50 protein-coding genes (1 of these 50 running past the window's edge) are annotated in these 57,671 nt (G+C 62.2%); 27 read left to right on the forward strand and 23 right to left on the reverse strand.

From position 1 onward, the window contains the following. The coding region (locus AC1KVG_RS20090) for an MFS transporter (RefSeq protein WP_481095566.1) at nt 1-772 on the reverse strand (772 nt) is incomplete at its 3' end. After that, complete coding sequence (locus AC1KVG_RS20095; protein WP_481095567.1) at nt 769-1,053, reverse strand: hypothetical protein; 285 nt, start codon at nt 1,051-1,053, stop codon at nt 769-771. The genes AC1KVG_RS20095 and AC1KVG_RS20090, both read right to left, overlap by 4 nt. A 97-nt stretch (nt 1,054-1,150) precedes the next feature. On the opposite strand from AC1KVG_RS20095, the gene AC1KVG_RS20100 reads away from it, so the two are divergent. Further along, on the forward strand, nt 1,151-2,071 hold the full coding sequence (locus AC1KVG_RS20100) for a LysR family transcriptional regulator (RefSeq protein WP_481095568.1): 921 nt from the start codon (nt 1,151-1,153) through the stop codon (nt 2,069-2,071). 98 nt (nt 2,072-2,169) lie between these two features. After that, the gene (locus AC1KVG_RS20105) at nt 2,170-2,592 is read left to right on the forward strand and encodes a YqaA family protein (RefSeq protein ID WP_481095569.1); all 423 of its coding nucleotides are present in this window, start codon (nt 2,170-2,172) and stop codon (nt 2,590-2,592) included. Nucleotides 2,593-2,801: 209 nt separating this feature from the next. Here AC1KVG_RS20105 and AC1KVG_RS20110 read toward each other — a convergent pair whose 3' ends face one another. After that, on the reverse strand, nt 2,802-5,048 hold the full coding sequence (locus tag AC1KVG_RS20110) for a methyl-accepting chemotaxis protein (RefSeq protein WP_481095570.1): 2,247 nt from the start codon (nt 5,046-5,048) through the stop codon (nt 2,802-2,804). Nucleotides 5,049-5,512: 464 nt separating this feature from the next. Between AC1KVG_RS20110 and AC1KVG_RS20115 the strand changes: the two genes are divergently transcribed. After that, the gene (locus AC1KVG_RS20115) at nt 5,513-5,785 is read left to right on the forward strand and encodes a hypothetical protein (RefSeq protein WP_308677045.1); all 273 of its coding nucleotides are present in this window, start codon (nt 5,513-5,515) and stop codon (nt 5,783-5,785) included. Here the strand turns inward: AC1KVG_RS20115 and AC1KVG_RS20120 are convergent. Beyond that, complete coding sequence (locus AC1KVG_RS20120; protein ID WP_481095571.1) at nt 5,782-6,051, reverse strand: hypothetical protein; 270 nt, start codon at nt 6,049-6,051, stop codon at nt 5,782-5,784. The two genes, AC1KVG_RS20115 and AC1KVG_RS20120, sit on opposite strands and share 4 nt — an antisense overlap. A gap of 163 nt (nt 6,052-6,214) precedes the next feature. Beyond that, nucleotides 6,215-7,402 (reverse strand): PI-PLC domain-containing protein, encoded by a 1,188-nt coding sequence (locus AC1KVG_RS20125; RefSeq protein ID WP_481095572.1) that lies wholly within the window; start codon nt 7,400-7,402, stop codon nt 6,215-6,217. A gap of 255 nt (nt 7,403-7,657) precedes the next feature. Between AC1KVG_RS20125 and AC1KVG_RS20130 the strand changes: the two genes are divergently transcribed. Next, entirely contained in the window at nt 7,658-8,053 is a 396-nt protein-coding gene (locus AC1KVG_RS20130) for a hypothetical protein (RefSeq protein ID WP_023904916.1), read from the forward strand. Nucleotides 8,054-8,141: 88 nt separating this feature from the next. Continuing rightward, on the forward strand, nt 8,142-8,534 hold the full coding sequence (locus AC1KVG_RS20135; protein WP_055824272.1) for an H-NS histone family protein: 393 nt from the start codon (nt 8,142-8,144) through the stop codon (nt 8,532-8,534). On the opposite strand, the gene AC1KVG_RS20140 is transcribed toward AC1KVG_RS20135, so the two are convergent. Together AC1KVG_RS20140 and glgX are read right to left on the reverse strand one after the other, a co-directional pair. Continuing rightward, entirely contained in the window at nt 8,522-8,674 is a 153-nt protein-coding gene (locus AC1KVG_RS20140; protein WP_481095573.1) for a hypothetical protein, read from the reverse strand. The two genes, AC1KVG_RS20135 and AC1KVG_RS20140, sit on opposite strands and share 13 nt — an antisense overlap. 218 nt (nt 8,675-8,892) lie before the next feature. Then, nucleotides 8,893-11,025, reverse strand: a complete 2,133-nt coding sequence (glgX, locus tag AC1KVG_RS20145) for a glycogen debranching protein GlgX (RefSeq protein ID WP_481095574.1) — start codon at nt 11,023-11,025, stop codon at nt 8,893-8,895. Between the two features lie 536 nt (nt 11,026-11,561). On the opposite strand from glgX, the gene rimK reads away from it, so the two are divergent. The 4 genes from rimK to AC1KVG_RS20165 all read left to right on the forward strand — a co-directional run bounded on the left by rimK (nt 11,562) and on the right by AC1KVG_RS20165 (nt 15,171). Next, nucleotides 11,562-12,437 carry a 30S ribosomal protein S6--L-glutamate ligase gene (gene rimK / locus AC1KVG_RS20150; protein WP_074058087.1) on the forward strand — a complete coding sequence of 292 codons (876 nt, stop codon included), beginning with the start codon at nt 11,562-11,564 and terminating at the stop codon, nt 12,435-12,437. Nucleotides 12,438-12,661: 224 nt separating this feature from the next. After that, complete coding sequence (locus tag AC1KVG_RS20155; protein WP_481095575.1) at nt 12,662-13,135, forward strand: hypothetical protein; 474 nt, start codon at nt 12,662-12,664, stop codon at nt 13,133-13,135. Between the two features lie 31 nt (nt 13,136-13,166). After that, nucleotides 13,167-13,844 (forward strand): response regulator transcription factor, encoded by a 678-nt coding sequence (locus AC1KVG_RS20160; protein ID WP_006448355.1) that lies wholly within the window; start codon nt 13,167-13,169, stop codon nt 13,842-13,844. Continuing rightward, complete coding sequence (locus AC1KVG_RS20165) at nt 13,837-15,171, forward strand: sensor histidine kinase (protein ID WP_481095576.1); 1,335 nt, start codon at nt 13,837-13,839, stop codon at nt 15,169-15,171. Before AC1KVG_RS20160 ends, AC1KVG_RS20165 begins: the two co-directional genes overlap by 8 nt. A gap of 106 nt (nt 15,172-15,277) precedes the next feature. Here the strand turns inward: AC1KVG_RS20165 and AC1KVG_RS20170 are convergent, their stop codons facing one another. The 4 genes from AC1KVG_RS20170 to AC1KVG_RS20185 all read right to left on the reverse strand — a co-directional run bounded on the left by AC1KVG_RS20170 (nt 15,278) and on the right by AC1KVG_RS20185 (nt 18,968). Further along, complete coding sequence (locus tag AC1KVG_RS20170; protein ID WP_481095577.1) at nt 15,278-15,670, reverse strand: SymE family type I addiction module toxin; 393 nt, start codon at nt 15,668-15,670, stop codon at nt 15,278-15,280. Nucleotides 15,671-16,201: 531 nt separating this feature from the next. Further along, entirely contained in the window at nt 16,202-16,825 is a 624-nt protein-coding gene (gene coaE, locus AC1KVG_RS20175; RefSeq protein ID WP_481095578.1) for a dephospho-CoA kinase, read from the reverse strand. A gap of 13 nt (nt 16,826-16,838) precedes the next feature. After that, nucleotides 16,839-17,702: a prepilin peptidase gene (locus AC1KVG_RS20180; protein WP_016849610.1), complete on the reverse strand. Its 864-nt coding sequence runs from the start codon at nt 17,700-17,702 to the stop codon at nt 16,839-16,841. Between the two features lie 6 nt (nt 17,703-17,708). Beyond that, the gene (locus AC1KVG_RS20185) at nt 17,709-18,968 is read right to left on the reverse strand and encodes a type II secretion system F family protein (RefSeq protein ID WP_481095579.1); all 1,260 of its coding nucleotides are present in this window, start codon (nt 18,966-18,968) and stop codon (nt 17,709-17,711) included. Nucleotides 18,969-19,368: 400 nt separating this feature from the next. On the opposite strand from AC1KVG_RS20185, the gene AC1KVG_RS20190 reads away from it, so the two are divergent. The 5 genes from AC1KVG_RS20190 (at nt 19,369) to AC1KVG_RS20210 (ending at nt 24,277) form a co-directional block, all read left to right on the forward strand. After that, nucleotides 19,369-19,773, forward strand: coding sequence for a pilin (locus tag AC1KVG_RS20190; RefSeq protein WP_481095580.1), 405 nt, complete (start codon nt 19,369-19,371; stop codon nt 19,771-19,773). A gap of 114 nt (nt 19,774-19,887) precedes the next feature. After that, complete coding sequence (locus AC1KVG_RS20195; protein ID WP_481095581.1) at nt 19,888-21,927, forward strand: MFS transporter; 2,040 nt, start codon at nt 19,888-19,890, stop codon at nt 21,925-21,927. Then, complete coding sequence (locus AC1KVG_RS20200) at nt 21,920-23,110, forward strand: glycosyltransferase family 2 protein (RefSeq protein WP_481095582.1); 1,191 nt, start codon at nt 21,920-21,922, stop codon at nt 23,108-23,110. Before AC1KVG_RS20195 ends, AC1KVG_RS20200 begins: the two co-directional genes overlap by 8 nt. Nucleotide 23,111: 1 nt before the next feature. Beyond that, entirely contained in the window at nt 23,112-23,903 is a 792-nt protein-coding gene (locus tag AC1KVG_RS20205; protein WP_481095583.1) for a glycosyltransferase family 2 protein, read from the forward strand. Then, on the forward strand, nt 23,900-24,277 hold the full coding sequence (locus tag AC1KVG_RS20210) for a hypothetical protein (RefSeq protein WP_481095584.1): 378 nt from the start codon (nt 23,900-23,902) through the stop codon (nt 24,275-24,277). The genes AC1KVG_RS20205 and AC1KVG_RS20210 overlap by 4 nt, the downstream gene beginning before the upstream one ends. A gap of 5 nt (nt 24,278-24,282) precedes the next feature. On the opposite strand, the gene AC1KVG_RS20215 is transcribed toward AC1KVG_RS20210, so the two are convergent. Continuing rightward, nucleotides 24,283-24,876, reverse strand: a complete 594-nt coding sequence (locus tag AC1KVG_RS20215) for a class I SAM-dependent methyltransferase (protein WP_481095585.1) — start codon at nt 24,874-24,876, stop codon at nt 24,283-24,285. 235 nt (nt 24,877-25,111) lie between these two features. Between AC1KVG_RS20215 and AC1KVG_RS20220 the strand changes: the two genes are divergently transcribed. The 3 genes from AC1KVG_RS20220 to pilB all read left to right on the forward strand — a co-directional run bounded on the left by AC1KVG_RS20220 (nt 25,112) and on the right by pilB (nt 28,302). Continuing rightward, nucleotides 25,112-25,393, forward strand: a complete 282-nt coding sequence (locus tag AC1KVG_RS20220) for a hypothetical protein (RefSeq protein ID WP_481095586.1) — start codon at nt 25,112-25,114, stop codon at nt 25,391-25,393. A 77-nt stretch (nt 25,394-25,470) separates the two neighbouring features. Further along, nucleotides 25,471-26,448 carry a UDP-glucose 4-epimerase GalE gene (gene galE / locus AC1KVG_RS20225; RefSeq protein ID WP_481095587.1) on the forward strand — a complete coding sequence of 326 codons (978 nt, stop codon included), beginning with the start codon at nt 25,471-25,473 and terminating at the stop codon, nt 26,446-26,448. 117 nt (nt 26,449-26,565) lie between these two features. Continuing rightward, nucleotides 26,566-28,302 carry a type IV-A pilus assembly ATPase PilB gene (gene pilB / locus AC1KVG_RS20230; RefSeq protein ID WP_481095588.1) on the forward strand — a complete coding sequence of 579 codons (1,737 nt, stop codon included), beginning with the start codon at nt 26,566-26,568 and terminating at the stop codon, nt 28,300-28,302. A 1,385-nt stretch (nt 28,303-29,687) separates the two neighbouring features. Here pilB and AC1KVG_RS20235 read toward each other — a convergent pair. Then, complete coding sequence (locus tag AC1KVG_RS20235) at nt 29,688-31,082, reverse strand: sigma-54-dependent transcriptional regulator (protein WP_074058079.1); 1,395 nt, start codon at nt 31,080-31,082, stop codon at nt 29,688-29,690. A 145-nt stretch (nt 31,083-31,227) separates the two neighbouring features. Further along, the gene (locus AC1KVG_RS20240) at nt 31,228-32,841 is read right to left on the reverse strand and encodes a sensor histidine kinase (protein WP_006448368.1); all 1,614 of its coding nucleotides are present in this window, start codon (nt 32,839-32,841) and stop codon (nt 31,228-31,230) included. Between the two features lie 232 nt (nt 32,842-33,073). Between AC1KVG_RS20240 and sucC the strand changes: the two genes are divergently transcribed. Both sucC and sucD read left to right on the forward strand, forming a co-directional pair. Continuing rightward, on the forward strand, nt 33,074-34,243 hold the full coding sequence (sucC, locus tag AC1KVG_RS20245) for an ADP-forming succinate--CoA ligase subunit beta (RefSeq protein ID WP_006450728.1): 1,170 nt from the start codon (nt 33,074-33,076) through the stop codon (nt 34,241-34,243). 24 nt (nt 34,244-34,267) lie between these two features. Beyond that, nucleotides 34,268-35,143 (forward strand): succinate--CoA ligase subunit alpha, encoded by an 876-nt coding sequence (gene sucD, locus AC1KVG_RS20250; RefSeq protein ID WP_006450729.1) that lies wholly within the window; start codon nt 34,268-34,270, stop codon nt 35,141-35,143. A gap of 182 nt (nt 35,144-35,325) precedes the next feature. Here the strand turns inward: sucD and AC1KVG_RS20255 are convergent, their stop codons facing one another. After that, the gene (locus AC1KVG_RS20255; RefSeq protein WP_481095589.1) at nt 35,326-36,267 is read right to left on the reverse strand and encodes a LysR family transcriptional regulator; all 942 of its coding nucleotides are present in this window, start codon (nt 36,265-36,267) and stop codon (nt 35,326-35,328) included. Nucleotides 36,268-36,347: 80 nt separating this feature from the next. On the opposite strand from AC1KVG_RS20255, the gene AC1KVG_RS20260 reads away from it, so the two are divergent. The 4 genes from AC1KVG_RS20260 (at nt 36,348) to AC1KVG_RS20275 (ending at nt 40,815) form a co-directional block, all read left to right on the forward strand. Next, nucleotides 36,348-36,992, forward strand: a complete 645-nt coding sequence (locus tag AC1KVG_RS20260) for a DsbA family protein (protein WP_481095590.1) — start codon at nt 36,348-36,350, stop codon at nt 36,990-36,992. 467 nt (nt 36,993-37,459) lie between these two features. Then, on the forward strand, nt 37,460-38,281 hold the full coding sequence (locus AC1KVG_RS20265; protein WP_481095591.1) for an MBL fold metallo-hydrolase: 822 nt from the start codon (nt 37,460-37,462) through the stop codon (nt 38,279-38,281). Nucleotides 38,282-38,285: 4 nt separating this feature from the next. After that, nucleotides 38,286-38,681, forward strand: coding sequence for a nuclear transport factor 2 family protein (locus AC1KVG_RS20270; RefSeq protein WP_481095592.1), 396 nt, complete (start codon nt 38,286-38,288; stop codon nt 38,679-38,681). A 493-nt stretch (nt 38,682-39,174) separates the two neighbouring features. Further along, entirely contained in the window at nt 39,175-40,815 is a 1,641-nt protein-coding gene (locus tag AC1KVG_RS20275; protein WP_481095593.1) for an NAD+ synthase, read from the forward strand. 18 nt (nt 40,816-40,833) lie between these two features. On the opposite strand, the gene AC1KVG_RS20280 is transcribed toward AC1KVG_RS20275, so the two are convergent. Continuing rightward, nucleotides 40,834-41,811 carry a hypothetical protein gene (locus AC1KVG_RS20280; protein ID WP_481095594.1) on the reverse strand — a complete coding sequence of 326 codons (978 nt, stop codon included), beginning with the start codon at nt 41,809-41,811 and terminating at the stop codon, nt 40,834-40,836. A gap of 332 nt (nt 41,812-42,143) precedes the next feature. Further along, nucleotides 42,144-43,025 carry an outer membrane protein assembly factor BamD gene (locus AC1KVG_RS20285; protein ID WP_006450711.1) on the reverse strand — a complete coding sequence of 294 codons (882 nt, stop codon included), beginning with the start codon at nt 43,023-43,025 and terminating at the stop codon, nt 42,144-42,146. 119 nt (nt 43,026-43,144) lie between these two features. Here AC1KVG_RS20285 and rluD point away from each other — a divergent pair, with 119 nt between their 5' ends. The 4 genes from rluD to AC1KVG_RS20305 all read left to right on the forward strand — a co-directional run bounded on the left by rluD (nt 43,145) and on the right by AC1KVG_RS20305 (nt 45,986). Then, nucleotides 43,145-44,140, forward strand: a complete 996-nt coding sequence (gene rluD, locus AC1KVG_RS20290) for a 23S rRNA pseudouridine(1911/1915/1917) synthase RluD (protein WP_006450712.1) — start codon at nt 43,145-43,147, stop codon at nt 44,138-44,140. 1 nt (nt 44,141) lies between these two features. After that, nucleotides 44,142-44,957, forward strand: coding sequence for a peptidoglycan editing factor PgeF (gene pgeF, locus AC1KVG_RS20295; protein ID WP_481095595.1), 816 nt, complete (start codon nt 44,142-44,144; stop codon nt 44,955-44,957). Between the two features lie 2 nt (nt 44,958-44,959). Further along, the gene (locus AC1KVG_RS20300) at nt 44,960-45,490 is read left to right on the forward strand and encodes a DUF4166 domain-containing protein (RefSeq protein ID WP_481095596.1); all 531 of its coding nucleotides are present in this window, start codon (nt 44,960-44,962) and stop codon (nt 45,488-45,490) included. A gap of 70 nt (nt 45,491-45,560) precedes the next feature. Next, nucleotides 45,561-45,986 carry a thiol-disulfide oxidoreductase DCC family protein gene (locus AC1KVG_RS20305; protein WP_481095597.1) on the forward strand — a complete coding sequence of 142 codons (426 nt, stop codon included), beginning with the start codon at nt 45,561-45,563 and terminating at the stop codon, nt 45,984-45,986. Between the two features lie 112 nt (nt 45,987-46,098). Here the strand turns inward: AC1KVG_RS20305 and AC1KVG_RS20310 are convergent, their stop codons facing one another. From AC1KVG_RS20310 to AC1KVG_RS20335, 6 genes are all read right to left on the reverse strand, one after another. Next, nucleotides 46,099-47,967, reverse strand: a complete 1,869-nt coding sequence (locus AC1KVG_RS20310) for a methyl-accepting chemotaxis protein (RefSeq protein ID WP_481095598.1) — start codon at nt 47,965-47,967, stop codon at nt 46,099-46,101. A gap of 432 nt (nt 47,968-48,399) precedes the next feature. Beyond that, entirely contained in the window at nt 48,400-50,838 is a 2,439-nt protein-coding gene (locus tag AC1KVG_RS20315) for a glucose/quinate/shikimate family membrane-bound PQQ-dependent dehydrogenase (protein WP_481095604.1), read from the reverse strand. 588 nt (nt 50,839-51,426) lie between these two features. Then, entirely contained in the window at nt 51,427-52,794 is a 1,368-nt protein-coding gene (gene otsA, locus AC1KVG_RS20320) for an alpha,alpha-trehalose-phosphate synthase (UDP-forming) (RefSeq protein WP_023904889.1), read from the reverse strand. Next, nucleotides 52,791-54,569 (reverse strand): glycoside hydrolase family 15 protein, encoded by a 1,779-nt coding sequence (locus AC1KVG_RS20325; protein ID WP_255085836.1) that lies wholly within the window; start codon nt 54,567-54,569, stop codon nt 52,791-52,793. The genes otsA and AC1KVG_RS20325 overlap by 4 nt, the downstream gene beginning before the upstream one ends. Nucleotides 54,570-54,618: 49 nt before the next feature. Beyond that, nucleotides 54,619-55,377, reverse strand: a complete 759-nt coding sequence (gene otsB / locus AC1KVG_RS20330; RefSeq protein WP_481095599.1) for a trehalose-phosphatase — start codon at nt 55,375-55,377, stop codon at nt 54,619-54,621. A gap of 234 nt (nt 55,378-55,611) precedes the next feature. Continuing rightward, nucleotides 55,612-57,671, reverse strand: partial view of a TonB-dependent receptor plug domain-containing protein gene (locus tag AC1KVG_RS20335; RefSeq protein ID WP_481095600.1) — the 3' portion only. The gene runs 376 nt beyond the window's last position; 2,060 of the gene's 2,436 nt are visible here — the last part of the coding sequence; the start codon falls outside the window, past its right edge; its stop codon occupies nt 55,612-55,614.

Consider the following 57,671-nt stretch of genomic DNA (forward strand, 5'->3'; position numbering starts at 1 on the left):
CGATCAGCGATGCGCCACCGAAGACCAGCAACACCAGATCGGTGCGCTGCGCCATGCCGGCCTCCGCCAGGAACGAGGCGATGTAGGTGTAGAGAATGTTGTGGGCCAACACGAAAGCCAGCACCACGAACAGCACCGGCCGAATGCCGGGCAACCTCACCACGTGCGCCAGACGTTGCTGCTTGCCTTGCGCCTGCCCGGCGAAATCCGGCACCTGCAGGCGCACCCACAGCATCAGGATCACCGCCAGGACGCTCATGATGCCGAAGCACACACGCCAGCTCACCAGGCTGCCAAGGAACGCGCCGGCCGGCACGCCCAACGACAACGCCAGCGGTGTGCCAACCATGGCGATCGCGATGGCGCGGCCTTTCTGATGCTCGGGCACCATGCGCGCCGCATAGCCGGCCAGCAACGCCCACAACAGTCCCGCCGAGACGCCTGCCAGAAAGCGCACCACCATCGTCAGCGCATAGCTGCTGGACAGCGTGGTGATCGTGTTGGCGATGGCGAAGCCGGCGATGGCCGCCAGCAGCAGCGGGCGACGGGCAATGCCCTGGGTGGCGATCGTCAAAGGAATCGCTGCCAACAAGGAACCGAGCGCATAGATGGTGACGGTCTGACCGACCCAGCCTTCGGAGACCGCTAAGTCATCTGCCATCTGTGGCAGCAGACCCGCTGGCAGCGCTTCGGTGAGGATGGTGATAAAGGCGGCCATGGCAAGCGCGAGCAAGGGTGCCAGTGGCAAGCGGTCTTTCGCAGTCGAACTCATTGCCTTGCTTCCAATGCGTTAGACACTTCACTGCGCGATGTGGTGACGAATGTCGAGTGAGGGAGTGCATCCACGATCGTGCAACGGCGTTGCCGGTCGGCACGGCTGGATGATTGCCGATACATCGATTTACCGCTGTGTGTTAGAGGAGCGACCGCCACGACCGTGCGCTGATCGTCCAATGCATGTTGAACAACGGGCTGAATTTTGCAGCTCAGCATTGTGAGCTGAATGGTTTCGCGCAGCTGTGAGAGAGACGTCGTCATGGAGTAGTTGGTCAATAGACATTCCAAGCAGGGTAGACAGCCTTGGATTAAAGAAAAACTGGGGTAGAGTTCCGCGTTGTGCGGAACCAGACGTCCGCAATGGAGACGTGTGGTGGAAAGCCTGAGCGGGTTCGTGGTGTTCGTGCAGGTTGCCGAAACGCGCAGCTTCGTCGCGGCTGGCCGGTTGTTGGGCGTGTCGGCGTCTGCGGTCGGCAAACGCGTGGTGCGGTTGGAGGAAAAACTTGGCGTGCGGCTGTTTCATCGCAGTACGCGTAGCGTCACGCTGACAGCCGAAGGCACGTTGTTCCTGGAGCGTAGCCGCCGCATCCTCGCCGAGATCGAAGCAGCGGAACTGGAGCTTTCGCAGGCCACCGCCGCGCCGCGCGGGCGCTTGCGGGTGAGCCTGCCGCTGGTCAGTGCGTTGGTATTGCCGGTGCTGGGTGACTTCATGCGCCACTATCCCGAGATCGAGCTGGATCTGGACTTCAGCGACCGGATGGTCGATGTGATCGAGGAAGGGTTCGATGCGGTGGTGAGAACCGGCGAGCCGAGCGATTCGCGTCTTTCGGCCAGGCGTCTCGGTGGCTTCCAGATGATGCTGGTGGCTGCGCCCGAGTATCTCGCGCAGCGCGGCACTCCGCGCTTGCCGGTCGATCTGCTGCAGCATGCCTGCCTGCATTACCGTTATCCCAACTCGGGAAAACTGGAAGCCTGGCCGCTGCATACGCGGCGCAACAGCGGCGAACTGGTGCTTCCCACCTCAATGATCTGCAACAACATCGAAACGCGCGTGTGCTTCGCAGTGCAAGGACTCGGAATAGCCTGCTTGCCGGATTTCGCTATCCGCGACCTGCTGGCAGACGGGCGCCTGCTTCCCGTGTTGGCCGAGCACGTGCGGCGCAGCGGCGCGTTCCACGTGCTTTGGCCGGCAAGCAAGCATCCTTCGCCGAAGGTGCGGGCGTTTGTCGACTTTCTGTGTGCCAGGGTGTTTCCTGACGAAAAGGTCAAGCGGCGAAAGCCGGTCAAGCGGTAACGCTGCGCCATGTCGCATTGGCGTCGGTTGTGGCGCAGATGTTGCGCCGGATGCATCGCCCAACCTCCTGCACCATCACAACATGCGCAACGTAGCCAATGACGTATCTCTCGCTGTTTGCACTTGCGCTTATCGCAGCCACCTTGCTCCCTGCGCAGTCGGAGACGGCATTGGTGGCGCTGCTGTTGCGCGGCGATTCTGCGTTGGGGCTCGTGGCTGCTGCGAGCATCGGCAACGTGCTCGGCTCGCTGATCAACTGGTGGCTTGGGCGCGAGGCGTTGCGCTTTCAGGCAAAGCGCTGGTTCCCGATCAAAGCGGCTGCATTGCTGCGCGCCCAGGCCTGGTATGGCAAATACGGAAAATGGTCGCTGCTGCTGAGCTGGATGCCGCTCATCGGCGACCCGTTGACACTTGCGGCGGGGGTGATGCGCGAGCCGCTGCGCGTGTTCCTGCCGCTGGTTGCAATCGCCAAGACCACCCGTTACGCCTTGCTTGCATGGGCGACGCTGAGTATTGCGTAGACAGCGCAACATCTGAGCATCGAGCGACTCGCCAGTGCGTTATAAATTTCAAGCGTGGGGCGATTACGTAGACGCTCGGTTGCCTATCAGTTGGGAGCGCGTCCAATGAAGACGATCAGGCGCATGGACAACCTGCACGTACATGCCTGGACGTGCCTTGATGAAGCAAAAAAACCCGGCATTGCCGGGTCTTTGAATGCGGTCGAGGCTTAGAATTCCTGCCAGTTACTCCCGTCACTGGAAGCAGTGGTAGCCAGTTTTTTCGGTGCAGACGCTTGGCGGGTAGCGGCTTTGACCGGTGCTACTGTTCGGCCGCTGACCAGGCTGAGCTTTGATGATGCGGTTGGTGCCGAACGCACGCTGTGCGTGTTCGTCTGCGCAATCTTGAACACCGCAACCGCCTCGGTGAGCTGCCCGGCCTGTTCTTCCATCGAACGCGCCGCCGCGGTGGCTTCTTCCACCAGTGCCGCATTTTGCTGGGTGGTCTCATCCATTTGCGTGACCGTGATGTTGACCTGCTCGATGCCGACCGACTGTTCCTGCGAGGCTGCAGAGATCTCACCCATGATGTCGGTCACGCGCTGCACGCTGGCCACAAGCTCGGCCATGGTGTTGCCGGCGGTGTGCACCAGCGTGGAGCCTTCGGTAACGCGCTGTACCGAGTCGTCGATCAAGCCCTTGATCTCCTTCGCAGCTGCGGTTGAGCGCTGAGCGAGCGTGCGCACTTCCGAGGCGACCACGGCAAAGCCACGGCCCTGTTCACCTGCGCGCGCGGCTTCCACGGCCGCGTTCAGCGCAAGGATATTGGTCTGGAACGAGATGCCGTCGATGACGCTGATGATGTCGGCGATCTTCTTGGACGAGGCTTCGATCCCGGCCATGGTGCCCACGACCTTGCTCACGATCTCGCCGCCTTGCGAGGCCACGCTTGCCGCACCGATCGCCAGCTGATTGGCCTGGCGTGCATGCTCGGCGTTCTGGCGAACGGTGGAGGTGAGCTCTTCCATCGAGGCAGCGGTTTCTTCCAGGTTGGCCGCTTGCTGCTCGGTACGGTGCGACAGATCCTGATTGCCGGCAGCGATTTCGCTGGCAGCCGAATTGATGGAGATTGCCGAGTGCTGGATGCGCCCGACGATTTCCGCCAGCTGCGCGGCGGTGGTGTTGGCGTCATCACGCATCTGTGCGAACACGCCATTGAACTCGCCGCTCATGCGCGCCGTGAGGTCGCCCGCGGCGATGGACTGCAGCAATGCAGACAGCGATTGCAGGTTGCCGTCTGCGGTGGACATCAGGTGATTGAGGCTGGTGACCATGGCGCGGAAATCATGCTGGAAGCGCTCGGTGTCGCCACGCACGCTGAAGTCCCCGGCTGCCGCTGCCGAAGCCAGGCGGCTGATTTCCTGATTGATCGCCTGCAGATTCTGTTTGACCTGGTTCATCGTCTCGGTCACCACCGCCTTCTCGCCCGGCAGCCGATCCATCTCATCGGAAAGGTCGCCGATGGCGTAGCGCCCGATGATCTGTGTCAGGCGCATCGTCATGGCGATATGCGAACTGGCCAGGGCGTTGGCATCGCGCACCATGTGACCGAACTCGCCAGGAAATGCATTTTCGTCCATGCGGTAGCTGATCTCGCCGGCATCGTGCCGGCGTGCCATTTCCAGCTGGGCGGCGATGACGCCTTGCAGGCGATCGCGGATGCGATAGACCGCACTGGCCAACTGCACGGTTTCGTCCTTGCCGGTGACCTTGATATCGACATCGAGCACGCCGCGCGACAACTGCTCGACGGCGGCAACTGCCCGCTGGATCGAGCGTGAAATCGCATTCCCCAGGAGCATCGCGATGCTCACGCCGGCCAACGCGATCAACCCCAGCGCGATCGCCGACAAGGTGATCGCGCGCGTGTTGGTGGCCTGTTGCTGCTGATAGCGCAGCTTGGCAGAGGCGGCCAGTTCGTCACGCAAGGTGGCAAGCCCGGCAAAGGTGGCGTTGGCGTTGTCCTTGACCTGGGTCCGATTGACCTCGGCGCCGCCGGCGATATCGCCAGCTTCGATCAACTCGATCTGGCGCTGCATCCCCGCTTGCATCAGCGCATAGCTTGCCGTGATCTTTTGCAGCTGGGCGGTGTGCTCGGCTTCCTGGCTCAGCAACTGCTTGAGTTCCACGATGCTGGCCGCGACCTGCGTGAAGCGCGTTTGGTTTTCCTGCTTCCATTGCGTGATCAGCTCGGGCGTGCCGATGGCGATCATGCGCAGGATGTTGATATCCACCCGGGTCAGCTGACCGTCGATGCTGCTGGCAAGCGCAGAGCCGGTGAAGTCGCGATTGTAGAGCGTGCCGACATTGTTCTTGGAGGTGTGCAGGCTGTTCAGCAGGAACAGACACAGCAGGATGCTCGGAATCAGCGTTCCCAACAATGCCAATATAAATTTGCTCTTGATCGTGGGTAGCATGCTGGGACCTGGAGAAGAAGGCGGAGGAGTGGGAGGAGCCGGCGAGTGACTGGCCTGCCCGAGCAACCTGAGGCGTTGTCGCCAACGTCGACCGGCTTGCCTGGTTCGCTAGCGCTTGCCGAGGTGTCTCAATCCGTTATCGGCAGATTTCACAAAATCTTGACTCGATGACGAGCTGAGTAATTCGCTCCGTCAGGCCGGGCATTGGTTTTAGTGGCGGCAAGTTCGCAGCTGAGATTTTCTACGAGTCGAAAGCCGTCTCGGCAGCGAGTGAAAGCGATCTTGCCAGGGCACTGTCGGCAGCGCTCGGTGATGAAAAGGCATCGCTTCAGAGGTTCGCGCAAACCTCTGCCATACGGTTCAGTAATGTCTTGGCGAATCTTGCGCGCAGCCGGTACAAACCCGTGCATTGCGGATAGCCTGTGCATCTTGAGAAGGGATCGCGTGCGGAAATGACGGAGCAGTTGACCGAGCAATGGATGACGGCAGTGACCGATGCGCTGAGCGAATTGCAGGCATCAAGAGTCGCGCAAGGGGCGATGCTGGAAGCAATGCTTGCTTCGCATCCCGAACCGGCCTTGCTCAGACTGTGCTGGGATCGCCTGGCGGCATCGCTGATTGCCACAGTGGCGCAACGCAAAGCGTCGTCGACAGTGGAAAAACCCATTGAGTCGCACACGTTGGAGCAACTCGCCTTCTGGAACGAGCGGCTCACCCGGTGCTTCCCGCCTGCTTAGGCGGCGGCTACTGCACGTCGGCCCTGATCGAGGCAATGCGCATCGAAGCGCACGCGCCCATCGCTGGAGACCTCGCACATCGCCATCCACTGCCTGGCGTGATCATGCGCGGCGATGCTGTCGGCGAACGCATCGCCTGGCACACGGTATCGCTGCAAGGTAATGCCGCCGGATTTGCTGAGCAGCAGTTCAGCCGAAAACTGCCCTTGGCCGGGCGTGACATGCGCGGTGAGCTGATAGTCGCCCACGTGCCGAATCGATGACATTCCCAATCGTGATCCTCCTTGACCTTGGTTAATTAGCGCTTTTGGCGTCCATGCCTGCGGGCCGACGCCGATGGTCCATCAGCCTGCAGGCCGCCGATTCTGCCAGAAAATCACTCGCATCGCTGTCAGGAACCACGAACGGGGCCGTAAGGAAATTCCTTCACTACAACAACGGCACCCGCTTGGCGAAGCGCTGCGCGCCGACCAGTGCCCAGGCGTGGTCGCTGATCTTGTTGGTCGCGATCACGCAACAGCCGCTGTCGAGACAGTCGTTCCAGTTGTCTTCGCTATTGGCTAGATACGCACGGATGATGACCTCGGGTCTGCCGATGCAGGCCTTGAATGTCTTCATCCATTGATCGCGATCAGAGTGGAAGATGTGGAAGTTGAAAAAGACCCGGTGAGAATCCGAGGGATTCTCGTCGCCATCGGTGTCTTTGTCGGCGAAGCATAGCCGCGATTTCGGCGCGGTCTCCGCATAGGTCTGTTTGTCCTGCTTGTTGCCGGTCACGCAGACAAGAAACGTGTTCTTCAAGTCTTCAATGAAGGGCCAGCCATTCCTTTCGGCGCCAAGTGCCAGCGTCTCTTGTGACCCCATCAGTTCGCCAGGTGTATAGATGCGCGGCAGCCTGTCCTTGAGATAGGCATCCAGTTGGTCAGGGAAGTCTTTGGTCGCAGTGTGTTTGAGGTCCAGGTGCAAGGTGATCACGTCGTGGCCGTCATTTTCTTTCGACCACACCGCCAGATCGCTCAAAAAGCCGGAGAGCTGACGGTAGTGCTTATCGTAGGAACCCTTATGGCCAACCGACCAATCCAGACCATCGTCCGATTGGGCGATATCCAGTTCCAACCCGCCACACCCGCAGTCGTAGTGATTTTTCGGGTTCCAGGTAATTTGCTCGCGCAGGGTTTCGTCGCGCTGATAACTGTTGTGCGAGGCCTTCATGGAGACGTCGTTGTAACGCAACCGGCCGATGCTCACATCCACCAGGGTGACGTCGATCCGTCTCAGATCCTCGTCGCCGGGCGAGCTGCGATGGCCCACTGCCGCAATCTGCAGATCGGCTGTTTTCGATGTGCCGGCCAGGCCACTGCCGTCCTGCGGGTCCTTGATGCTGTTGATGTTGAGCGTCGCGATGACAGTGGAGGTCGCGCTATCGATGAGGTCGATGTCCAACTCACCATGGTGGGCGGTCTTGGCCTTCACGGTATAGGCCTGTTTCGAGTCTGCTTCGATGGTTTTGCCATCGATGGAGTCGCCGTCGCCTTCCACCCAGTAATTCCGGGTTACGTGGGTGACGATGGTGTAGCTGGAGCGGTTGTCGATTGTGACCGTGGCCGGGCTGGACATGGAAATCTCCACCGTGACGCTGGGACAGTCGACTCTACGCATGAATCGGCCTCGATGTCGGGTGCTGGCTTTTGGTAATCGATCGCTAGAAGACGCCTGTTTAGGCATACATCGAAATGACATCGATTGCAGAAAGTAACTTCCTGAAGAACCTCGATAGCACGCTTCGTGATTTCCTTGCCCATGGTCAGGAACCTCCTGATTGAGCGCATCGCCGATGGTGGTCATAGTTATGGCCATGATCGAGCGAGCACCATGACCACGACACATCCTCAACTCATCGGCGCACTTCTCAAGGGCATGCGCCGCGCCGAGTCCGCACACGCCGCATCGGTTGCTTACAGCGCCGGCATCGCCAGGCAGATGAATAGCGGCTACGGCACGCCGGCCGATGCGGGCAGGGTGCTGGAGATGTTTGCGCTCGACCCGGAACAGATTCGAGAGCTGGGCCTGGTGGGGGTGGAGGAGCTGGGCGAGACGGTGTGCCACGCCTGGTCGATCAATGCCGGGGAGCCGGAGCGGGTGATGCAGTGGTTTTCCGCGCCCAGGGTCGAGTTCGTGGGCAAGCACTGCAGCGAGTTGATCCGCGCCGGGCGGATCGGGCCGGTACTGAGCATGGCCCGGGAGCATGCCCTGCTGCGCCCTCGCTGACCGCTTCCAGACTCGCGTAGGCCACAGCGCTTTACGCTAGCCGGCGCAACGGCAATACTCGTTGATCCGCCCAACCTCAGTTTTGCCAATGCGCCAGGTTCCGCCTGCTTCACCCTCCGCCGCCGCCAAAGCCCAATTGCTGGAAGAGCTGCGTAAGCTCGAACAGGAAGAAGCCCAGCTGAAATATGCCCAGACGCTGGAAGCCTTCGACCAGGTCGTCGAAGTGCTGACCCAGTTTGGTGGCCGCTTCAACGCAAAACAGAAAAGCCAGATCGCGTCCCTCGCAATGACCGGCAAATCCAAGGGCCCGCTATCGTCCACCGGCGAAGTGGTGGCCAAGTACTGGATTCCGCATTCCGGCGAGACCTGGTCCGGGCGTGGCCGTACCCCGCGCGCCTTCAAGGCCTGGGAAGGCACCAGTTCGTACAAGGAATGGAAAGCCAATCATCCGGACAAACGGTTTCCGCTCTATCCAGGTTGAAGCTCTGTTCCAGCTTGAGCGCTGTTTGGTTTGTCTGTTTGTTCGATAAAAGCTTTTGTCAGTCGTTGCAATGATTGATTAAAGTTGCTGCGCCAATCTTTAGCTGCTTTGTTTAAAAGTGTCCAAAGAGAGCGGATCACCGATATTCTCGCGTGCCTTGATCAGACTTCCGTCACCGTATCAGCGGGACTGAGAGTGGCTAACAAAACGTAGCAATAGGTTTGTTGGCCGCTCTGAACATCCGCCAGCCATTTTGATCCAGACATCTTTGATATGGCGGGTTTTTAAAGCGCAAAAGAAAGCTCGCTGTCTGCCAGATATCAGCAGACAGCGAGCGTGTGTCACCTCGTGAACAACGTTACTGGTCGCTCTTGCACTCGAATACCGACACGCTGCGTGGCGGGGCCAGGAACTCGCTGGCGCCGGCCGGCATCATGTCCACTTCCAATGCTTCGTCGGTGGAGAGCACCAGCTTCCAGTGCACCGGTTCATCGGACGAGGGCAGGGTGAAGGTCACCCCTTCGTGGTAGGCATTGATGACGATCAGCAAGGTGTCGTCGTTGGCCAGTTCCTTGACGCCCGAGGTCTGCGCCTTGCCTTCCAGCAGCAGGCCCACCGAGCGTGCACCGGCATCGGTCCAATGCGCGTCGTCCATCTCGGTGCCGCCGGGATTGAGCCAGGTCAGATCGCGCAGGCCGGCCTCTTCGTTGTACTGGCCGTTGAGAAAGCGACCGCGCGACAGGATCGGGTAGCGCTTGCGCAAGCCGGTGAGCGCCTTGACGAATTCGGTCAAACGGCCGTCGGTCGGGTCGTTTTCCCAATCCAGCCAGGTGATCTCGTTGTCCTGGCAATAGGTGTTGTTGTTGCCGCCTTGCGACTGTGCGCGCTCGTCGCCGCTCAGCAGCATCGGCGTGCCTTGCGAAAGCAGCAAGGTGGCGAGCAGGTTTTTCATCTGCCGCTCGCGAATCTGCAGGATCTCCGCGTTGTCGGTATCGCCTTCTTCGCCGTAGTTGCACGAGCCATCGTTGGACGAACCGTCGCGATTGTCCTCGCCGTTGGCGATGTTGTGCTTTTCGTTGTAGCTCACCAGATCGCGCAGGGTGAAACCGTCATGCGCGGTGATGAAGTTGACCGACGCCCACGGGCGGCGACCGCGCCGATCGAACAGATCGGCCGAGCCGGTAAAGCGAGTGGCAAACTCGGCGAGCTTGCCCTCTTCGCCCTTCCAGAACTCGCGCGCATTGTCGCGGAACTTGTCGTTCCACTCCGACCAACCCGGCGGGAAATGACCCACCTGATAGCCACCGGGGCCGCAATCCCACGGCTCGGCAATCAACTTCACTTCCGTCAGCAACGGGTCCTGGTTGCAGGCATCCAGGAAGCCGCCACGCTGATCGAAGCCGCTCGGCTCGCGCCCCAGGATGGTGGCCAGGTCGAAGCGGAATCCGTCCACATGCATCTCGCCGGCCCAATAGCGCAGCGAGTCGTTGACCATCTGGATCACCCGCGAATTGCTTAGATTCAGCGTGTTACCGGTGCCAGTGTCGTTGATGTAATAACGCTTGTCTTCGGCAAGGCGATAGTAACTGGCGTTGTCGATGCCCTTGAACGACAGCGTCGGGCCCAGCTCGCTGCCTTCGGCGGTGTGGTTGTAGACCACGTCCAGAATGACTTCCAGGCCCTGCTTGTGCATGGCCTTGACCATGTCGCGGAATTCATCGCGATGCCCGCTGGAGAGATAACGCGACTTCAGCGCAAAAAAGCCGATGGTGTTGTAGCCCCAGTAGTTGCGCAGGTCCTTGTCCAGCAGATGCTGGTCGTCCAGATACGCATGCACCGGCAACAACTCGACGGCAGTGACGCCAAGGTCCTTGATGTATTGCAGCACCTGCGGCTGCGCCAGGCCGGCAAACGTACCGCGCACCGCCTCCGGCACCTGCGGGTTGCGCATGGTGTAGCCACGCACGTGGGTTTCGTAGATCACCGTTTCGTTCCACGGCTTGAGCAGACGTGCGTCGTCTTCCCAGTCGTAGGTGTCTTCGACCACCACGCACTTGGGCATGAAGGGCGCACTGTCGCGCTCGTCGAAGCTCAGGTCGCCATCCGGGTGACCCACGGTGTAGCCGTAGAGTTCGTCCGCCCAGATCAGATCGCCATCCAGCTCGCGCGCATAGGGATCCATCAGCAACTTGTTGTGGTTGAAGCGATGTCCCTCGGTCGGCTCATACGGGCCATGCACGCGGTAGCCGTAGCGCTGGCCCGGTTTGACGTCGGGCAGATAGCCGTGCCAGATCTCGTTGGTGTATTCGGGCAGATCGACCCGCGTCTCGGTGCCCTGTTCGTCGAACAGACACAGCTCCACGCGCGTGGCATGCGCAGAAAACAGCGCGAAATTGGTGCCTGTTCCATCGAAGAGCGTGCCACGCGGGAACGGGCGCCCCTGGCGGATGCGGGAGGGGTTGGCATAGGCCGCGCTTGCTGGACGTCGCATTGAGAGTCTCGGGTGCGCCGGCATGCCGGCATTAGGGGGCTCAAGCATTGCGGTTTTGCCTGTGCAAAACGCGTCACGGCCACAGGGGCATGGCGTGAGGGCAGCATGCGGCAGCCGCTGCGCTCGCCTGATCACTGCGCAGCGCGGCTGGACGTGGGCGTGCCCACGTAACGCTACGCCGAGATGGGTTGAGCATCACTGGCGTCGGTGCTGGTTGACGCATTCGGCACAGACATAGGCATAGATAGGGTGCATGCGCGCAGCATCTAGCGCAACGCATGTGTGCATTGCTTGAGCGCCGCGCGGCCGCCCTGCTAGCATCCAGACCACTGAGGTTGCGCAACACCTGCGTCGCTTCAACAGCGTTGCCGAGCAGCTTTCGCCTTCCCCTCCTCGGGCCGTCGCACACCAGTTGGATCGAAGCGTGCAGGGCAGGGTTGCAGCCCGCACGCGCGATCGACCGGCAGACGTACGGACTTGGGTCACTTCGTCACTAGACTCCGACCATGTCCAGGCCGCGCCGCGCACCCTCCGCGATGAAAATCGCCATCCTTTCCCGCAACAGCAAGCTGTATTCGACCCGCCGGCTCATCGAGGCCGGGCGCAAGCGTGGGCACACGGTGCGCATTCTCGACCCGCTGCGCTGCTACATGCGTATCGCCGCCGATGGCTTCAGCCTGCACTACAAGGGCAAGCCGATCACCGGATTCGACGCGGTGATTCCGCGCATTGGCGCCTCGGTCACGCGCTATGCCACTGCGGTGTTGCGCCAGCTCGAATTCATGGGCAGCTACACGCCCAATCCCTCCGACGCCATCCTGCGCTCGCGCGACAAGTTGCGCGCGCATCAACTGCTGGCCGCCCAGGGCATCGATATGCCAGTGACGGTGTTCGGCGACAACCCGGACGACACCCAGGACCTGCTCTCCATGCTCGGCCCGCCGCCGCACGTGGTGAAGTTGAACGAGGGCACCCAGGGCGCCGGGGTGATCCTTACCGAGAAGGCCAGCGCCTCGCGCGGCGTAGTCGAAGCCTTGCGTGGGCTGTATGCCAACTTCATCGTGCAGGAATTCATCGGCGAGGCCGAGGGCGCCGACCTGCGCTGCTTCGTGGTCGGCGACCGGGTGGTCGCCTCCATGCGTCGCCAGGCCGCCGAAGGTGACTTCCGCTCCAACCTGCACCTGGGCGGCACCGCCGCAGTGGCCGAAGCCACGCCGCAGGAGCAGGAGGTGGCGGTGCGCTCGGCGCGCGCGCTGGGTTTGGCGGTGGCCGGCGTGGACCTGATCCGCTCCAACCGCGGCCCGCTGGTGCTGGAGGTCAATTCCACCCCCGGCCTGGAAGGCGTGGAAGGCGTCTGTGGCGTGGATGTGGCCGCCGCGATCATCGAGCACCTGGAGCAGACGGCCCGTTGATCGGGGATTTAACATTTTTATCAAAAAAATAACGAAACCCTAATCCTTGCCCCGCTAGCCTCTCCCGACCGTAGCTCCGCTCTCGGCAGTGACGGTGATCGGGATGCATTTTTGGCCCGGGTGCTTAGCGGCACCTGGGCCTTTTTGTGATGGCTCACTTGCTCCGCCCATGAATTCGCGTCACAGTCGGGAGTGTTAAATAGTCCAAATGACAAGGAATTAGCATGTCTATGCGCAACGTTCTGCACTTGGTGGCACTGATGGCTGTTGTCTCCACTGCACAAGCGGCAACCTCTATTGCAGTCGATGTGAAAAAACCTTTTGCAGAGCAGGCCAAGGAAATTCGCAGGGAGTTGAGCAGTGGCACTAAATATTCCGAAATTAGTCAGGAAGACAGCGCCAAAGTGCTCGGGGCTCTTACTCGTATCGAAATTGCGGTCGCTGAGCAAGGTGGTGTAGAGACGCTTACGCCAGACCGAAAAGTGGCGGTATACAACGAGCAGGAGCTCGTTAACACAATTCTCACAAGGGCGGGCGAGGAAAGCCGTTTGATTTGCCAGCGCGAAAAGGCGACAGGCTCTCATCGCAGCAGCACAGTCTGCCAAACTGTCGCTGAGCGTCGTCGCTCCCGAGATCAAGGTGAGCGCGATTTGACTACAGCTCAGCGTGTGCCAAAGATTATTGATTCAAACCGCTAGTTCATCCCGACTTTCGAGCATTGAGGCTTAAGTGCGCATTCTAGTAATTGAAGACAACAGCGATATCGCCGCCAATCTTGGCGACTATCTGGAAGACCGCGGCCACACGGTGGATTTCGCCGCCGACGGCGTCACTGGCCTGCATCTGGCCGTGGTGCACGAGTTCGACGCCATCGTGCTCGATCTCAACCTGCCCGGCATGGATGGCATCGAGGTGTGTCGCAAGCTGCGCAACGAAGCGCGCAAGCAGACGCCGGTGCTGATGCTCACCGCGCGCGATTCGCTGGACAACAAGCTGGCCGGCTTCGACTCCGGCGCCGACGACTACCTGATCAAGCCGTTCGCGCTGCAGGAAGTGGAAGTGCGGCTCAACGCGCTGTCGCGTCGTGGCAAGGGCGTGCACACCCGTGTGCTGGAAACCGGCGATCTGGAATACAACCTGGACACCCTGGAAGTGCGCCGCCGCGGCAAGCTGCTGCAGCTCAACCCCACCGCGTTGAAGATCCTGCAGTCGCTGATGGAAGCCTCGCCGGCCGTGGTCACCCGCCAGGAGCTGGAGACCCGCGTCTGGGGCGAAGAACTGCCCGATTCAGACTCGCTACGCGTGCATATCCACGGCCTGCGCGCGGTGGTCGACAAGCCGTTCGACGTGCCGATGATCCAGACCCGTCACGGCATCGGTTATCGCATCGCCTCGCCCGATGCCTGAAAGCAATAACGGCGCGCGGCCCGCCCGCAGGCGTGGCCGCTACCGGCGGCGCCTGCGCAGCCGCATCATCCTGTCGTTCGTGCTGTTGGGCTTTTGCCTGACCACGCTGTTCGCCTTCGCCACCAACTGGGCGCGCTCGCGCGTGGAAAACCAGTTGGTCGAAGACGTGATGAACCGCAATATCGACGCCTTTGCGCAGCGGTTCTATTCCGACCCGTTGCGTAACCCCGATCTGCCGGTACAGCAGATGCGTGGGCGGGTGGTCAAAAGCGACAAATTCGAAGCGCTGCGCCTGGAGCAACCCGAGTGGTACCAGCTGCCCGACGGCATCCACACCATCTCCGGCGTGGACGAGGGCGGCAACGCGTATTCGTACAAACTGGCCGTACGCAAGACGCCGAGCGAGTGGTTCTTCCTCGCCTACGATATGACCCAGACCCTCAAGGGCGAGATTCAGCTCAAGCGCACGCTGATGCTCTCGGTGTTGGTATTCAGCGGGTTTTCGTTGGTGATCGGCTGGTGGTCCGCCTCCAAGGTGATGCGCCCGGTGTCCGATCTGGCCGCGCGCTTGCGTGCCTACCGCGGCGGTACCAGCGAGCCCAAGCCGTTGGCCGCGCACTTCCCCGATGACGAAGTGGGCCAGCTCGCAGAAGCCCTGGACGATTACTCGGCCCGCCTCACCGAAGTGGTGCAGCGCGACCGCGAATTCAACGCCGACGTCAGCCACGAACTGCGTACCCCGCTGGCGGTGATTCGCGGCGCCACCGAACTGCTGCTCAGCAAACCCAATCTCGACGAAAAGATGCTGCAACGCCTGCAGCGCATCCAGCGCGCCGAACTGCAGTGCAGCGACCTGATCGGCTCGCTGCTGCTGCTCTCGCGCAACGAACGCGGGCAGGGCAGCAGCAATGTCGCCAAGGTGTCCGAACAACTGATCGACGCGCACCGTGCCCAGCTCGGCGGCAAACCGCTGGAACTGCTGTTGGAAGGCGAACGCGATCTGGTCATCGACGCACCCGAATCCGCATTGTCGGTGGCGCTAGGCAACCTGATCGGCAACGCGGTCAAATACACCCAGGACGGCCAGGTGCGTGTGCGCGTGCTCAGCGATGCAGTAGAGGTGATCGACTCCGGCCCCGGCCTGAGCGAAGAAGACGCCGCCAAACTGTTCCAGCGCGGCTACCGCGGCACCCACGCCGGCCACTCGCAAGGCGGCGGCATCGGCCTATCGATCGTCAGCCGGCTGTGCGATCTGTACGGCTGGCGCGTCAGCGTGCGCCCAGGCCAGGAGCGCGGCGTCATCGCAACACTAGCTTTCCATCGCTAACCAAACACCCGCGCTTTTGTAGGAGCGCACTCGTGCGCGAGGGCTTGACGCATAACGCCCTCCCCACGACAGCGCCTCCAGAGAATAACCGCACCCAAAACACAGCTCAGCGCTCTACCACCGTCACAACCAACTCGCCCTCGCGCGCAGTGATTTGCAGCTTGCAACCAACCGCAAGCCCCAACTGCTCCAGCCACAGCCCACGCAAGCGCACGCTGGGAATCCGCTGGCTGTGCGGCCGGCCAGGCTCCGCCTCGTAGAACGCATAGCCCCCCGTGCAGCGCGTGGGCGTGCGAGCCTTGCGCGGTGGGCGCGGCGGCAGATCGTCCACGCGGCGCCTGGGGCGACGGTCGAAGTCGAGGTTGTCCACATCGAACGTGGGCGACGGAACCAGCCGCACGGGCTGTGCATCGATCGCGCGCTCAGGCGGCTTGGCGCTAGCGGTGCGTTTGGCATCCGGCTTGGACCGCTTCGAGGTTGGAGGCTGCGCCCGGCTCATCGCCTCACCTCCGCCAGGACCATGGAGCGACGATGCTCACTCACCTGCAAGATCGATACATTTGCCGTGACAACGCCTCCTTCGAAGAACAGGCACCGTCGCCGGCCGGCGACGGGATGTCGGGAGGTTAGAAACCGCTCATAGCCGGCGGGCGTATTTCTCCCGAAGGAGTGTTGTATTAGCCGCCCTCTCGACGCAGGTATCGCGTCGGCTTGCGCCTGCAGGCAGGCACAAAAACCCCACCGGTTTGACGGAGATGGGTGCCGCTATGCACGGAGTTTCTACGCTCCTTGAGGCAGGGGTTGCTACTGGTCGTTTGCAATGTCAATTGCAGGGAAGTAAATCAGGCAAAATGTGACTTTCCTGATTCGGCATTCGAATGCATCACGCTGTTAGTGGCGCATGCCACATGTACCGGCAGGCCTGCTGTGCAGGAATAGTGGATTCCATGCATTGCATCCAAATCATTTTTCACCGATGTGATGGTGGCCGTGCAGCCGTGGCGCATATCGCATACGGGAGTATCAAACGTTAGTTCTCGATTCGATGGGTTTGAAGCGCCGCTCTGTAAGTCGCATCCAGTCGTTGCGCGTGTTGCGCCAACTGGTCCGTATTGCCTTCATTGCGCGCTACATCATCGGCAATGGCCAGCCGTTCTGTGCGAGAGGTTTGTGCTGCAATCATCTGATCGGCAAGGGCTGACGTACTGCCGTCGCGTTGCATCAGGCGAGCGTGTTGAAGCGCAACCGGTACGTCGACGACCAGGATGCGGTCGAGCCAGGGATAGGTCGCCCGTGCCCCTGCTTCAGCGAGTAAGGGGATTGCCACGATAGCGTAGGGATGATTAGCCGCTTTCGCCGCGCGCTGCAGTTCGGTGCGAATGGCAGGATGGGTGATCGCTTCGAGCGCTTTCCGCTCGGTTGGATCCGCGAAGACGATTTTGCGTAAGGCTTGCCGATCCAGCGTGCCATCCGGCAATAAAATGCCTTGGCCAAAGCGGTTTGTGATTGCATCAAGTATGAGACCAGGCGCCACCACCTGCCGTGCAACGATATCCGCATCGATGACCGGCACGCCCAGCTTCTCGAACTCGGCGGCGAGGGCGCTCTTGCCGGAGGCGATGCCGCCAGTGAGGCCGACGATGAAGTCGCTCATCGTCGTGCCCCGGTCAACGCAGGCCTGCGAAGTGCAGGTAGCCGTCCACCAGGTCGTTGCCCCAGAAGAACACCACCCAGCCGGCGATGGCCAGGTAGGGGCCGAACGGGATCGGGGTGGCGCGGTCGCGGCCCTTGGCCACCAGCCAGATCGAGCCGAGGATGGCGCCGACCAGCGAGGAGATCAGGATGATCGGCAGGATGCCTTTCAGCCCGCACCACGCGCCGAGTGCGGCAAGTAGCTTGAAGTCGCCATGGCCCATACCTTCCTTGCCGGTGAGCTGCTTGAACAGCCACCATACCGTCCACAGCGAGACATAGCCAACCGCCGCGCCCAGCAGGGCGGGCTTGGCCGGCATATAGAGGTTGTCCATCGAGCCGACCAGGCCCAGCCACATCAGCGGCAAGGTCAGCTGGTCCGGCAGCAGCTTGTGGCGCAGGTCGATGCCGGACATCGCCACCAGAAAGCAGCTCAGCACGATTGCGCCGAAGCCCTGCCAGCCGAAGCCGAACCGCCAGACGCTGGCCACGCACAGGATCGAGGTCAGCAGCTCCACCAGCGGGTACTGGATGGAGATCGGCTTGCCGCTGTAGCGCGATTTGCCGCGCAGCATCAGCCAGCTGAAGAGCGGAATGTTCTCCCACCACTTGAGCTTGTCGCCGGTGACCGGGTCGTGCGATGGCTCCACCACGATCCCCGGCGGCGGCGGCTCGTAGATGTCTGGTAGCTCCAGGATCTCGCGCGCATCGCGCCGCCACTGCCACTCCATGCGCTTGGGCAAGCGCAGGATCACCACATTCAGGAAGCTGCCGATCAGCAGTCCCAGTCCGGCCGCGGCGGGAAAGCCGAGACCGGGATGCTGGTCGAGAAATGCCATTACGTCTTATCCAACCACTGCGCCGAGTTTGAAGATCGGAAGATACATGCCGATGACCATGCCGCCTACGATGGTGCCAAGGAAGACCATGATCATCGGCTCTAGCAGACTGCTCAAGGCGTCAACTGAATCGTTGACCTGTTGTTCAAAATACTCGGCAACCTTGAACAGCATGGTGTCCAGCGCACCGGCCTCTTCGCCGATAGCAGTCATCTGCACCACCATGTGAGGGAACAATCCGATCTGCTTCATGGCCATGTTGACGGGGTAGCCGACCGATACATCGTCGCGCATGCGCAGCACGGCTTCTTCATAAACCTTATTGCCGGTGGCACCGGCGACGATGCCTAACGCTTCCACCAATGGGACGCCGGCTTTGAAGGTGACGGCCGTGGTGCGCGCGAAGCGCGCAACAGCGCTGTTATGCATGATCTGTCCGATCACCGGCACCTTCAAGATCACTCTGTCCATGGCGTGTTGCATTCTTGGCGATCGTTTGTAAGCAAACAGGAAGCCCACGACAGAACCCACACTGACAATCAGCATCATCCACCAATAGGAGACCATCACGTTTGAGGCTGCAACGATCATCTGCGTAAAGGCTGGCAGTTCGGCTCCAAATTCGCGAAATACCGTCTCAAATTGCGGTACGACGAAGATCAATAGAATCGCGCTCACAATGATCGACACTGCTACGACCATGGCGGGATAGAATAAGGCTTTCTTTATCTTAGATTTGAGTGCTTCAAGATTCTCCTTATACGTCGCAATGGTATCCAGTACGGTTTCAAGTACGCCCGCACCTTCACCGGCGCGGATCAGGTTTCGGTAAAGCTCGTCAAACTGGACCGGATGCCTGCTGATGGATTCATAAAGCGATGATCCGCCTTCGATGTCGGTTCGGATATCCCCGACAAGTTTTTTCATCTTGGGGTTCTTCTGTCCACCACCAATGATTTCTAGCGATCCGACGATGGGCACGCCCGACTTCATCATGGTTGCCATCTGACGGCTGAAGAACGCAATATCTTTAGGCTTGACCGGCTTGCCGGTACTGCCGAACAGCGGCTTCCCCTTGGGCTTGACGGTGCTTGGCAAGATCCCTTGCCTTCGTAGATCGGCTCGAACAAAATTTGCGTTTTTTGCGAGTTGTTCGCCCTTCATCTTGACGCCGCGTTTGTCTGTTCCCTCCCAGACATATGTCTGCATCAGACCTGTGCTGCGATTGACGGGCTGCTGTTTGATGGTGCTACGCGCTGCAGACATATCTTTCCCCAAGATCCAGCCATCCCCAGGCCGGAGTACCTGCGCATGGTAGCGGGTTCCTTCGAGCCTGGCACGGGGTAGGTAAGGATGGCCGGCGACACCGCCTCCCGTGGCTGTCAATAGCAAATCGGCGCTTAGTGGCTATACGCTACGCCTGCACTGTCGGCAAGTGACGCAAAACGTCACACTGTAAGCAGTGTCGCAAATGTTGCTCCCTGGGCTTACATTCCTTGCCACGCCTGGAGAAGATTGGTTGGGAATTCTTGTCCGGGCGTCTTAGGGGAAGTTGGCACGCAATCTGCTTAGCTTTGCGTGCAAGGCCTCCAGCAGGGCGAGATCTTCCTGACAAGGGAAGCCCGCAACGACCGTTTCACCCATTCACACTCTAGGGGATGTACACATGAAGAAAAATCAGCAGGGCTTTACCCTGATCGAATTGATGATCGTTGTTGCGATCATCGCCATCCTGGCCGCTATCGCGCTGCCCGCTTATTCCGACTACACGAAGAAGGCAAAGGTGTCGGAAGTCATTCTGGCCGCTTCCTCGGCCCGCACTGCTGTTGCCGAGTATGCTGCTGGTACCGGCAGTCTGCCGAGTGCCAGCTGGGCGCCGGAAACTCAGTCTTCCAAGTATGTTAGCGGCGTTGCCTGGGACGGCGCAAAGATCACTGCGACATCGAGAGAAATCCCGGGTGTCACTGGTACTATCACGCTTACCCCCGTCATGGACGCCACTACTCAGCAGGTCGTTTGGACGTGCAGTGGTTCGATTAATTCTAAGTATCGTCCGGGTACTTGCCAGTAATTGTTTGACGATAGCCTGTGCAGCCAATTTTAATATGCACTTGGCAATCTGGTAATCAAAGAGCCCCGCGATGCGGGGCTCTTTTTTGCGCTGCATCAGTGCTCTGTAACGATTGTGCATTTCAACGTTGGACTTTTTCTGATGGCTCCAGGAATTCAATCGCAAGTTGCCAAACGTCTTTCCTGGCATAGACGTCAAGGCTTTGCGCTTTATTGCACGCTGATTGTCCTCGGTTCCATGGTCGTAGTGCTGAAGGCCGGTCGTGACACGCCCTGGGATTACCTGAGCTACCACGCATATTCGGCCTACCTGTTGTTCCATGATCGGCTGGCACAGGACTACTTCGCGGCCGGCCTACAAGGTTATATGAACCCGATCGGGTTCCTGCCCTTCGCGTTGACCCAGTTGGCCGGTTTTAACAGCATTGCCACTGGCTTGCTGCTGGCGACGTTGCATGCCATGAACGGCATCTTCTTGCTGCTGATCTGCAGGCATTTGGCGCGCCTTACCCCTTCACTGACCAGTGTGCTGATTCCGGGCTGTGTGTTGGGCTTGGTCTCGCCCCTCCTGCTTTCGCATCTGGGTAGCACCTTTACCGATCCCATCGGTTCGGCCTGTGTGCTGGGCGCCGTCTGGTTGGCCCTGTCTCCCTCTACGCCGCGGCGGCAATTTGGTGCCGGGATTTTCATCGCCGCCGCACTTGCCATCAAGCTTTCCAATGCTGTTTTTGCACTGGCGATGCTGCCAGTGCTGTTATTGGCGTCAAGGCACTTGGGCGCGCGCGAGGGCGTGCGTCAATGCGCCTACTTTGCTGCGGGCGGCGCGCTGGGTTTAGCGGTGTTCCAGGGCTATTGGAGCTACAAGCTGTATGTCTTGACCGGCAACCCGGTTTTTCCTTTTTTCAATGGCTTGTTTCAGTCGCCGTTGATTCCCACTCAGTCCCAGTCGGTGGGTCGGTTTGTACCAGCGGATTTCCAGGACTTCCTGGCCATCCCGCTGGATCTGGCGCGTTATACCTCCTGGGCGCATCTGGAGCTGCCAGCCCCGACGATCGTGCCTTTGGCGGTTGTCACCGTTGGTCTTGCGTTGGCCGGGAAGTGGCTACTCTTGTTGATGCGCCGTCGTCGTCCGGTGCTGGAGGCAGCTACTCCCACGGTACAGTTGCTCCTGTTCTGCGTAGTTTCTGCGGTGCTATGGGCTTTTACCTCAGGCAATGCCCGTTATGGGTTGCCGCTGTTCCTGCTGGCTGGTCCAGTATTGGCATTGCTGCTCAATGCGTTGTGTGTGAAGCGCTTCGCGGTTCTTGTGGTGTGGTTGGTGTTGCTCTTCCAATTATTCATGACCTGGGATGCACGGATCATCCGCTGGCGCAGCCAAGAATGGGCACAGGAGTGGTTGTCAGTTGATGTGCCGGCTAGCCTGCGGAATCGTCCGGCACTGTTCATTTCGCTGGCGTTGCAGTCGCAATCGAATCTGGTGCCGTATTTGCATCCAGACTCGTCTTTCGTCCATTTGAACAATGGGCATTTCACTGTGCCCAGCACTGGTCCGGCTTCTGTTCCTTTTTGGCGTCTTTTAGACAGGTTTGACGGTCGAGCCAAAGTGGTCCTGCAGAAGCCTGAATTGCTGGACCAGAAAATTGGTGTTCCGCGATTGGTGGAGCAGGGGGACAACTACTTGGACCGGGTATCGCTGCGCATCGTGCCGGGTAGTTGTCTTGCTGTGGCCGTGAACAAGGCTCCCGGTTATCGCATAGGTCTCAATCGTAATTTATCCATGCCGCGCGGACAGGACCTGTTGATCTGCGATGCAGTGCGTTCGCCAGCGCGGTACGCTGTGCCAAGGGCGAGGGCCGAACAGATCATGGACGCTTTTGAGGATAAATGTGGAAATCTGTTCGTGCCGCGTCGACCTCAGATTGAGCTAGTAGGGGACGTATGGGTGCGCATATATCCTAAATACGACAGTGCAGTGCTCATCGTCAGTTATGACAAGCATTACATCTCCTATCTGCTTACCGGGCAGTTCAACGGAGTGGTGCTTGGCACCCCGGAGACGTGGCGAGAAGACCTAAAGAAGTTTGATTGCCGGCTCCCCTATGGCGGGTTGCGCGGCTACAAGGGATTTGCAGCGGAGGTAGGGCAGCATGAGTGAGATTGCAGAAGAGGCGACGGTCGACGAAGCATTCGAGCTGACGGTGCTGATGCCGTGCCTAAATGAGGCCAACAGTGTGGCGCTATGCGTGCACAAGGCACTCGGCTTCTTGGCAGCTTTTGGAGTGAAAGGCGAGGTGCTGGTAGCGGACAATGGCTCTACCGATGGATCGCAGGCGTTGGCAGAGTCGGCGGGTGGGCGGGTGGTGCCGGTGGCTCGACGGGGCTACGGCGCTGCATTGCGTAGCGGGATCGCGCATGCGCGCGGTCGCTACGTGATCATGGGCGACGCCGATGACAGTTACGACTTCTCCGCACTCATGGGTATGTTGCAAGCACTGCGCAGTGGCTCTGACCTGGTGATGGGCAATCGCTTCCAAGGCGGCATTGAGCCGCAGGCGATGCCTTTCCTGCATCGCTATCTTGGCAATCCCGTGTTGAGCTTCCTTGGCCGATTGTTCTACCGTAGCGATATCGGTGATTTCCATTGCGGTATCCGCGGCTTCCGTGCCGATGCGATTCGCAGTCTGCGGCTGAATTCGGACGGTATGGAGTTCGCCAGTGAGATGGTTGTCAAGAGCGCGCTACACCGGCTGCGGATCAGTGAAGTGCCGGTAAACTTATACAAAGATAAACGGGGTCGTCCTCCGCACCTGCGCACGTGGCGCGACGGCTGGCGGCATCTGAAGTTCCTACTGCTGCATAGTCCGCGCTGGCTGTTTCTGCTTCCTGGTGCCCTACTGACCCTGACTGGATCGGCGGCGATGTTCACTATCGGTGCACATGCTTGGTTTGTGGGGGGGCTGGGATTGGACATCCACACTCTTTCCTATTCAGGTGCTGCCATTACCATGGGTGTGCAGATGCTGCTGTTCGCTTTGCTCACTCGCTATGTGGGCGCCCAGCGCGGCTGGTTGCCGGAGAACGGCTTCACTCAATGGTTCGCCATGCATTTCAGCTTGGAAGTCGGGCTGCTGCTGGCAGGTGCCGCGTTTGTAGCAGGCTTGGGGCTGTCAGGCTATGCGTTAGCTACTTGGGCAGCGCATGATTTCGGAGAGCTTGATCCACGCGCGATGATGCGCCTGGTTATCCCGTCAGTGACGTTGCTAGCCGTCGGGGGGGAGTTGGGCCTTTCTGCATTCGTGATCGAAGCCATCCGCCAGCCGTCACGCACTGAGGTTTGAGGTGCCGCTGACACATAGCTTTGTCGTGCTTGTCTACGGCCAGTCGCCGCACCTGGTCGACTGCCTGCGCTCGCTGGCCGCACAGACGCGGCCCTCGCCAGTGATCATCTCCACGTCCACGCCGTTTGAAGAGCTGCCTGCTATTGCCGGATTATTCGGTGCGCGCCTGCACGTGCATGGTCCTAATCTTGGTATCGGGCGTGACTGGAATGCAGCGCTCGATGTCGCCGATACCGACCTTGTGACCTTGGTGCATCAGGACGACCTTTATGCCCCGGGTTTCGCCGCCGAGACGTTGGATGCCTTTGCACAGAGGAAAGAGGCGGTGTTCGCGTTCTGCGATAGCGATGAGGTGCGGGGCGATGGTAGCCGCCGGCAGCTTCCATTCAATCACTGGATTAAACAAATTCTGGTGGTCATGGCGACCTGGCCTGGTCACGTGGTGCATGGCAGCTTGCGGCGGCGCCTGCTGCTGGGATTCGGCAACCCAGTGATATGTGCCTCGGTCACACTCAATCGGCGGCAGTGGCAGACGTTCCGTTTCCGCGAAGACTTGCGCACCAACATGGATTGGATGGCGTGGTTACAACTATCCGAACAACACACGGTTGTGCGCGTTGGGAAGCGCCTAGTCACTCGTCGTGTACATGCTCAAAGCGCTACCAGTCAGTGTCTGGCGGACGGCGCGCGCCTAGTCGAGGATCGATTAGTGCTGGGTAAGCTATGGCCGGCTCCTGTGGCAGCATTGCTCCTGTATTTCTATCGGTTGTCTTATTCCGGGTATGACAGTTGAAGAGCTTTCTTTACTTGCTGGTGGCTGCCAGTACCATGTGCACCCTGGTCGCTCAGTTGTTGCTTAAGCGAGTGGTGGGAACTCCAGAGGCGCGGCTAGCCATGCAGAGTGGTTTGCTCGATTTTGTTACGCATGCGGCAAGCAACCCGTGGGCCTGGCTCGCGCTGTCAATACAGGTGGGTGGCTACGTAATCTGGCTCGCAGTGCTGAGCAAGGAGAAGATGGCGGTAGCCTTCGCCATCTCTGGTTCATTCTTCTATCTGGTTGTTGGCTTGGCGGGCTGGGTATTTTATGCAGAGCGGCTATCTGCAACTCAGTGGTTAGGCATCTGCTTTATCTCTATGGGCGTGTTGCTGATTGCCTATCGCAGTTGAGTTTCTCAATCCGCTCGCTTCGCGACCACGACATTCTCGTTGTAGGTGAACCAGTTACCGGCCCAGCCCGGAAATGGGTAGGAGCAACCACGAACATCCTCGAGGCCCAAGCTATATGCAAATTCAATGAGCGCCATCAGGTCGTAATAGCTCACATGAGTGGGGTCTGCCCGGTAGCCGCGTCCTTGGGGGGTGATCAGGAGGACTTTGCCGCCGGGTCGCACCTTGGTTAGGTACCCGGCCAGAATCTCCCGCGCCTGCTGCGGTCCCAAGTGTTCAATCATGTGCGCACAAAGTAAACCGTCGAAATGACTAACCTCTGCATCGAAACGGTCGCTGAAGTCTGCCGCGCTGGTTGCATCGAGACCGCGCGCGCGCGCGGCCGCTATCATATCGGCATTGTGATCCACGCCTATAGAGCCAGGGGGGAGAACCTCCAGCAACCGCCCGAAGCCACAGCCAACGTCCAAAATGTGTCCCTGCGTAAAAATTCGACGGACCAATCGTTTGTAGGGATATTGAACCGGTAGCACGCGCTTCCACCATACGGAGGAGCGTGACTGCAGATGGCTGGAGTACGATGCATCTTCGGTTTTCAAGGGGGGCTGCCGAGTGTTGAGGGAAGCGCTTCAAGCTGGCTGGGCGCCAGCAGCTTTGCAGGCTGCCGGGTAGCCCGCTAAAAAACAAGGGGGAACGCGATGAAGGAAGTAGACGTCAACTGGTGTGGGTAATGGTGTTGCCTGCGGCTTGTTCAGGACGGTGCGCTGGCCGAGGCTGTGGCGCGTTTGGCGATGGAGCAGGCCGCTGCGGCTGAGATGCTCCCTTGTCGGGCATATGCTGGTCTCGGCAACGCAAGTCTCAGCTATCAAAGCGGTTGAGTTCGGTGTGCCTCTGATAGGCGTGTTCGTCTCCGGCGCAAGCCAGCTTGCGGTCAAGCTAATAACGGTCGAGCCAGTGAGTGAGGAGTTTCTCTGGAGTTATCAGATGCTGCCGCTGTTAGGGCGAAGCACTTGGCGGTTCCTGACCTGTAATGTGGATAAGAGCTGCTTTTGGTCGATCAACGTGGACGATGAGTGCCATGAAGAGACTAAAGATTTGAGCATGGCCCAACGCTGAGCCCGTCTCCTGCCCGTGCCTGGGCTGATGGGCGTGCCGGATTTTCGTGGTGTTCGATCGTACGTGGAGTCGAGTAGATGTGGAGTGTCCTTGTTTGTGGAGGGGCTGGGTATATCGGTAGCCATATGTCGCATTGGCTGGCCGAACAAGGGCATACGGTGACCGTACTGGACAATCTGTCTACCGGCCACCGTCAAGCAGTCAAATGGGGAGAGTTGATCCAGGCGGACTTGCTGGATGAGGCATCGTTGGCACTTGCCTTTGATAGGCGCAGCTATGACGTGGTGATGCATTTTGCCGCGACTTCGTTAGTAGCAGAATCCGTAGGCGATCCGCTTCCCATCTATCGGAACAACGTCACTGGCACGCTGAATCTGCTGGCGCAGATGCGCCGGAGGGGCGTGGGAAAATTGGTTTTCTCTTCCACTGCGGCGGTGTTCGGGCAGTCGACGGTAGCGCTGGTCGATGAGCAGCAGCCAATGCACCCGATCACGCCCTACGGCGCTAGTAAGCTGATGGTCGAGCGTATCCTGGCCGACGCGTGGGTTGCTCATGGCCTATCTTCGGTAGTACTCCGCTACTTCAATGCTGCCGGCGCCCTTGCCGAGCAAGGTATTGGTGAGGCGCATGCGTGCGAAACCCATCTGATTCCTAACGCGTTAAGGGCGGCGGCCGGGCAGGCTCCGCCGCTGAAGGTATTTGGTGCCGACTATCCTACAGCTGATGGCACCTGCATACGCGATTATGTCCACGTACAAGACCTTGCCAGGGCCCACGCGCTGGCGGTTTCTCTGTTGGAGTGCAACCCTGGGGCGCACGACTTCAATCTAGGTAGCGAACAGGGCTATTCGGTCATGGATATCGTCACTGCGGTTGAGCAAGTGGTAGGGCGGCCCGTACCCTTCGAACTGGTCGGAAGACGCCCCGGCGACCCGGTGCGTCTGGTGGCCTCTAGTGCCAAGGCGCGGCAGGTACTAGGTTGGGAGCGCAAGTGGCAGGATATGTCAGGCATCATTGACAGCGCTTGGCGCTGGCACCGAGCGCAGCCGTTCTGAAAAGTGCTTAGTGCCCTACCAAACATGTGCTTGCTTGGGCTGCGCAAGTAATATGTGAACTCCAATTACAACACGGCGCCGACTTGGCCAGAACGTCGGACCGAATAGAGGAAGCGCATGAACGCTGTCACTACTGCCAACCTCATCGGCATTACCGGTCTGGCCCGTCGCTTGGTTCAGGATGGCGTACTGGATGAGGCCGCTGCTCGCGATGCCATGGCGAAGGCAACTGATGCCAAGCAGCCGCTACCAAGCTGGCTTGCCCAGAACAAGGTTGTTGGCGCCTCCCAATTAGCGGCCGCTAATGCTGTCGAGTTCGGTATGCCGTTAATGGATGTTTCGGCATTCGACGCCAGCCAAAGTGCTGTCAAGCTAGTTAGTGAGGAGTTGCTCCAGAAGCATCAGGTGCTGCCGCTGTTCAAGCGCGGCAACCGGTTGTTCGTGGGGGTGAGCAACCCGACCCAGACCCGGGCGCTGGACGATATCAAGTTCCACACCAATCTGGTGGTCGAGCCGATTCTGGTCGATGAGGACCAGATCCGCCGCACATTGGAGCAATGGCAGGCCAGCAATGCTGCGCTTGGCTCGTCGCTGGGTGACGACGACGAGGGGATGGGGGATCTGGACGTCTCCACAGGGGACGAGGACATGGGCGCCGGCGGGGATTCCGGGGTCGATGCCAAGGGCGACGACACGCCGGTGGTGAAGTTCGTCAACAAGGTGCTGGTGGATGCGATCCGGCGGGGAGCTTCCGATATCCATTTCGAGCCGTATGAAGACGACTACCGGGTGCGCTTGCGCATCGACGGCCTGCTGAAGAATGTGGCCAAGGCGCCGGTGAAGCTGAGTCAGCGCATCGCGGCGCGCCTGAAGGTGATGTCGCAGCTGGACATCGCCGAGAAGCGGGTGCCGCAGGACGGGCGTATCAAGCTCAACCTGTCCAAGACCAAGCAGATCGACTTCCGTGTGAGCACCTTGCCGACCCTGTTCGGCGAGAAGGTGGTGTTGCGTATCCTGGACGCCAGTGCGGCCAAGCTGGGGATCGAGAAGCTGGGCTACGAGGCGGATCAGCAAAAGCTGTTCCTGGATGCGATCCACAAGCCCTATGGCATGGTGCTGGTGACCGGGCCGACCGGTTCGGGTAAGACGGTGTCGTTGTATACGGCGCTGGGCATCCTCAACGATGAGACGCGCAATATCTCCACGGCCGAGGATCCGGTCGAAATCCGCTTACCTGGTGTCAATCAGGTGCAGCAGAACGTCAAGCGCGGCATGACCTTCGCGGCGGCGTTGCGCTCGTTCCTGCGCCAGGATCCGGACATCATCATGGTCGGCGAAATCCGCGACCTGGAGACGGCCGAGATTGCGATCAAGGCGGCGCAGACCGGTCACATGGTGTTGTCGACGCTGCATACCAACGATGCGCCGCAGACCATCGCGCGTCTGATGAACATGGGCATTGCGCCGTACAACATCACTTCGTCGGTGACCTTGGTTATTGCGCAGCGTCTGGCACGGCGTTTGTGCAACAACTGCAAGCGCAAATCGACCTTGCCGGAGCATGCGTTGCTGGCGGAAGGGTTCACTGCGGAGCAGCTCGCTGCGGGTATCGAGCTGTACGAGGCGGTCGGCTGCGACGAGTGCACCGAAGGTTATAAGGGCCGTACCGGTATCTACCAGGTGATGCCGATGACCGACGAGATCGGTGCGATCGTGCTGGAAGGCGGCAACGCGATGCAGATCGCCGAGGCGGCGCAGAGGATCGGCATCCGCGACCTGCGTCAGTCGGCGCTGGTCAAGGCCGCGCACGGGGTGACCAGCCTGGCCGAGATCAATCGGGTGACGAAGGACTGAGCGCAGATGCAGCGGTACCGCTGCTGCGCGTGCTTAACCGACGTGCCGGAGACGATTTTAGGTTAATGCCGTGTCATTGGATCAGCAGTGCCATCGGCAGCACGACCGGCAGTGTGGGCAGTCGCACATTTGACTCTGTAGATGTCTTGAATTCGACAATGTCACATTGACAGGCCTACGCCATAGGGCAGTTTGTGAGTGAGCGATCACAAATAACTTCCTGCTGACCTTTTTTGCATTGACAGTAGCTAAGCTGCGTTCAAATAATTCTTTCGATAGCAACTGTTTTTACAAGTCATTTTTGCTGATCTGAGGTTTCTTCGACTGGCGTGGTCCTGAAGGAGTTGCGTAATGATTAGGCTGAAAGTCTGTAGTTTCGTCGCCCTGGTGTGCGGATTGGCCTGTTTTGGTTCGGTGAATGCTGCGGTTCAAACCATTACGGCCAGTGCTCGCAATGGTGGTTCAACACAAGGGAATGCGATAGCGTCAACGTTATCCGTTGTGACCTGCACGCAGGCAACAGGTGGGGGACAAGCAGGCACATTTTGCTCGGTGCAAGCTCCAGGGTGGAACGGCGTCCTGTCAGTAGGTGAGTCTATAGGTACCAATGCACCAGGCAATGTCGTCCTCAATTGCATCGGTTCCTACGCAGCGAGTGGTGGTGGTCTGAACTGCGCAGCAAGGATTGATGACACCACATGCTCACCGGAGCAAACGATCTTTGGCTCTGCACGTAATGGCAGCTCGTTCCGCGGCTTGGCTCCCGTCAAATCTGCAGCCATCATCCAGTGCACTCAGGCGTCGGGCAGCGTTACAGGTACCACCTGCGGCATACAGTCCCCGGGCTACAGTGGAAGTCTGACTCCTGGTCAGTCAGTTGCGTCAAATGGCCCGGGAACCGTGTCGCTATCGTGCGGTGGGCAATATTCGGCAAATGGTGGAGGCTTGTCCTGCTCTGCTCAGGTGAGCCAAGTTTGTCCTTGATCCATGAGTGGAGCTTTCTGTAGGCGCCCTCAAGATGGTTGATCCGACAACGTTATTTTCATCCACTACGAATGCAGGGCGTAGTTCATAGGAGCTCAGGGCTCGGTGGGCCTGAGCTCCAATCCTGGAATTCTGCCGATATCAACTGGATCCCACGATATGGCCCGCGCGCCAGTGGTTGATCGATGTTCTTGCTCGGTTGAGCAGGAGCCTACTAGCCTGCATCAACGGCTCGATAGTGTTTCCCGCTGAGTAGTCTGCAGCGGCTCGTTCGTGTCACGTGCAAGAGACTCAAAGCGTTTCGCGCCCGAGATTCACGTGAGGGTGTTGTGGTACACCTGCTCGTCTTGTAGCCCTAGCTGCGGAATCGTTCGGAAGCAGGCGTAGCAATAAAGCAGCAGCTACTCCATCCCCAACTTCTTGAGCTTGTAACGAAGCGCACGAAACGTGATGCCCAGCTGCGCGGCGGTTCTGGTCTTGTTCCAGCGGTTTTCTTCCAGCGCTTTCTGGATCGCGGCGCGCTCGAGTTGCTCGATGTAAGAGGGCAGGGCGGCCGAGGCGGGGTCGATGTCGACCACCGCTTCGCGCGGTTCGATGGCGGCGCTGCCGGGGCTGGCGGCGAGGCGGTGGCCGCCGTGGGCGGGCAGGCGCAGGTCGCTGGCGCTGATCTGGTCGTCTTCGGCCAGGGCTAAGGCGCGTTCTAGGATGTTTTCCAGTTCGCGCACGTTGCCGGGGAAGCCGTATGTGTCCAGCGCGTCGAGCGCGGATTGGGTCAGTAGCGGAATCGGGCGGCCGTGGCTGCGTGCCAGGCGCGCAATGATGGCCGCGGCCAGTTGCGGCAGGTCGCCACTGCGTTCGCGCAGTGGGGGGACGCGCAGTTCGATCACGTTGATGCGGTAGTACAAGTCGTGGCGGAAACGGCCGTCGGAGACCAGGTCACCGAGGTCCTTGTGGGTGGCCGAGAGGATGCGCACATCCACCAGCGATTCAGTGGAGGCGCCGACCGGGCGCACCGATTTCTCTTGGATGGCGCGCAGCAGTTTGACCTGCATCTGCAGCGGTAATTCGGCCACTTCGTCCAGGAACAGCGTGCCGCCATGCGCGGCCTGAAACAGGCCGGGCTTGTCGGCATGCGCGCCGGTGAAGCTGCCTTTCTTGTGGCCGAAGAATTCGCTCTCCATCAGTTCGGCGGGAATGGCGCCGCAGTTCACCGGCACGAACGGACCGGCCGCGCGTGCGCCTTGTTCATGGATGGTGCGCGCGACCAACTCCTTGCCCACGCCCGATTCGCCGACGATATAGACCGGCGCCTGGCTGCGCGCGACCTTGCCGATGGTGGCGCGCAGGCTTTCCATCGCGCTGGAGTCGCCGAGCAGGCGGCTGGCCTGTTCCGGCGGTGGCGGTGGCGGGGCGGGGCGGTCGCGGTTGTTCAATTCCAGCGCATGCTTGACCAGGCCGCGCAGCACGCTGATGTCCACCGGCTTGCTGACGAAGTCGAACGCGCCGGCCTTCAGCGCTTCCACCGCCAGGTCCATGCTGCCGAACGCGGTGATCATCGCCACCGGGGTCTGCGGATATTGCTTTGAGATTTCGGTGACCAGTTCGATGCCGTTGCCGTCTGGCAGGCGCATGTCGGTCAGGCACAGGTCGTAGGGGTTGTTGGCCAGCAGCTCGCGCGCTTCGGCCAGGTTGGCAGCGGTGCTGATGCGCAGGCCCATCCGGCCCAGGGTGAGAACAAGCAACTCGCGGATATCACGCTCGTCATCGACAACCAGGGCACTTTTGGGTTCGCTCATGGTGCGCACGATAGCCCAGCGCGATGACGGACGACAATTGTCGTCGGGGTTTGGACCCACGCAGAGCCACCATACACGTCCGTCCATCAATGCGTCGCGCCATCACCTTGGATCCGCGTTGCAGACACTGCAGGGCAGCAATCACTCACTTCCCAAGCAAGCCATTGGGCCCCTGCAACAGGATCCGGAAACACGCGCCGCCGCCCGGCACCGAGACGTAATCCAGTTGCGCCTGGTTGGCGCGGCACAGCTCCTGGGCGATGTACAGGCCGAGCCCGGTGCCATGTTCTGAGGTGGTGTAGAACGGGCGGAACAGTTGTGCGGCCACCGTCTCCGGAATGCCGGGCCCGCGGTCGATGACATCGATCACCGCCATGCGCTCCAGGCGCTCCACGCGCAGCTTGACCCGCGCCGGTTCGTCCATGACCCGGCCGTACTTGAGTGCGTTGTGCACCAGTGCGGTCAGGATCTGGTGCAGATGCTTGGGGTCGACCAGCGCATGCACCGAGGCGCCCTGGATGCTGGCCTCCAGGATGTCGGTTTCCATCGACAGGGTCTGCCGGTACTCGACCACGAAGCGGCGCACGAATGCGGCCAGGTCCAGATTGTCCGGGTTGGCGCGCTCGCGTCGGGCCAGCGCGAGCACGCTTTCGACGATGCCGTTGGTGCGTTGGCATTGCTGGTGGATGATCTGCAGCAGGCGGCGGTCGGCATCGCCGATGTCCGGGGATTCTTCCAGCAGTTGCGAGGCGTAGCTGATTGCGGCGAGCGGGTTGCGGATTTCGTGCGCCAGGCTGGCCGAGAAGCGTCCCATTGCCGACAAGGTGAGCGATTCGGCGCGCCGCGACACCACCGTGGCGTCGTCCAGAAAAATCAGTACCAGGTCGCTGTCGGCGAGCAGGCGCACGAAGCGCGGCTGCACTTCCGGGCGGTCGGCGCCCAGTTGTAGTGGGGCCTCTTCCTCGCGCCAGCCGCTGCGCCAGCGTTGCAGGCGGCGCGCCAGTTCCGGGGTGAGTGCGGCCAGCGACAGGTCGGCCGGGGCGTTGCGCTGGTCGCCATCGCCCAGCAGCGCCAGCGCCGCTTCGTTGGCCAGGGTGATGTGGTTGTGCGTATCGACCACCAGCACGCCGGTGCGCATGCGGCGGATGATCAGTTCATTGATTTCGTAGAGATTGGCCACCTGCGCGCCGCGTTCTTCCGCCAGCACCTGGTTGCGGCGCGCGCGCGAGCCGATCTGTTCGCAGATGAAGGCCACCGCGACGTAGCTGGTGGCGAACATGGCCAGTTCGGCCACCGGGCGGGCGGCGCCGCCGCCTTCGAGCAGGGTCCACAGGTATTCCAGCACGATGGCGCCGCTGGCGAGCACCGCGATGCTCATGCCGTAGCGCAGGCGCAGCAGGAGCGAGGCGGCGGCAACATTGAACAGCAACATCATCGCGATGCCGGCACTGGCGCCGGGCAGCGCGTGCGTGGCCAGGGTGGCGGCAAGGATGTCGGCTAGCACCGAGCAGAACACGGTGGTGGTCAGGCGGCGCTCGCTGCGGCCCCAGAACAGCAGCGGCACGGCCATGCAGAGATAACCGATCGCGACCCCTGCTGCCAGCCGCGGGTAGCGCGGCTCGGGGATGGCATCGGATAACGGGCTGAACACCAGCGCGGCGATCAGGCCGGCCACCAGCACCCGGTACAGCGAAAAAAAGTACAGCTCGCGCTGCGGCGCTGACTGGAACCGGTCGATAAGCGATGCGCTGGATGGCAAACCGATTCCCCCGTTGGAACGAGCCGCGAGTATAGGCAGGTGCGCGGTTTACGTAGCACGTGTGCACACTGCGGCGCCGCGTGCAAGCGCTGCAATCGGGCCGGCACGATCGTCGAATTTTGCGCCGCACGGCGCGGTCAGCCACAATAGGCGGCCCGTTCGCGTCTCTTGACGTGCCGCCCTGGCGGTCTGCGTTGCACGCAGCGGTCGTTTCCTTTTCCCACGGTGACGCATGAATTTCCACGAATACCAGTCAAAACAGCTGCTTGCCGAGTACGGCATTCCCGTCCCGGCCGGTAAGGTCGCGGCTACTCCGGACGAAGCGGTCGAAGCCGCCAATTCCCTGGGCAAGGGCCCCTGGATGGTGAAAGCGCAGATCCATGCGGGCGGCCGCGGCAAGGCTGGCGGCGTCAAGTTCTGCAAGACCACCGACGATGTGAAGGCCGCAGCAGCCAAGATGCTCGGCACCAAGATGTCCACCTATCAGACCGCCGGCGTCGAGCTGCCGATCAACCTGGTGCTGGTGACCACCGCCGGTGAGATCGTCAAGGAGCTGTACCTGTCGGTGCTGGTCGACCGTGGCACCAAGACCATCACCTACATCGCTTCTTCGGAAGGCGGCGTGGAAATCGAGCAGGTCGCTGCCGAAACCCCGGAACTGATCCACGCGCTCAACGTCGATTTCGTCGAAGGCGTGCAGGGTTACCACGGCCGCGATTTCGGCTTCAAGCTCGGCCTGACCGCCAAGCAGGCCGGCCAGTTCGCCAGCATCATGGTGAACCTGTACAAGCTGTTCAACGAAAAGGATCTGGCGCTGGTTGAAATCAACCCGCTGGCGATCCTGGACGACGGCAACCTGTATGCGCTGGACGGCAAGTTCGACAGCGACGACAACGCCGCGTTCCGTCAGAAGCAACTGGTCGCCATGCGCGACAAGACGCAGGAAGACGAGACCGAAGTGACCGCGTCCGAGCTGGACATCAACTACGTCACCATGGACGGCAACATCGGTTGCATGGTCAACGGCGCAGGCCTGGCCATGGCCACCATGGACGTGATCAAGCTCAACGGCGGCGAGCCGGCGAACTTCCTGGACGTGGGCGGCGGTGCCAACAAGCAGCGCGTCATCGAAGCGTTCAAGCTGATCCTGTCCTCGGACAAGGTCGAAGGCATCTTCGTCAACATCTTCGGTGGCATCGTTCGCTGCGACATGATTGCCGAAGGCATCATCGCTGCGGTCAAGGAAGTGGGCGTCAAGGTTCCGGTCGTGGTGCGCCTGGAAGGCACCAATGTGGAAGAGGGCAAGCAGCTGCTGCGCGACAGCGGCATGGCCATCATCCCGGCCGACAACATCAACGACGGTGCCAAGAAAGTCGTTGAAGCTGTCAAGAACGCCGCCTGATTCACGACACCGAAGGAACTATCCATGTCCGTTTTGATTAACAAGAACACCAAGGTGATCGTGCAGGGCTTCACCGGCCAGCAGGGCACCTTCCACGCCACTCAGATGATCGAGTACGGCACCCAGGTCGTCGGCGGCGTGACGCCGGGCAAGGGCGGCACCACGCATATCGACCTGCCGGTGTTCAACACCGTGGCCGACGCTGTGTCTGCCACCGGCGCTGACGCTTCGGTGATCTACGTGCCGCCGCCGTATGCGGCCGATGCGATCCTGGAAGCGGCTGCGGCCGGCATCAAGGTCATCGTGTGCATCACCGAGGGCATCCCGGTGCTGGACATGCTGCGCGTCAAGAACGTGCTGACCCGTGCCCATCCGGACACCGTGCTGATCGGGCCGAACTGCCCCGGCGTGATCACCCCGGGCGAGTGCAAGATCGGCATCATGCCGGGCCACATCCATAAGCCGGGCAAGATCGGCATCGTGTCGCGTTCGGGCACCCTGACCTATGAAGCGGTCAAGCAGACCACCGAAGTGGGCCTGGGCCAGAGCACCTGCATCGGGATCGGCGGCGACCCGATCAACGGCCTGAACTTCGTCGACTGCCTCAAGTTGTTCAACGAAGACCCGCAGACCGAAGGCATCATCATGGTCGGCGAAATCGGCGGCGACGCCGAGGAAGCCGGTGCCGAGTACATCAAGCAGTTCGTGAAGAAGCCGGTCGTCGGCTTCATCGCCGGTGCCTCGGCTCCGGCCGGCAAGCGCATGGGCCATGCCGGTGCGATCGCATCGGGCGGCAAGGGCACGGCCGAAGGCAAGTTTGCCGCGATGGAAGCTGCTGGCGTCAAGACCGTCCGTTCGCCGGGCGATCTGGGTGCGGCGATTGCTGCGCTGGTGAAGTAAGAAACACGCATCGCGCGCAAGCGTGTGAGTGTGAAAGAGGCCACCTTCGGGTGGCCTTTTTTATGGCGGCGATATTGGATTGCCAAATCCGATGGCTAATTGCCGCGTTGTGTCAGCGTCTTCGTGGCCGCCGTCGCCTGTTGTGGCTTATCGGCTAATTCGCCTGGCTCGCAGCGTTCGATTTAGAGGGCGTGCTGCTGCGCCGTCTGCTCAAGCAACACATCCACGAAGGCACGCACTTTTGCCGGTCGAAAGCGCGTTGCCGGGAACACCGCGTGGATACCACCGGACGGCAACTGCCACTGCGGCAGCACATGCAGTAAACGACCTGCGGCCAGATCGTCGGCGACCACATAATCCGGCAGTACCGAGATTCCCGCGCCTTGGCAGACCGCTTCGCGTACGGCGAGGGTGGCGTCGAGAAAGATGCCGGGTTGCACGTCCACACTCTGCGGCGCGTGCGTGGCATGCGCGAAGTGCCAGCGCTGATGATCGCGCAAGGCCGTGTTGGCGATGAACGGCAGTGTGGCGATGTCCTGTGGCGCGGTGAGTCCGGCCAGCTGCGCAGTCATTGTGGAAGGCGCGACCAGCAACTGCCGGAACGCACCGATCTTGCGTGCCTGCAGGCTGCTTTCGGCCAGCCAGCCGACGCGGATCGCAAGCTCGATGTTGGCCGTCATCAGGTCCAGGGTCTGGTCGCTGAGGATCGCATCGACCTTGCAGCCCGGGTGGCGCCGGGTGAAGGCCGCGATGGCCGGCACCACCACGCGTACGCCGTAGTCCAGCGGTGCGGTGAGCCTGAGCAGGCCGGACGGTTCGGCGGCGGTGTCGGTCAGTGCATCGAAGGCATCGTCGGTATCGCGCAGGATCGCCGCGCAGCGCAGATAGAACGCCTGCCCGAGTTCGGTGGTGCGCACCTTGCGGGTCGTGCGCACCAACAGCGAGGTGCGACATTCGCGTTCCAGGCGGGCGACCTGCTGGCTCACCACCGCCTTGGTGATGCCCAGGCGCTCGGCCGCTGCCGTAAACGAGCCGGCTTCCACCACAGCGACGAAATACGCCAGCCGGCGCAGATTGCCCAGGCCACCGGGGCCGGACTCGGTTCGATTGTATGTTGTTGGCATACGGTATGTTTACTGCGGATGGATTTAAGAGTCAACGGGAGCGGCCTAGGATGCGTCCATCGCCACTGGATTTCGCCGCCATGTCCACCACTGTTCACTACCTCTATGACCCGCTGTGCGGCTGGTGCTACGGCGCGACGGCCGTGGTCTCGGCGTTGCAGGCGCGAGCCGATGTCACCCTGGAATTGCTGCCCGCCGGCCTGTTTCTGGGCGCTGGCGCCAGGGCAATGGACGACACCTTCGCCGGCTATGCCTGGTCCAACGATCAGCGCATTGCGCAGCTGACCGGCCAGGTTTTCAGCGAGCAGTATCGTCAGCGCGTGCTCGGCGATCGTCAGCAGCGCTTCGACAGCGGCCTGGCGACGCTGGCGCTGACGGCGGTGGCACGTAGCGATCCCTCGCGCGAATTGCAGGTGCTGGGTGCCATCCAGCAGGCGCGCTATGTGGATGGCGATGATGTGACTGCGTTGGGTACGCTGGTTGGCCTGCTGGAATCGCTCGGTCTGGAGCAGGCCGCGCAGCAGATCGCCGCGCCGGATGCGCAGCTGCTTGCGCTGACGCAGGCGCGGATCGACAAGGCGCTGGAACTGTTGCAGGAATTCGATGTGCGCGGCGTGCCGACGTTGGTTGCACAGTCGTCTGGCAAGCGGTGGTTGCTGGATGTTGGGGCGGGTTATGGGAACCCCGATTTAGTCCTGCGGCAGTTGGATGCTGGGCATTTTTAGGCGGCTGGGTGACTGGTTTCTCGTTGCGGGGTTGGCTGTCTCGCAGCGGACCTTCACCCACACACGTCTCCAGTGAATGGGCTGCCTTCCGCCGCACACTCACCCCAACCCCCGCTCCGCGCCCCAACCCGCGCTTGCGGCGCGGGCGCACCAAGGCACACGCGCCAGTGGCACGTAAGCCGTGCCCTGGTGCCCCGGCGGGAGAGGGGCTCTGGCTCCCTTCTCCCGCCGGGAGAAGGTGGCGCGTAGCGCCGGATGAGGGTACGGGCGCACGTGCTGCGCCGGCCCAGGCATCGCTTTGTACGCGCGCTGATCAAAGCATTCCAACCCAACTCCAGCCCTAGTTCCAACTCCACCTCAATCCATCGCCATCCCAAAAGGCCAAAACAATGCCAACCCGACGAGACGTCATCAAAACCCTGGCTGTTGCGAGTGTCGCGACGGCCGTCCTTGGAGCGAATACCGCCATGGCTGCACAGACCACACTGACCTATCACCATTTCCCCGCCGGCGAACATGGGTTCTTCCGCGCGCCAGTCCTGATTTCCGGCGCACGCGATGCGGTGCTGATCGATGGCGGCTTTACGCTGCCCGACGGCAAGGCGCTGGCCGAGGCGATCCGCGCCAGCGGCAAGACGCTGACCACCATCTACATCAGCCAGAGCGACCCGGACTATTACTTCAGCCTGGCGCCGATCAAGGCCGCCTTCCCCAAGGCGCGCGTCATCGCCGCCTCGGCCACCATCGCGGCGATCAAGAGCAATGTCGAAAAGAAGCTGGCCACCTGGGGCCCGCAGCTGAAGGAAAATGGCCCGCAGACCCTGGCCGACATCGTGATGCCGGAGGTCTTCGACGGCCATACGCTCACCCTGGAAGACCACGCGCTGGAGATCGTCGATGCCGACGGTCTGACCAATCGACGCTACGTGTGGGTGCCGGCGCTCAAGGCGATCGTTGGTGGCGTGCTGGTGTTCTCCGGCACGCATGTGTGGACAGCCGACACGCGCGGTGCCGAAGGGCGTGCCGCCTGGCGCAAGACGCTGGACAGCATGGCGGCGCGGCAGCCATCGGTCGTCGTGCCCGGGCACATGGTGCCGGGCGCGCCAATCGATGTATCGGCCATCACCTATACGCGCGACTATCTGCTGGCCTTCGAGGAAGAGCTGGCCAGGCACAGCAACAGTGCCGACCTGATCAACGCCATGACCGCGCGCTATCCCGATGCCGGCATGGCCGTGGCATTGCAGATCGGCGCCAAGGTCGCCACCGGCGAGATGCAGTGGGGCTGATGCAATGACGACGCCGCTGGAGATCATCCGCAATACCTACGAAAACGCGCCGGAAGAAAACGCCAGGCACCTACGCGCTGCGTTGGCCGCCGATGCGCACTGGACCGAAGCGGCCGGGTTCCCGTATGCGGGCACCTACGTCGGCGCGGACGCCATTTTCGCCAATGTGTTCGAGCGCCTGGCGAGCGAGTGGGAGGGCTATCAAGCGAAGGTGCATACCTACCTGGCCGATGGCGAGTGGGTGGCTGCGTTCGGTGTGTACTCCGGGCGTTATCGCAGGACCGGCAACACCATGCAGGCCGCGTTTGCGCATCTGTACCACTTTCAGGACCGCAAGATCGTGCGGATGGAGCAGGTAGTGGATAGCGCGATGGTGGTACGGGCACTGCAGGCAGACTGAGCCCGTTGCCGCTGTGTGCCGAACGCGCAGCATCGGTGCGCGTTCGGCTTTTGGGATTAGCCATTGCAAGGGCCGGCACACTGTGCTGATCCATTATCGGTTCGGTGTGCGCGGCGCGCAGCATCCGCCATGCCTGGCGTCGCGCTGCGCATTCCGTAACGCGGCCCCACATCCACCCGACAATGCGCACCGTCTGATTGAGTGATTGCTGCTGGATGCAACGCAGGTCGCGCTATGCGGCGTGCTACGCGCACACGAATGGAATGCGGCCGAGGTCATCACCGGCTCGCCGGTCGCCGGGTCGTTCTGGTCGTCGAAGCGCGTCACTATTTGGGTGCGGCTTACTGAGACGCACTGGCGCAGCGGCGGACCGCGGCAGGTTCGCGCGCTTCTGGAATAATGCAGGCTTGGCGGCAACGCCGATCTGCATCTCGGTCTCTTGCGGGATGCGGCGCAGCCACGCCTCTCCAGTTGCATCCGCATAGGCCTTCCCATGTCCCAGACGCTTCGTATCGCCATGGCCCAGTTCGACTTCCCGGTCGGTGCCGTGGCGCGCAATACCGATCGCATCATCGAGTTCATCGCGGCAGCGCGCGACGAGTTCGGGGCAGACATCGTGCTGTTTCCCGAGCTGGCGATCAGCGGCTACCCACCGGAAGATCTGCTGCTGCGGCCAGGGTTTCTCGCGCATTGCGAAGAAGTGCTGGCGCGCATCGCTGCCAGCGCGCGCGGGATCGTCGCGGTGGTCGGCTGGCCGCAGAGTGCCGGCAGCGTGGTCTACAACGCAGCCAGCGTGCTGCGCGACGGGCGCATCGAAGCCACGTACCGCAAGCGCGAGTTGCCCAACTACGCGGTGTTCGACGAGCGCCGCTATTTCGACGTGGATCCGGATGGCGACAACTGCGTGGTCACGGTCAAGGGCGTGCAAGTGGGCGTGGTGATCTGCGAGGACCTGTGGTTTGCCGAGCCGCTCGCAAAGACCGTGCAGGCCGGCGCCGAGTTGGTGCTGGTGCCCAATGCCTCGCCGTACGAGCGCGGCAAGCATGCGCAGCGCGATGCCTTGCTGGCCGAGCGCACCCGCGAGAGCGGGGCGGCGATTGCCTATCTCAATGTGGTTGGCGGGCAGGACGCGCTGGTGTTCGACGGCGCATCGGTGGTGGCCGATGCCGACGGCACCGTGCATCCGGCCGCTGCGGCCTTCGTCGACCAGTGGCTGGTGGTGGATTACGCCGCCGGCGAACGTAGCTTCACCCCGGTGGTGTGGGTGGACGATGGCGACGAGAGCATGGACGCGCTGGCTTGGCGCGCAGTGGTGCGTGGGTTGCAGGACTATTGCCGCAAAAACGGCTTCAGCAAGGTGTGGCTGGGATTGTCCGGTGGCATCGATTCGGCATTGGTGCTGGCGATGGCGGTCGATGCGCTGGGGGGCGACAACGTCACTGCGGTGCGGCTGCCGTCGCGCTACACCGCCAATCTCTCCAACGATCTGGCCGAGGAGCAATGCCGCGCGTTGGGCGTCAAGCTGGAAACCATTGCGATCGAGCCGGCATTCGAAGGCCTGCTCGCCGCGCTGGGGCCGATGTTCGAAGGCACCCAGCCGGATATCACCGAAGAAAACCTGCAGTCGCGCAGCCGCGGGGTGATCCTGATGGCGTTGTCCAACAAGTTCGGCGGGCTGCTGCTGACCACCGGCAACAAGAGCGAATACGCGGTGGGTTACGCCACCATCTACGGCGACATGTGCGGCGGCTATGCCCCGCTCAAGGACCTGTACAAGACCGAGGTGTTCGGCCTGGCCAAATGGCGCAATACCGTGGGCGGTGCGCCGGTGATTCCGCCGGCAGTGATTTCGCGCCCGCCTTCGGCCGAGTTGCGCGACAACCAGACCGACCAGGATTCGCTGCCGCCATACGACGTGCTCGACGGGATCCTGTATCGCTACGTCGATCAGGAGCAGTCGCGCGACGACATCGTTGCGGCCGGCTACGCCGCCGATACGGTCGAACACGTGCTGCGGTTGGTGCGGCTCAACGAGTGGAAGCGCCATCAGTCCGCGCCCGGCCCGAAGGTGTCGCGGCGCGCCTTCGGTCGCGAGCGGCGTTACCCGATCACCAATGGCTATTCCGGTCAGTAGCCCGATTGGCTATTCCAGTCAGTAGCCGGGCGCGCCGGCTGCCGCTGCGGTGGCCGGTGGTTGCGCGAAGCGGGTGAGCAGGTCCAGGGTCGGCTTGGGCCGCGCCAGGTCGTACATCAGGCCGAAGTGGCCTTCGGCGCCCTGGATCGTGGTCTGGTCCAGCAATTCGTAGACGTTCACTTCGGACACCACATCGGCATAGTTGGTTCGCACGTTGCTTAGCAACTGCGCCAGGCTGTCGTAGCAGCCGCGATCGCCTTGCGCACCGCCGGTGGTATTGCCGGTGTAGATCTCCGCACAGTTCAGCTCGTTGAAGAACACCGGCGTGTTGTAGGTCTGCGCGGCAGTGCGCAGCTGGCCCAGATACAACTCGGTCCAGTAGCCGGCGTCGTGGTGGAAGGCGTAGTAGTGGAAGCTGATGTGGTCGAAGTCGAAGCCGGCCGCCTTGGCCTTGGCCAGAAACCACAGCGAGCCATTGCGATCGCCCGGGCAACGCGCGTTGGCGCTGCGGTCGTCGCTGTTGCAGGCGGTGATGTTGATGGTGAAGCGCAGGCCGGCACCCAGTTCGTTGGAGGCCTGGCGCATGCCCAGATACATCGTGGTCATTGCGGCGATGCGGGCATCGGCCTCGGCGCGCACCAGATCCTGTTCGTTGCCGATCTCCCAGACCTTGATGTCGGCCGCATAGCGACGTGCCAGCTGGTAGCCGATCTCGCGCGACATCGGGTAGACCATCGGGCGCAGCGTGATGCCGTACTGACGCGCCAGCGGGACCAGGGCGTCCAGCGTTGCGTAATCGCGCGGGTCCACATCGAATCGGTAGCTGCGCAGGTTGCGCGCGGCCAGCAGTTTGAAGCGTGCCTCGGCCTGGGCCATGGGGTAGCCGGGGCGATTGTCGTGGGCGTTGACGCCGTAGACGATGGGCGCCGCAGTGGCAGTCGCGGTCAGTGTCGCCAGCAACAGCATGAGCATCAATGGGACGATGGAGCGAGACATGCGGCCTCCTTGGCTGGCACCTGTGGGGGAGTCGGATCTTCTTCGAGGCGAGTATAGGCAGCACGTGCGGGCGGTTCGGTGATCTGGCGCCAGGTCTGGTGACGTGCTCGCAAGTGCCGCAGGCGGGCTGCGAGAACGCGCGGGGTGCCGGCGCGAAGCTACGTCATGCTGGGCGGTCGGTTGCCCGGTGGATCAGACGTGACCGTGGTCTGGCACTGCAAGGGCCTGCGGCAATCGGCACGCCGCCGTCGCAAGCGTGCTGCTGCATCTGCAATGACGCAATAAAAAAGGGGCCTTGCGGCCCCTTTGGGTATTCAGCTGCGTCCGCTGTCTCAGTCGCGACTCATCTGCGAGTTGCGCTCGCCGCTGGCAGCGGATTTCTCGCCAGCGAACGGGTTGAGCTTGCGGATGGCCCACGGGTACTTCGGCCAGTTGCCGGTCAGCCACGGATGCTGCGGGCTGTTGAGTTCCAGCACGCGGCGCGCGTCGGCGGCCAGGGTCTTGTTGCCCAGATGCGTGTAGGCCTCGGCCAGCACCGCGACCGCGTCGTACTGGTAGGCGCTCTGCGGATAGGTTTCCAGCAGGTAATTGGCACGACCAGCCGCCGAGACCCAGGCATTGCGGCGCAGGTAGTACAGCGCGTTGTCCAGCTCATGCTGGGCGAACACGTCGCGCAGTTCGATCATTCGCTTGCGCGCATCCGGCGCGTAACGGCTGTTCGGATAGCGGTCGGTGACGGTATTGAAGTCGTTGTAGGCCTGCTGCGGCGAGGACAGATCGCGACGGCTCGGGTCCAGCGACCACACGCGGCGCAGGAACACCGTGTCGCGGTTGCTGTTGGCCAGACCACGCAGGTAATACAGATACGAGATGTTGCGATGGGTCGGGTAGGTACGGATAAAGCGGTCGACGCTGGAGACGGTGTCGTCGTGCTTGCCGGCCTTGTACTGCGCATACGCAGTCTCGATCATCGCCTGCTCGGTGTACGGGCCGTACGGGTACTGGGCGATCAGGCGCTTGTAGCTGGCTTCGGCGCCGGCCCAGTTGCCTTTCTCCATCAGACCGTGGCTCTTGCCGTACAGCTGCTCGACCGGCATGCCCTCGTCGGGATTCTTGTTCTTGGCGCCGCGGTGGCAACCGGTGACGACGAACGCCATCACCAGCATGAGGGCAATCAGGCGCGCAGGCGCGGAAAACGTGGACCGTCGGATCATGGGTCTGGGCAGGACGCATCAGGAAAACGAGAGCGCGATGATAGCCTAGTGGCCTGTCCGGCGACTGACTCCCGCCGCCCGGACCCCAAATTCCCGCTTTTGCCTGAGTGCCTGTGTCCATGTCCGACCCATCTGCCGAACCCCTCGACCCGTCCATCCGCCAGGCCATCGTGCCCGACAACGCCGCAGGGCGCCGTTTCGACGCGGTGCTGGCCGAGCTGTTCCCCGAATTCTCGCGCTCGCGGCTGTCGGAGTGGATCAAATCCGGCGATGCGCTGCTGAACGGCGAAATGGCGCGTCCGCGCGACACCTTGCGCGGCGGCGAGAGCGTGCAGGTGCAGGTGGTGTTGGAAATCCAGACCCATTCCGAGCCGCAGGACATCCCGCTGAGCGTGTTGTACGAAGACGACCAGGTGCTGGTGATCGACAAGCCGGCCGGGCTGGTGGTCCACCCGGGCGCCGGCAACCCGGACGGCACCCTGGTCAATGCGCTGCTGTTCCGCGACCCGGCGCTTGCGGCCGTGCCGCGTGCCGGCGTGGTGCATCGTCTGGACAAGGACACCAGCGGCGTGATGGTGGTGGCGCGCACCGTGCAGGCGCAGACCGCGCTGGTGGAGCAGCTGTCCGCGCGCGATGTGCATCGCCAGTATCTGGCGGTGGTGGTGGGCGCGCTGGTCTCCGGCGGCACCGCCAATGCGCCGATCGACCGCCACCCGCGCGATCGCCTGAAGATGGCGGTGCGCGACGACGGCCGCGATGCGGTCACCCATTACCGCCTGCGCGAGCGCTTCCGTGCGCACACCGCGCTGGAATGCCGCCTGGAAACCGGGCGTACCCATCAGATTCGCGTGCATATGGCGCATCTGAAATCGCCGATCGTCGGCGACCCGCTGTACGGCGGCGCGCTCAAGTTGCCCAAGGGCGCCAGCGACGAATTGGTGCATGAATTGCGCACCTTCAAGCGCCAGGCGTTGCATGCCGAAACCCTGGAATTCCTGCATCCGGTCAGCGGCGAGCCGGTGCGCGCCAGCGCGCCGGTGCCGGTGGATCTGCAGCGGTTGATGACCGCGTTGCGCGAAGACAGCGTGCGCGCCGCCGAGCAGGCACGCCGCTAAGGTGGCAGCCGTCGCGCCGTTCGTGTTGCCGGCCAACTGGCCGGCACCGCCGCGCATCCACGCACTGACCACGCTGCGTTACGGCCTGGGCGAATCGCAGGCGCCGTTCGACACACTCAACCTCGGCAATCGCAATGCTGCCGACGGCGACGTGCCGGAACGGGTGGAGCGCAACCGAGCGCTGCTGGTCGAGGCGCTGGCACTGCCCAGCACGCCGCACTGGCTGCGCCAGGTGCATGGGGTGGAGGTGGTGCGCTTCGCTGCGCCGCCGGTTGCGACCGGCGAGCCGATCAGTGCCGCGGACGATGTCGCGCCGGGTGCGCGGGAAGCGGTTGCCGATGCTTCGGTGACCGACGTGCCCGGCGTGGTGCTGGCGATCCTCACCGCCGATTGCTTGCCGGTCGTGCTCGCCGCCGGCGATGGCAGCGAAGTCGCCGCCGCACATGCGGGTTGGCGCGGGTTGGCCGACGGCATGCTGGAGCGCAGCGTGGCGGCCATGCGCACGCCGCCGCAGCACATGGTAGCGTGGTTGGGGCCGGCGGCGGGGCCGCAGGTGTACGAAATCGGGCAGGACGTGTTCGACGCCTTCGTCGCGCACGATGCGCAGGCGCAGAGCGCGTTTGTTGCCACGCGCCCAGGGCATTGGTTGATGGATCTGTATGCCTTGGCGCGTCAGCGCCTGCAGCAGGCCGGTGTGCCGGCTGGCGCCATCCATGGTGGTGGGTTGTGCACCATTTCCGACCCGCAACGCTTCTTCTCGCATCGTCGCGATCGCTGCAGCGGGCGCATGGCCACGCTGGCCTGGATCGCGCCCTGAGCGTGCCGTTGTTCGTGCTGGGGCAGGGCGCGTTCGCGCAGCTGCCTGTGCCTGTGCCTATGCCGGTGCGTGCGCTGCATTCTGTGCAGCAACGGCAGACCTTTGCCGGTAGGGCGCAGATCCAGCGCGGTCGCCATCTGTTGGTGCCAGTGCTGGCGTTGCTGAGCCGGTTGCCGCGCAGCGGCGAAGTGGAGGTCGAAGTGGAATTTCTTGCCGACGCGAATGGCGAGCGCTGGCATCGCTGTTTTGACGGCCTGCCGATGCATTCGCGCTTGTGGCGGCACGGCAACGGCTTGCGCGAACATCTGGGCGCGGTGCGCTTCGAATTCGCGCTGCACACCGATACGCAGTCGCTGTGCTGGCAGGCCACCCGTGTGTGGGCGTTCGGCTGGATTCCGCTGCCTGCGCGCTGGTTCGAGCAGGTGCGTTGCCGCGAGCATGCCGACGCTGGCCGCTATGGATTTCTGGTCGACGTGCACCTGCCGCTGGTCGGCCCGTTCATTCGCTACGAGGGTTGGCTTGAACCGCGTTGATCCACCGCTCGTTGAAGTGCCTCACGTGGAGCTGCCTCACTCGGAGCCTTCTCACTCGGAGCCGCCTCGGGTGGAGCCGCCCTGCGGTAAGCCAGGCCAGGCGCCCGCGACCATCGTCTTCGATGGCGTGTGTCTGCTGTGCAATGGCTGGGTCAAATTTCTGCTGCGTCACGATCGGCGTGGGCGTTATCGCTTTGCCGCGATGCAGGGCCAGGCCGGACGCGCGTTGTTGTTGCAGCACGGTCTGGATCCGGACGACCCGCTGTCGTTTCTACTGGTGGATGCCAGCGGTGCGTGGACCGACAGCGATGCGATCGTGCGGGTCCTGGCTGGCTTAGGCGGCATCTGGCGGCTGGCCACTGTGTTGCGTGTGGTGCCCAGCGGCGTGCGCGACATCGGCTATCGCCTAATCGCACGCAATCGCTATCGCTGGTTCGGTCGCACCGAGCATTGCATGTTGCCAAGCCCCGAGCAGCGTGCACGGTTTCTTGATTAGCGCTTATCTCAGCGAGCGAGCTCCGCGTAGGAGCGCACTTGTGCGCGATGGGCGTTACCGGTAACGCCCATCGCGCCCAGGTGCGCTCCTACGGTGATTCCGTGACGGCCGCTTACGCCGCCGCGTTTCCAAAACTTGCACGCACTACGTTTGCGTTGCCGTTATGGGCAGGCTGCAGGCGGAAAATCGACACCGCATCGGCCAGCTCCACTGCCTGTTCTTCCAGGCTGCGTGCAGCGGCGGTGGCTTCTTCCACCAGCGCGGCGTTGCGTTGGGTGACTTCGTCCAATTGCGCGACCGTGCGGTTGACCTGTTCGATGCCGCTGGATTGCTCGGCGCTGGCGGCGGTGATCTCGCTCATGATGTCGGTGACGTGCTTCACCGAGCCGACGATCTCGCGCATGGTCGCGCCGGCGCGGTGCACCAGGCCCGAGCCCAGTTCGACCTTGTCGGTGGAGTCGGCGATCAGCGTCTTGATCTCCTTGGCCGCATCGGCCGAGCGCCTCGCCAACGCGCGCACTTCCGAGGCGACCACGGCGAAACCACGGCCTTGCTCGCCCGCGCGTGCGGCTTCCACTGCGGCGTTGAGCGCCAGGATATTGGTCTGGAAGGCGATGCCGTCGATGACGCCGATGATCTCGCCGATCTTGCGCGAGGCGGTGCTGATCTGGCTCATGGTGGACACCACGTCGTCCATCACCTTGCCCCCGCTCTGCGCCACTTCGCCGGTGCCCACTACCAGACGATTGGCCTGCAGCGCGCTTTCCGCATTCTGCTTCACGGTGGAGGTGAGTTCTTCCATGGAGCTTGCGGTTTCTTCGAGGTTGGCGGCCTGCTGCTCGGTGCGTTCGGACAGGTCGGTGTTGCCGGCAGCGATTTCCACCGCGGCCTGGCGAATGGTGTCGGAGGCAACCTGGATACCGCCGATGATTTCGGTCAGACGGAGTACGGTCTGGTTGGTGTCGTCGCGCAGGCGCGCAAAGATGCCGTGCGCATCGCCCTCCACACGCTGGGTGAGGTCGCCTTCGGCCATGGCGCCGATCACGCGTGCCAACGCGGCCAGGTGGGTTTCCACCGAGTCGTAGATGCGGTTGATGCCCTGGGCCAGCGACAGCAGCACACCGTCCATGCCGTCCATCTGCATGCGCCGGCTGAAATCGCCGACGGCGGCGGCATCGATGATCTGGATCAGCGCCTGCTCGGCATTGACCTGCGCGGTGACGTCCATCCACTGCGCGATGGTGCCCAGCTTGGTGCCGTCGGCGGCAATGATGGGGCTGTAGACGAAGTCGATCTGGCGGCCGAAGAATGGCGCGCGCACCGCTTTGGAAGCGGTCAATGCGCGCATGCGGTCGATCGCCGCCTGGCTGTCCGGATAGATGTCGCCGATGCTGCCGCCGACGAAGCCTTCGGCATGGAAGCTGGGGCGGAAACTCTGCACATCCGGCTCGATCAGCTTGAGCATCGCGAGCAATTTGCGATTGGCGAACAGCACCTGGCCGTCGTCGTCGGCGATGCGGATCATGGTGTCCAGATCGTCCAGCGCCTTGATCACGAACTGGCCATGGCGCAGGCCTTGTTCCATCACGTCGATGCGGATGGCCAGCTTGTCCTGGGTCGCCTGCAGCGCATGCAGCAACGGCGCAAGCTCGCCGGATGCGTTGCGCAGCTCCACGCGCTGAAAGCGCTCATCGCCCATCGCCGCGACCACGCCGATTGCCTGCTGCAACTGTGCGCTGGTGCGACGGCGCGACCACCACCATAGCCCTGTACTGGCGATGCCCACCACCAGCAGTGCCGGCAACATCCGTCCCAGCCCGCTCCAAAAACCACCGGGCACCAACGTGGCGGCGTAGAGCGTCAGCAGTACCAGCAGCCCGATGTGCGCAGCGGCGGGAAGCCAGGCCATTCCGGTGGCACGCGCAAGGCTCCTGCCGGCAGATGGGCGGGGGACAGCGGTGGCATCGTGTGAAGGCAACATAGGCTGGGTCCGACTAGGTGATCTGGGATGGGTCTGCGTCCGGCAGGAAATACGCTGCATTGGGGGTATCGGCGGCTGAGCCCGAATCATGACGGCGTGAAATTGCCGTTCGTCGGAATGTGGGCGCTAAGCGGACGAAATCGCCGATGTGATTGATTTGGAAGCGGTTTCAGTGCGGTTTGGTACGTGATGGAATGGTTGTGCGGCGTCGGGATCTGAGTTTTTAAATGTAAATTTCGAGTGAAATATCATGGGCTGATTAACGCCGGAATCGTGTCTGCGGCGGGCGTCTTAGAAGCGCGCGCACGCCTCCCATCAGCCGCGACACTCGCAACCGCTCTTACGATTCCCACTTCCAATCCCCACAAAAAAACCGACCGTCTCGCGACGGTCGGTTCAATCTGTTGCACTCACTAACGCAGTGTCGGCCGATTACTTGGCCGGCGTGGCCTGCGCATCGTCCGGCAATGCCCAGGCGATGACGCTGTCGCCGGACTTGGTTTCCATGCGGTCGTGTCCACCCACGGCGGCCACGATGTACTGCTTGCCGTCGATGGTGTAACTCAGCGGGGCTGCCTGCGGGCCGGCCGGCACGCGGGTCTCCCAGACCTGCTTGCCGGTGCGGGTGTCAAAGCCGCGCATGAAGTCGTCCAGGGTCGCGCCGATGAAGGTCACGCCACCAGCCGTGGCGAGCGAGCCGCTGTTGTTGGGCGTGCCGATTTCGAACTTGGTCTTGGACGGGATGCCCATCGGGCCCTGGTCGTAGCCGGTGCCCAGCGGACGGCGCCAGATCACCTGCTGCGTGCGCAAATCCACGCCGGAGATGTAGCCCCATGGCGGTGCCACGCACGGCGTGTTGAGCGGCGACATCCACGGCTCCTTGCGGGCGCCGTAGGCCAGGCCCTTCTGCGCCATGTAGCCGGGGGTCTTGCTCTTGCCGTCGAACACCGAGACCACGCCCAGCTCGTTCATTTTCTCGCGGGTATAGACCTGCAAGGTGTACGGCAGGCGATTGCTGTTCATCACCATGATGCCGCGCTGCAGATCGACCGAGACGCCGCCCCAGTTGATGCCGCCGTGGTTGCCGGTGAACGCCAGCGAGCCTTGCAGGGTCGGCGGGGTGAACATGCCTTCGTAGCGCAGCTGTTTGAACTGGATACGGCAAGCCAGCTGGTCGAACGGGGTCATGCCCCAGGCATCGGATTCGATGATGGTTTCGTACTCGCGGCTCGGCGCGCCCACGGTATTGGGCATGCCCGGCGAGATCGGCTGCGTGGCAGCGGTAAAGTCGCCGTGATCGGTCCCTTGCGGCACGGCGATCTGCTTGACCGGCATGATCGGCTCGCCGGTGGCGCGGTCCAGCACGAACACCTGGCCGGACTTGGTGGCCTGGATCACCGCAGGACGGGTACCGCCGCCAGCGACCGGCCAATCGACCAGATTCGGCTGCGGGCCGATGTCGTAATCCCACAGGTCGTGGTTGACGGTGCGGAAGTGCCAACGCTCCTTGCCGGTGGCCGCGTCCACGGCGACCAGCGAGGCGGTGTATTCCTCATCCTGCGGCGTGCGGCCCTTGCCGAAGAAATCGCCCGAGGCATTGCCGGTGGGTAGATAGACCAGGCCCAGCTCGTCGTCGGCAGACATCAGCGACCACACGTTCGGGGTCGAGCGGGTATAGGTCTGGCCGGCCGGCGGCTCGGCGGTGATCGCCGGGTTGCCCAGGTCCCAGGCCCAACGCAGCTGGCCGGTGAGTGCATCGAAGCCACGCACCACGCCCGAGGGCGCATCGCCTTCCTGGCCGTCGCGCACCTGGCCGGTGGGCTGGATCACCACACCGCGCATCACCACAGGCGGCGAGGTCGGGCCGACGAAGCCCGGCTTGGTGTTGCCGGTGCCGGCATTGAGATCGACAAAGCCGTTGTTGCCGAAGCTGGTGCACAGCTTGCCGGTCTGCGCGTCCAGCGCGCCGAGGCGGCCGTCGACCATCGGCCAGAAGATCCGGGTCGGGCACTCCGCGGTGCCTTCCGGCGCCTGGTAGTACGACACGCCACGGCAGGTGGTGGCGGCAACGCCGGCCATCGCCTTCGGGTTGGTCTGCGGGTCGAAGCGCCAGCGCTCCTTGCCGTTGGCCGCTTCCACCGCGATCACTTTCTGGGTCGGGGTGCAGATGTAGAGCAGGTCGCCGACCTTGAGCGGGGTGTTCTGGAAGGCGTAGCCCAGCTTGGAGCCGGCCGGCTTGAGATCGCCGGTATGGAATTCCCAGGCCACCTTCAGGTCCTTGGCGTTTTCCGGGGTGATCTGCGCGCCGGGGGTGTAATGGTTGGACAGGTTGGAGCCGGCGTACGACGTCCAGTTGCTGGCATCGTGGTTAGCCGCGACGTTGCCGTCCGGGCTGGGCACGTTGGCGCGGCTGAACGGCGTTGCGTTCTCGGCCGGCAGCTTGGAGGCATCGGCCAGTTCGACATTGCGCGGTACCAGCAACGGCCACAGGATCAGCGCTGCGCCCAGGATCGGCAGCACGCCGGTCACCAGCACATAGCTCAGACCCGACAATGGCTGCATGCGCCGACGCGCCACGCCCCAGAACGGCAGCAGCACCAGGCCGAGCACCGACATCATGGCCAGACGCGGGACCAGGCCCCAGCCATCCAGGCCCACTTCCCACAGCGCCCACGCGATGGTGGCCGCCAGCGTGGCGCCAAACAGCCACAGGCCGGCACGCTTGCCCAGCGCCAGCAAGACGCCAGCCAGGAACAGGCCGATGCCTGCCAACAGGTAGTACCAGGAACCGCCAACGGCAACCAGGCGGCCGCCTTCGTAGGCGAGCACCGCACCGAGCACGGCGATCACCACCGCATAGGCCACCAGCAACCAGGTGCCTAGCCCACGTTTTGAGGATTGATCAGTCATTTTGAGATGTCAGGAAGGACCCAGGCACCAGCAAACGGTGGCGAGTCGTGGAGGGAGAAAGATCACAGGCTGGCAAAGGGCGGCCCCGATCTAAAGAACAACGCCCTAAACAAGAACGTCAGGATATGAACGCGCAGCCCCTCCCAGGGTCCTCAGCGCTAATCATGTGAATATTTTAGACCGCAAATACCCGCGTGTCCGTGACGGAATGAGAACCAGCGTTCCAACCTGTGTGGATGGAGTGCTGAAAATGCTCAAATCGGAAGGAATAGAGTGCTGTTGGTGCCAGACGGTCTTGGTGGCATTCGTGTGCGGCGACGAATGCATGATGCTGCCATAGCTCTATTTCGCTATTGACTCGATCGGCTGAGCGAGGATTCGGGATTCGGGAATGGAGATTCGTAGAGCTGAGGATTTTTCACTCTTACGTGCACACGTACCCTCATCCGCCCTTCGGGCACCTTCTCCCGATGGGAGAAGGGATGCGCCAGTGCGCGACGCATCTGTGTGCTGGTAGCGCGTGTGCGCTGGTCGCTCGGGAAGCCAGATTCAAATATCGGCCAGTGCCTGCAAATACCGCTGGCGCCAGTGATTGATGTTGTTCTTGCGCAGGTGATCCATCATTGCCCGCCAGCGCTCGATGCGCGTGGCCAACGGCATGCTCGCCGCAGTCGCAATCGCATCGGCTACGCCATCCAGATCGTGCGGATTGACCAGCAGCGCTTCTTTCATTTCATCGGCTGCGCCGGCCAACAGCGACAGCACCAGCACGCCCGGATTTTCCGGATCCTGCGCCGCCACGAATTCCTTGGCGACCAGATTCATGCCATCGCGCAACGGCGTGACCAACCCCACCGAAGCGGCGCGATAGAAACCGGTCAACGTGGCATGGCTGAAGTTCTGATTGACGTAGCGCAGCGGCGTCCAATCCGGCTCTGCATGGCCACCGTTGATGTGGCCTGCGATCTGCTCCAGCTGCCCGCGCAACTGGCGATACTCGTTGACGTCGCCGCGCGACACCGGCGCGATCTGCAGATAGGTCAGGCTGCCGGATTGCTCCGGATAGCGCTCCAGATAGCGCTCGAATCCCTGGAAGCGTTCCGGCAGGCCTTTGGAATAATCCAGACGATCGACACCGATCGCCAGCTGACGGCCGCGCAGACTTTCGCGCAGATCACGCACCGCCTGCTTGCCAACCGAGGCCTTTGCCTGGTTGGCGATCAACTCGGTATCGATGCCGATCGGGAAGGAGGCGGCGCTGAAACGGCGCCCGCCAGGGCCCTCGACGATGTCGCCTTCGAGAATGCGCCCACCGCCGAACAGACGCACGTACGCCTTGAAGCGCTCCGCGTCGCGCTGGGTCTGAAAGCCGACCAGGTCGTACGCATAGAAGGTGCTGAACAAACGCGCGTGATCGGGCATGGCCTGCATCAGGTCGGCCGAGGGCATCGGCACGTGCAGGAAGAAGCCCATCTTGCAGCCCACACCCAGCTCGCGCAGCATCGCGCCCAGCGGAATCATGTGGTAATCGTGGATCCACAGCGTGTCGCTGTCTTTCAGCAACGGCGCCAGTTTTTCCGCGAACAGCCGATTGACGCGCATGTAGCCTTCGCGCGTGGCGCGGTCGTAATCGACCAGGTCCAGGCGGAAGTGCAGCAGCGGCCACAGGGTGCGATTGGCGAAGCCGTTGTAGTACGAATCGATGTCGCGTTTGTTGAGGTCCATGGTGACGAACTTGATGTCGCCATCGGTCTGCTCATGCATGCCGCCGCTGTCGCCGCGCACGGTCTTGCCGCTCCAGCCGAACCACACCCCACCACGCTCCTTGAGCGCGGCCAACAAGCCAACCGCCAGGCCGCCCGCACGGTTTTCGCCGGGCACTGCAACGCGGTTGGATACCACCACCAAACGACTCATGACGCCTCCTGCCAGCTCCGCGACAAGCGCATTGCTGCAATGATCAAACCCACATGCGAATAGGTCTGGGGGAAATTCCCCCAGGCTTCGCCGTCTTCAAACGATAGATCCTCGGACAGCAAGCCGAGGTGATTGCGGCGCGAGAGAATGCGCTCGAACAGTTCACGTGCCTCGTCCTTGCGACCGATCGCGGCCAGCGCGTCGATGTACCAGAACGTGCAGATGGTGAAGCTGGTTTCCGGCGCACCGAAGTCATCCGGTGCGATGTAGCGATACAGCGCATCGCCATGCTTGAGCACGCGACCGACGGCTTCCACGGTGCGCACGAAGCGGCTGTCGTCGTTGCCCACGATGCCGATATCGGCCAGCAACAACAGCGAGGCATCCAGGCGGTGACCACCGAGCGTGTCGGTGAAATGGCCGTGTTCGTCGCTCCAGGCTTCCGTCAGCACGCGCTCGCGAATGCTGTCGGCACGTTCGCTCCAATACACGCTGCGCTCCGGCAGCACCAGGCGGTCGGCGATCTTGGACAGGCGATCGCAGGCGGCCCAGCACATTGCAGCGGTGTAGGTATGCACTTCGGCGCGGCCGCGGAATTCCCACAGGCCGGCATCGGGGACGTTGTGCAGCGCGAATGCGCGCTCGCCCAGCGGCTCCAGGCGACGGAAAGTATCCGCATCGCCCTGATCCTTCAGACGCAGATCGAAGAACAGCTGCGTCGAAGCCAGCACCACGCTGCCATATACATCGTGCTGCTTTTGAATCCAGGCCAGGTTGCCGCGTCGCACCGGGCCCATGCCGCGGTAGCCGTCCATGGTGTCGACTTCGTGCTCTTCCAGCTGCGATTCGAAACCGATGCCGTATAGCGGCTGCAAGGTGCCATCGCTGGTGGCGATGTTGAAGATATAGCCGATGAATTGCTCCATCGTGCGCGTGGCGCCCAGGCGATTGAGCGCGCGCACCACGAAGGCGGCATCGCGCAGCCAGCAATAGCGGTAGTCCCAGTTGCGTGGGGTATTGGGCGCTTCCGGAATCGAGGTGGTCATCGCCGCGATGATGGCGCCGCTGTCTTCGTACTGGCACAACTTGAGTGTGATCGCGCTGCGGATCACCGCCTCTTGCCAATCGAGTGGAATCGACAGATAGCGCACCCATTCGCGCCAGTATTCTTCGGTGCGTTCCTGCGCTTCCTGCACGTAACCGGTGAGCGAGCGGGTGAGCGATTCGTCCACGCCCAACACCAGATTGACCGGGTGGCTGAGCACGAACGGCAAGCCATCGCGCACGAAGCGCACCGGTACATCGGTGGTCAGGCGCAGGGTGAATTCCGGCAGTACCCAACGGATGTGATTGCTGCCCCAGGTGGTTTCCGGGGTGCGGCCGCCCCAGTCGGCCAACGGGCGTGCGCGCACCACGATGCGTGGATTGCCAGCCAGCGGGCGGATTTGCCGGATGATGCTCACCGGCCGATAGAAACGCCCGTTGTTGCGCCAGCGCGGCGCGAAGTCGATCACTTCCACTTCGCCGCCGTGGATGTCGCGCAACACGGTGCGCAGCACGGCGGTGTTGGGCAGGTAATGCTGCTCGCTACTTTCGAAGTCCTCCAGCTCAACGGCAAAGTCGCCGCCTTCGCCCTTGGGCGAGAGCAGCGAACAGAACGCCGGGTCGCCATCGAAAGCCGGCAGGCAACTCCACACCACACGTGCCTGCCGATCGACCAATGCACCGAAACTGCAGTTGCCGATGACGCCCAGATCCAGGTTTGGCTCGGTCATGGAGTGCGAACGATCCTTTTTGAAGAGAAGAGGGGAAGGCGCGCGGCTCTCAGGCTGGGCGCGCGTTGCGTTGCAACCACGCATGCACATCGGCAGTGCCAGCGACGCGGAAGCGCGCGCTGGTCTGCGCGCGATCGCCGACCAGCACGCTCCAGCCGCCGAGGCGATTGGCAGCTTCGAAGCCGAATTCATCGGTGAGGTCGTCGCCGACGAACACCGGTGTGCGGCCGGCGAATGCGCCGTGCTGCATCAGTTGTTCGACCGCCAGGCCCTTGTTGCTGCCTTCGGGAACGAATTCCACGACGTGGTCGCCAGGCTGCAGGCGATAGCCGGAAAGTTGTGCGATTTCCTGTTGCGCGAAGGCCAGCACATCTGGGCCGGCGAGCGGCTGTGCGCGCCAATGCAGCGCAACGCTGACGCCTTTGTCTTCGACCAGCACGCCGGGGTGTTGATGCGTGAGTGCGGCGGCGCGCTGATGCAAGCCGTGCAGCCATTCGGAGGTGTCTTGCGGCATCGCGGCGCGTGCGGCGATATCGCTGCGTAGCTCATGGCCGTGCAGGCCGGCAGCCGGGAGCAGCAGCGGCGCGAACAAGGCGTCCAGTTGCGATAGCGGTCGCCCGCTGACCAGTGCGACTGCACCATTGAGGCGATCGCTCAAACGCCCGATGGCCTCGCGGACCTCGGGCAAGAGCCGCACAGCCTCGGGGCTGTCGGCAAAGTCGATGAGGGTACCGTCCACGTCCAGAAACAATGCGCAGGCATCGTCCAGCAATGGCGGCAACGGAAGGGGGGAATACACGTCTGCCATCACGCTAGTGTGCGCAAAGCGGTGTGATATTCAGGTTATGCAGTAGCGGGTGCGGTCCCTTCTCCCCTCGGGAGAAGGTGCCCCGCAGGGGCGGATGAGGGTACGAGCGAAGCCTCGTGCAGTTGGAACGCCACGAGGGCTTCGCTCCGTACCCTCACCCCAACCCCTCTCCCGTAGGAGAGGGGCTAAAGCAGCCTATCTGAGGAAGAGAGGTTTTAAGCTCTGCGCTGTTGCTCAGAAGCTATACCGCACCCGCCCATACCAATACGCGCCATTGCTGCCGATCGGCGAGAGCACGTCGTAGGGCAGGTTGCCGAAGTAGGCGATGTCGTCGATGGAGCGGTCCGAGTAGTTGTCCAGGATGTTCTGGCCGCCGATCGCCAGCGTCCACTGCGTCCCCAGGTGGTACTCGGCTTCCAGATCCAGCTGCCACTCGGCGCCGTAGGTCTGGCGTGGCACGAAGCCGCCGCCGAAATCGAACACGCGGGTGGCGCTGCCGTAGCGATTGACGCGCGTCTGCAGGTTCCAGTGCTCGTTGTTCCAGTTGGCTGCCAGGGCCGCGCGTGTGCGTGGCGCGGCATCGGTGAGCGTGTTGCTCTCTTCCACCCCGAACAGCACGTAGTCCGGGTTCAGTGCCAGCAGCTGCGCCGGGGTGCCGATGACGTTTTTCAATTCGGTCTTGGCGTAGCTGTAGGTGCCGGTCAGCAGCAGGTCGCCGCCGAAGGCGTACTGGCGCCAGTTGCCGACCAGCTCGGCGCCGCGGGTGCGGGTGTCGGCGGCGTTGAGGAAGTAGCTGGCGCTCTGCACGCCGGTGACGCCGAAGTTCTGCTGCACGAAGTCGGTCAGCGTGTCGCCGGTGATGTCTTCGGACAGCGCGATGCGGTCGTCGATGTCGATCTGGAAGAAGTCCAGCGACAGGTCGAAGTGATCGCCCAGCTTGCTGGTGAAACCCAGGCTGTAATTGAGCGACTTTTCCGGCTTCAGGTCGGTGGCGCCGAGCGCGCGTGCGATCGGGTTGTTGACCGACAGCAGGCGGCCCTGGGTCAGGCGACCGGCGGCGTCGTAGCCGGTGGAGGTGGCCTCGTAGCCGATCTGGCTGAGCGAGGGGGCACGCACGTTGTTGGAGATCGCGCCACGCAGCGCGAACGCCGGTGCGAACGCATAACGCGCCGCCAGCTTGCCGGTCCATTGGCTGCCGAAATCCTGGTAATGCTCGTAGCGGCCGGCCAGGTCGGTGGAGAACTTGTCGCCGAACTGGCTCGACACGTTGGCGTAGGCGCTGGCCACATTGCGGGACAGATCGGCCTCGTCCTGCGGGGTGAGGCCGCCGCCGGCCTGCGAGCCGGTGGGACGATCGGTGAACGGGCCGGCCGCATAGCTGGCCGGGTCGCCAGCGTGGGTGCGGTATTGCTCGCGGCGGAATTCGGCACCGGTGCCGAAGGTGTGGGTGGCGCCGGCGGCATCGAACACGCGGGTAAGATCCAGATTGCCCACGGTCTGCGCGAAGGCGAAATCGCCGGTCTTGAAGCGGGTGGTGCTGCCGGGGCCGAGCGAGGCATTGAGCGAGTTGCGCAACCGGTAGGTGAAGTCGTTGCGGCCGTAGTTGACGCTGGCGTCGTAGTCCCAGTTGCCCAATTGCCCACGGGCGCCGGCGACGATCTGCAGATCGCGATTCTCGCCTTCGGAAATCGGGCGGTAGCCGTTGGGGTAGATCTCGCGCCAGTTGGCGCTGCCATCCGGGTAGCGGAAATAATTGGCGCCTTCGGTGTCGCGCTGGTTGTAGGTGCCGAAGGCGTAGAACTCGCCGTTGGCGCTGAAGGGAATTTTGGTGTTGAGCCAGGCGTTCAGGCCTTTGGTGGCGCCGTCGCCGAGCACGTAATTGCGCTGGCCGGCCAGCGCCAGATTGGCTGGGGTCTGTTCTTCGAACGAGGGAATCTGGTCGAAGCCGGCGCGGTTGGTGGCCTCGCGATTCTTCAGCTCCAGGCCCACCTTGAAAAAGCCGCCGTCATCGCCGAGCAGGCTGCCGACCTTGGCGCTGGCGTAGCTGGTCTGGCCATCGGTGACGCGGCGATTGATCGGCTCCACATCGGTGTTGTAGGCGCCGAAGCTGGCTTCCAGCTCGCCGCGCTCGGGGTTGTCGTCCAGGATCACGTTGATGACGCCGGCGATCGCGTCCGAGCCGTATTGCGCACCGGCACCGTCGCGTAGCACTTCGATGCGCTTGATCGCATTGATCGGGATGGAATTGAAATCCACCGGCGTGGTGCCCTTGCCGATCTTGCTGTCGGTATTGA

This window comes from Xanthomonas sp. NCPPB 3959 (genome assembly GCF_056675575.1).

What these genes read in the sequence shown, in the direction of transcription:
- AC1KVG_RS20105 (WP_481095569.1), top strand. Translation starts at nt 2,170, where the DNA reads ATGACGTATCTCTCGCTGTTTGCACTTGCGCTTATCGCAGCCACCTTG.
- AC1KVG_RS20110 (WP_481095570.1), bottom strand. Translation starts at nt 5,048, where the DNA reads ATGCTACCCACGATCAAGAGCAAATTTATATTGGCATTGTTGGGAACG.
- AC1KVG_RS20120 (WP_481095571.1), bottom strand. Translation starts at nt 6,051, where the DNA reads ATGTCATCGATTCGGCACGTGGGCGACTATCAGCTCACCGCGCATGTC.
- AC1KVG_RS20125 (WP_481095572.1), bottom strand. Translation starts at nt 7,402, where the DNA reads ATGTCCAGCCCGGCCACGGTCACAATCGACAACCGCTCCAGCTACACC.
- AC1KVG_RS20130 (WP_023904916.1), top strand. Translation starts at nt 7,658, where the DNA reads ATGACCACGACACATCCTCAACTCATCGGCGCACTTCTCAAGGGCATG.
- AC1KVG_RS20135 (WP_055824272.1), top strand. Translation starts at nt 8,142, where the DNA reads ATGCGCCAGGTTCCGCCTGCTTCACCCTCCGCCGCCGCCAAAGCCCAA.
- glgX (WP_481095574.1), bottom strand. Translation starts at nt 11,025, where the DNA reads ATGCGACGTCCAGCAAGCGCGGCCTATGCCAACCCCTCCCGCATCCGC.
- rimK (WP_074058087.1), top strand. Translation starts at nt 11,562, where the DNA reads ATGAAAATCGCCATCCTTTCCCGCAACAGCAAGCTGTATTCGACCCGC.
- AC1KVG_RS20155 (WP_481095575.1), top strand. Translation starts at nt 12,662, where the DNA reads ATGTCTATGCGCAACGTTCTGCACTTGGTGGCACTGATGGCTGTTGTC.
- AC1KVG_RS20165 (WP_481095576.1), top strand. Translation starts at nt 13,837, where the DNA reads ATGCCTGAAAGCAATAACGGCGCGCGGCCCGCCCGCAGGCGTGGCCGC.
- AC1KVG_RS20170 (WP_481095577.1), bottom strand. Translation starts at nt 15,670, where the DNA reads ATGAGCCGGGCGCAGCCTCCAACCTCGAAGCGGTCCAAGCCGGATGCC.
- coaE (WP_481095578.1), bottom strand. Translation starts at nt 16,825, where the DNA reads ATGAGCGACTTCATCGTCGGCCTCACTGGCGGCATCGCCTCCGGCAAG.
- AC1KVG_RS20180 (WP_016849610.1), bottom strand. Translation starts at nt 17,702, where the DNA reads ATGGCATTTCTCGACCAGCATCCCGGTCTCGGCTTTCCCGCCGCGGCC.
- AC1KVG_RS20185 (WP_481095579.1), bottom strand. Translation starts at nt 18,968, where the DNA reads ATGTCTGCAGCGCGTAGCACCATCAAACAGCAGCCCGTCAATCGCAGC.
- AC1KVG_RS20190 (WP_481095580.1), top strand. Translation starts at nt 19,369, where the DNA reads ATGAAGAAAAATCAGCAGGGCTTTACCCTGATCGAATTGATGATCGTT.
- AC1KVG_RS20200 (WP_481095582.1), top strand. Translation starts at nt 21,920, where the DNA reads ATGAGTGAGATTGCAGAAGAGGCGACGGTCGACGAAGCATTCGAGCTG.
- AC1KVG_RS20220 (WP_481095586.1), top strand. Translation starts at nt 25,112, where the DNA reads ATGCTGGTCTCGGCAACGCAAGTCTCAGCTATCAAAGCGGTTGAGTTC.
- galE (WP_481095587.1), top strand. Translation starts at nt 25,471, where the DNA reads ATGTGGAGTGTCCTTGTTTGTGGAGGGGCTGGGTATATCGGTAGCCAT.
- pilB (WP_481095588.1), top strand. Translation starts at nt 26,566, where the DNA reads ATGAACGCTGTCACTACTGCCAACCTCATCGGCATTACCGGTCTGGCC.
- AC1KVG_RS20235 (WP_074058079.1), bottom strand. Translation starts at nt 31,082, where the DNA reads ATGAGCGAACCCAAAAGTGCCCTGGTTGTCGATGACGAGCGTGATATC.
- sucC (WP_006450728.1), top strand. Translation starts at nt 33,074, where the DNA reads ATGAATTTCCACGAATACCAGTCAAAACAGCTGCTTGCCGAGTACGGC.
- sucD (WP_006450729.1), top strand. Translation starts at nt 34,268, where the DNA reads ATGTCCGTTTTGATTAACAAGAACACCAAGGTGATCGTGCAGGGCTTC.
- AC1KVG_RS20255 (WP_481095589.1), bottom strand. Translation starts at nt 36,267, where the DNA reads ATGCCAACAACATACAATCGAACCGAGTCCGGCCCCGGTGGCCTGGGC.
- AC1KVG_RS20260 (WP_481095590.1), top strand. Translation starts at nt 36,348, where the DNA reads ATGTCCACCACTGTTCACTACCTCTATGACCCGCTGTGCGGCTGGTGC.
- AC1KVG_RS20265 (WP_481095591.1), top strand. Translation starts at nt 37,460, where the DNA reads ATGGCTGCACAGACCACACTGACCTATCACCATTTCCCCGCCGGCGAA.
- AC1KVG_RS20270 (WP_481095592.1), top strand. Translation starts at nt 38,286, where the DNA reads ATGACGACGCCGCTGGAGATCATCCGCAATACCTACGAAAACGCGCCG.
- AC1KVG_RS20275 (WP_481095593.1), top strand. Translation starts at nt 39,175, where the DNA reads ATGTCCCAGACGCTTCGTATCGCCATGGCCCAGTTCGACTTCCCGGTC.
- AC1KVG_RS20280 (WP_481095594.1), bottom strand. Translation starts at nt 41,811, where the DNA reads ATGTCTCGCTCCATCGTCCCATTGATGCTCATGCTGTTGCTGGCGACA.
- AC1KVG_RS20285 (WP_006450711.1), bottom strand. Translation starts at nt 43,025, where the DNA reads ATGATCCGACGGTCCACGTTTTCCGCGCCTGCGCGCCTGATTGCCCTC.
- rluD (WP_006450712.1), top strand. Translation starts at nt 43,145, where the DNA reads ATGTCCGACCCATCTGCCGAACCCCTCGACCCGTCCATCCGCCAGGCC.
- AC1KVG_RS20310 (WP_481095598.1), bottom strand. Translation starts at nt 47,967, where the DNA reads ATGTTGCCTTCACACGATGCCACCGCTGTCCCCCGCCCATCTGCCGGC.
- otsA (WP_023904889.1), bottom strand. Translation starts at nt 52,794, where the DNA reads ATGAGTCGTTTGGTGGTGGTATCCAACCGCGTTGCAGTGCCCGGCGAA.
- AC1KVG_RS20325 (WP_255085836.1), bottom strand. Translation starts at nt 54,569, where the DNA reads ATGACCGAGCCAAACCTGGATCTGGGCGTCATCGGCAACTGCAGTTTC.
- otsB (WP_481095599.1), bottom strand. Translation starts at nt 55,377, where the DNA reads ATGGCAGACGTGTATTCCCCCCTTCCGTTGCCGCCATTGCTGGACGAT.